Consider the following 54872-nt stretch of genomic DNA (forward strand, 5'->3'; position numbering starts at 1 on the left):
TCCACCCATCCCGAAGAAGCCGAACAACACCCCGACCATAAAGCCGAAGCTCACGAACAACGCGAGCAGCGGCAGACTGAGTCCGAGTATCTCCATCGATTAGTTCACCTTATCGGAGCGGATCGTCTTGACGATCGACTCGAGCCAGCCGTAGGCGACGTAGAGGACGACCGCCTGTACGAGGATGAAACCGACCACGGCAAACGCGCCGGTAACTCCACCTTCGATTCCGAGCATAGTCGTGTAGATAGGCGTGTCCTCGAGTTAGTCGTCAGCGACGGCGCTGTCTTCGGTCGCTGCACAGCGGTTGGGACCGAGTTCGAGTTCGTTGCGTTCGTCTTCGTCTTCCGGTTCGTAGACGCCGAGGTTCGTCTCGATGACCTTCTCGTAGTTCGGCGGCTTGGACGGGAGGTTGTCGAACATGTGCTCGACGAACTCGTCTTCATCGAGCTGGATGATCTCGTTTTTCGCCCAGATTTCGCCGACGGTCGAGAACATCGGCATGCCGGGTTCGACATCGATGTACTCGCCGCAGTTGGTCAGCGAGAAGTGTCCGGGGAGGATCTTGACGTGGTCGGGCATCGTCCCGATCTTGTAATGGAGCGTCTCGTACTGGACGCGGGCACCGGATTTTGCGTCCTCGCCGGCGAACTGGAGTTCGGTGCGGCCGATCGACTCGACGAACAGCGTGTCGCCGGTCAGCAGGGCCTCGTCCTCGACGAGATAGGAGGTCATGCCGGTCGTGTGACCCGGCGTATGAACCGCCTTGATGGATACGTCGCCAACCTCGACCGTCTCGTTGGGTTCGATCGGATCGAACTCGAACTGCGGGTCACGCGTGTTGGCTGGTTCGCCGAGGTGGTAGGGAACGTTGTACTTCTCGGCGAGATCCCGGCCCGCGGAGATGTGGTCGGCGTGGATGTGGGTGTCGAAGACCCGTTCGATCTCGTAGCCACGTTCGGCGGCGGCTCCCTCGAAGGCGTCGGTCGCACGGGTGACGTCGACGAGCGCGGCTTTGCCGGTGCGCTTCGAGCCGATCAGGTAGCCCAGACAACCCTTCGCGCGACGCTGCAGTTGGAGGATCTCGAGGTCGTCACGCTCGGTCGCGATCGGGACGACGTCGTAGACCAGGCTCCAGTCTTCCATGCCACCCTCGACGTGAGCGACGTTCTCGAAGCCCTCGACTTCTTCTAAGTACTCGGCGAACATCCCGGCAGAGCGGCCGGTCGCACAGGTGACGACGACGTCGTCGTCGGTGTCGTACGCCTCAGGATCGAAATCGCCGACGAGCCTGTCGTCAGAACCCGAGTACTCGACGTTCTCTGCTTCGGCGATACGCCAGTCCTCGAAGTCCTCCGGTGCTCGCGTGTCGAAGAGGACGTCGAAGTCTTCTGCCTCGATACGATCGCGTAGTTCGGCTGCGGAAATAGCCTCGGCCATGCAGTAGCAGCTTTGTACCGCCTAATCTTAAGGGTTCGAGCAGCCAGAATAATTGTCCCATTCGAGACCGGGGTGGCGTTTTCCGGAAAGAATCTACGGAAGTTACAGCCACCGGTCGTCTCGCTCGAGTCGGGGCGAGCGGTCGACTCGTACGATCTGTCTGAGACCGCAAGACGGGTCCGGGTTACGGTCGTCCCGGTGCTGTCGGACAGCGGTTCGTCTCAGTCTGCAGTGTCCGTCTCGGAGCCTTCGTCGACCCCGCCGGCGTGGCCCTCGTGGTCGAGGGCGGTCGACTCGAGCGAGGACGACAGCGCGGGGACGTCCGCGTCGGTGACGGGGCCTTGCTCGTCGATCGCCTCGAGCGAGCGGGGGAACGCCCGCAGGTCCATGTGGATCGCGATACCAGCGTTTGCGCCTTCGCCCATCGCGATGGGAACCTGGTTGTGACCCGGCGTGAGGTCGCCGACGGCGTAGACGCCGTCGACCGATGTTCGGCCGTCGTCGTCGACGGCGACCGTGCCGTCCTCGTTGCGCTCGAGGTCCAGTGACTCGACGATGTCGTCGTGGTAGTTCGATCCGTACATCGGGAACCCACCGGTGTAGGGTCGGACCGTCCCGTCCGCGAACTCGAAGGACTCGAGCCACCCGTTTTCGGCCTTGTTCATCCCGGTGATCTCAGCGGTGACGACGTCGACGGGGTGGGCCTCGAGCATGGTGGCCGTCTCGTCGCTCCAGTCGGGGTCGTCCCCACGAGTGAGTAGATCGACGTCGTCGGTGTAGTTCAGCATGATCATCGCGACGTACGCGGCGGCGTCGTTCGTTCCCATCACGTAGACGGGTTCGTCGACGAACATGTACGCATCACAGTGCAGACAGTAGTGGAGTCCTCGACCGGTCGGCGGGAGCGGCGGGTCGGGTCGTTCGTCGGAAAAGCCCGTCGCGAGAACGACCCGACAGACGCGGTACTCCTCGTCTCCCATCGAGACGATAAATCCGTTCTCGACGGGTTCCGGAGTGTCTTCGATCGGCGTGACGTCCTCGACGAAGCCACGCCGGTAGTCGGCACCGTAGCCTTCGACCTGTTCGCGTGCGGCCTGGAGCAGTTCCGCACCCGACGTCTCCTCCCCGATCCCGATCACGTTGTGGGTCTCTTTCATCATCGCGGCACGACCACCACCCCGATCGACGATCAACGTATCGAGCCCCAGTCGAGTCGTGTAGAGTGCGCTCGTCAATCCGGCGGGGCCGCCGCCGACGACCGCGACGTCGTAGTCGAATCCGTTGTCCGTGTACATTCGTACGGAGAGGTGTCGTCCGCCGGCTAAAAAAGTGTCTCCGTTGCCGACTACCGCGCCGGCTGATTGGAGCGTCTCCGTCGGAGATAAGTAGCTCGCATACCGACGCGTACGTATGACGACGTCTTCCGACAGTGGCGAATCCGTCGATCCGGTCGACCGACTGGACCGACTGGCGGCCAACGGCGACGGCCTTCCCGCCGACGAAAGCGAACGCGAATCGATCAAACAGCTCTCTCTTTCGCTCGCTCGCCGCCACCACGACCGCATCAACGAACTGTACTACGAAGACGGGCTCACGGACGTCGAAGCGGAGGCAGTCGCGTTAGACGAGGCCGGACTCGATCCGGACGCGATCGTGCTCGCGATGTCTGCAGCGGGACGTGAAGAGGTCTCCGAACGGACCGTCTCGGAGTCCCTCGAGCAGTACGGCGAGAACGATCGAAGCGACTGATATCGCACGCTATTCTCGACGGCGACGCTCGAGTCGTCTCCGCCGTTTCAGACGGTCTCCTGTCGTCACGTCCCGCCGATGGCCAGGGCCGGAGTCGGCGATCGGCAGGAACTCGACACAGCAGTTCATACCACTATTGTAGAAGGTCGTCGGCGTGGACGAGCGTCGCAAAACGAGGTAAACGAACGTGACACCGGAGGGGGTGTCCGTTCAGTGATGATAGGCTGAGTGACCTCGGTTGGGTTCGGTGGCGAAAGTCGAGAGCGTTCGGGAAGGGCCGATCAGACCTCTTTCAGCGTGAACCACCAGTCGTACGATTCGTACCCTTCGGCCTCGGCTTCGGCCGCGCGGGCTTCTGCTTCCTCGACCGTTCCCGGCGGGGAGAGCAGCGCTTTGTCACCGAAGTTCTCGTTTTCGGGCCAGTTGGCCGGCAGTGCGACGTCTTCCTCCTCGTGGGTCTGGAGTGCCTCGAGCGAGCGCAGCACTTCGTCGATGTTGCGGCCGATCTCCTTGGGGTAGTAGAGGACCTGGCGCGTGATCCCGTCGGGGTCGACGATGAAGACCGCACGGACCGTCGACGTGCCCTGACCGGGATGGACCATTCCGAGCGCGTCGGCGACGTCGCCGCTCTCGTCGGCGATGATCGGGAAACCGATGTCCTCGCCGATCTCCTCGTCGATCCACTCGGTCCACTTGATGTGAGAGTGGACACGGTCGATCGAGAGGCCGATCAGTTCGGCGTTGAGCTCTTCGAACTCCTCGCGGCGCTGTTCGAATCCGACGAACTCGGTCGTACAGACAGGCGTGAAGTCACCAGGGTGGCTGAAGAGGACGAACCACTTGCCCTCGTAGTCGTCGGGAATCGTCTTGGAACCGTGTGTCGTCTCTACCTCGAGTTCAGGGAACTGGTCGCCGATGAGCGGGAATCCACTCCCGTCACTTTCGTCAGTCATTGCATTTCAGCTTACGGACTGCCCAACTATAATCCCTATTCAAAAAGAAATCTTTTCGGAGACTATAGTCCATGGCGGGAGATACGGGTGATTATTTCGCTACTCGAGAACAGTGACGTGGGTGGTGGTAACAGACACAGAGGAGAGAAACAGTAACGAAAACGAAACGGTCGGCGCCGGGGTTAGTTCGATCGTGACGCGCCCATCCGGCGAAGGAACTCGACGAGAACGCCAAGTCCTTGCCGGACGTCGTCGTCGCGAAGCGCACCGAGCATTCCCAGCAGACCGATCTTTTTCGGCGGCTCCTCCTCGGTGAACGCACCGAGGCCCGACTCGACGGAGTCGATGAGTTCCTCGTCACCGAGCTGACACCCCAACACGAGCATGTTCCCGAGATTCTGTCCGAGCTGGTGGGGTTCGAGGTCGGCGTCGGCATAGGCCTGACTGAACCCAGCGACCATCATCCGAAGCTCCGTGATCGGCTGGCGGTTCTCCTGGACGACCGCTACAGCCTCGGGAACCAGGTCCTCCGCGAGCTCGTAGGTCACGTCGAGCAACTCGAGCAGTTCGATCAGCGTCTCCTCGTTCTCGCCGAGCCGTTCGAGCAGGGTCAGCGTCTCCTCGCGCTCGAGTGCGACCCGGATCCGCGCGATCGTCTCGCGGTTCTCACGGACGACCGTCTTGAGCTCTGGAATCAGATCGCCGACCAGATCGTCGACGACCTCGAGCGTCTCGAGCAGTTCGACGAGCGTATCGGCGTTCTCGCCGACCTGCTGGATGAGCACGAGCGTCTCCTCTTTCTCTAAGGCCGTCCGTAACTCGGCGATAGGCTCGCGGGAGTCGTGGGCAGCCTCGCGGAGTTCGGGCGCGAGGTCAGCCGAGAGATCCTGGACGACGACTAAGGTCTCGAGCAGTTCGGCGAGTTCCTCGTCGTTTTCCTCGAGCGTGCGAGCGAGTTCGTTTACTTCGGCTGCCTCGAAGGGCGTATCGCCGAAGTCACCGTCTACCGATTGGTCTTTCTGAGCCATGTTACGGGAGTGGATCGTAGCCTTTCATCCAGGCGTCCCAGTAGACCGACGGGAGGACGTTGACGTCCATGATCCAGTTCATCTTGCTCTCGACAGGTGCGGAGATCGGTCCCTCGTAGTCGAACTCGGCGATCAACGCCTTCCCCTTCTTCGTGAGCAACGGACAGGCGGCGTAGCCGTCGTACTCTTCGAGCATCGGCTGGTCGTTTACCAGCGACGTCAGGTTCTTCCCGACGACGTGGGCCTGCTTGCGGGCGGCCGCGGCCGTCTTGGAGTGAGGTGCGTTCTCGCAGTCTCCCAGCGCGAAGACGTTGTCGTAGTCGTCGTGCTGGCAGGTGTGTTGGTCGATGGTGACGTACTCGCCGGACTCGGAGCCGTCCGCAAGCGGCGATCCTTCGGTGATCGCCTTCTGCCCGAACTGTGGCGTAACCGGCGCGTAGAGGTCGTACTCGATTTCCTCGCCGTCGGCACCGTAGACGACGCCCGCATCGGGGTCGACCCGGTCGACGGAGAAGTTCTCCTTGAACTCGATGTCACGATCGTTCCAGATCTCGTAGAGTTTGTCGCGGTAGGGCTGGACGCCGAAGTGGTGTTCGGCGTTGCGGGTCATGATGACCTCGACGTCGTCGCGGATGCCCTGTCGACGGAAGTAGTCCTCCGCGAGCATCGTCAGCTTCAGCGGCGCGCCCGGACACTTGATCGGCGTGTCGGGCTGGGTGACGAGGAACGTCCCACCGTCGAAGTTCTCGAGGGCCTCGCGCATCTCGAGGGCGGCCTCGTAGTGGTAGAACGGGTAGACGTCGTCGTGTTCTTCCCAGGCTTCGACGAGACCCGGCATCGCGCTCGGATCGAGTCGGTGCCCGGTCGCGACGACGAGGTAATCGTACTCGAGGTCGTCTCCGTCCGCGAGTGAGACGGTTTCCTCATCGGGATCGATCCCGGTGACGGCATCGTGGACGAACTCGACGCCCGGCTTGAGGAGTTCGTCGACGTCCCGCGACTGATCGGGCTCGAGATAGCCGAACGGAATGAGGTAAAACGACGGTTGGTAGTAGTGATCGGTGCTCTTATCGACGACCGTGATGTCGGCCGTGCTAGCGTCCAGTTTGCGACGGAGGATATTCGCCGTCATCGCTCCACCGGACCCGGACCCAACTACGACTATACGGACCATACACCGCCAAATACGGGGCCAATACCACCTAAACTTGTGTTTATGAGTAACAATGTCGGGGGACGGTCAGTCATCGAAACGTGGATGCAAATATTGCGTCAACCGTCGTTCGTCACGACGCTTTCCAGCAGTCAATGTGACACAGCTACGTCTCAGGACAGTCAGAAACTGTTATAGCGGTCGTATCGACCGACGACGAAGCCACTCAGTGATCGGTTGCCGAAACGATTTCTGTGAGTCGTGTGGGTATACTGTCCGACAGTGTTACTCCTCGCCGGTCTCGACTGGGGCGTCGATGAGGTTCCCCCACTCGATCCAGGAGCCGTCGTAGTTCGAGACGACGTCGTACTCGAGGAGTTCAGAGAGGACGAACCAGACGATCGACGATCGTTCGCCGACGTGACAGTAGACGATCGTCTCCGTATCGGGCTGGACCTCTCGGTCACGGAAGAGTTGTGCGAGGGCTGTCTCGTCTTTGAACTGGCCGTGTTCGTCGATCACTTCCGACCACGTGATGTGGGCGGTGCCCGGAATGTGGCCTGCAGTCCGTGCTTCGGGAAGGTTCTTGTTCGGCGGCTGGGTCTGCTCGCCGCGGTACTCGGCCGGTGAGCGGACGTCGACGATCGTGACGTCGCGTGCAAGCGCGGACTTGATGTCGCTTCGGTAGGCACGAATCCGTTCGTCGGCGGAGTGGGCGGTGTACTCCTGGGTGGTAACGGTCGGACGGTCGGTCGTCGTCGGTCCACCGAGTTCCGTCCACCGTCGTTTACCCCCATCGAGCAATCGTACGTCAGTATGACGGTAGTACTTAAACAGCCAGTAGAGATACGCCGCGTACTGGTTTTCGTCGGTGCTGTAGATCACGACCGTACTCTCCTCGGTGATGCCACGGGAGCCGACGTAGTTCTCGAAGCAGTGTTTGTCAGCGATTCCACACCCGTCGACGTCGACGAGATCGGCGAGGACGTCGACCTGGACGGCGCCTGGGATATGTCCGTCTTCGTATTCGGCATCCGCTTCGACGAGCCGAAGTTCCGGATCGTCTTGCTCGAACTCCGAGAGTCGTTCTTCGACCCACTCCGGGGACACCAGAACCGACGACTCACTCTCGTCTTCGCCACACGCTTCGCCAGCGAGTCGGTAACACGTCTGACGGCCGTCGTGTAAGGCTGGCGAAGAGTCGATGAGACCGACGTCGTCGAGTTGGTCGAGCCCGTATCGGACGGTCCTGGAGGAAAGCAGCGTCTCCTCGGTCAGCGCCTTGAGCGTCATCGGACCCTCGTCGTCGAGAGTCTTGTAGATGAATTTCGAACTCGGCGGTAGGTCCTCGAGTGCGGCGTCGGTCTGGTTTTCCGCCATGGCTGATCTAGCTCCAAGTAGGGCCGTTGCCTATACAGTTCTTTCGCCACCGGTCAACTAATGTTGTTCGCACCCGCACGCGTCGCCTCCGGTCGTTCTGGCAAACAAGGCGAAAATATTGCGCATTAGTTTACATATGTACGGGTGTAATCACCGGAATGATGAAGAAATCATTTCGGCATCTTCACTCGTCGGAACCGAAGGAGATATAATTGACGAATGTGTTCGGGAGTCCGCGATAACCCGTGGATTGAGCAATAAAACACTGTCGCCGGTTCTTTCTTTCGAAGGACGTACCACGGGTCATACTTGTATCCGGAAGCAAGGTACTGTTGCCGTTCAAGTGTTCACCTCGCGAGAACGGCTATTGAATACCGATTATTGGGGCTCTCGGCCCCTTCCCTCATTCCGAGGACGAACCGACAACGATACGGATAAACTAGAGCTCTGTTCATCTAGAACGAGTATACAGTAGCCAGACTCGAGTCACGAGTCGAGCATCTGGTACGTTCGCTCTCTCGGAAAGAAGGCGTCCACATCGTGTGGAGAGTCGTAATCGGATCATCACCGACAGAACTGAACCGAGGGAATCCGGATTCGATCAAATATAAACAAGTGAAAGTTTATACTCACATAGCAGATAGCGTCTATTCGGTGGTACTGCCATCTGTGTCACTCGAAATATATAGCTAGATATAGGAAACATATACTCGATTTACTGTATATATTGTCTTCTTCGTATGCGAGGAGGCATATAGCTACGAGCGCTGATCCCGGGATCCGGGTCAGTAAGAACGTTTGTCTTCGATGCGTATACTATCTCTTTCAATACCTATAGGGAGTTCTATACGAGTGAAGAGGAAACTATTTGGGAGTTTATCCACTCGTGATCGAACGACAGTCGAGATAGAGACGCCACCCTCCGGAAGCAAAGAACGTGTCGAGAGAAGCCGACGGATATCTACTGTCGCCAATGACCGCCGATCGCCAGAACAGGGTCGACGATCGGCGGGACAGCGGTCCGTATCAGTGGGTCGTCGTTCGAACGTCGTCGACGCGATACAGGTCCTCTTGAAGCCCGTCACCGTCACAGTCGTCGTTCGGACACTCGTAGTGCCAGCCGTCCTGAGTCGCGTCGGCCTCTCGGAATCGGTCCCCACATACCTGACAGAAGAGCTGTCCCTTTTTGCACGTGTCCCGGTGGAGCTCGAGGGCGAGCTCGGTCTGGAAGGACTGGTTGCAGTTACGACAAGTGTGCATATTACGTCAGACGAGAGCCTCCGACAAAACTGCTTGGGTTCTTTTATTACGTCGTAATCGGCCGTGATTCGGCCCCACTACGTCGATTTAGCGTCGACCTAACGGGAAAAAAGACCGACCGGATCACTGATTTACTCACGCTCGAGTTCTCCAGCTTTCGTCACGTTCGGGAATCGAAGTCGTCTGCCACACGACAGTGCGCCACTGTGTAAGAAAGTAGATAGAAGTGCGACGACTGCCGGTAAGCGTCACCGGTTGCCGTCAGTGTGACCCACCTGCGATCCGGCTGTGGATGTTCCGGAAATCGTTACGGCAATCCGTCTCAGTCGTCCTGGCCGAGGATACCCCGTTCGGCCATCTTCGCGGGATCGAGGACCTCGTCTGCCTCCTCCTCGTCTAGGTATCCCTTCTCGAGGACGACCTCGCGAACCGTCTTGTCTTCTTTGAGTGCGGTCTTGGCGACCTCGCTGGCCTTGTCGTAGCCGATGTGGACGTTCAGCGAGGTGGCCATCGCCATCGACTCCTCGACACGTTCTGCGCAGTACTCCTCGTTTGCTTCGAGCGGGTCGATAAAGCGCTCGGCGAAGACCTGACTCGAGTTCGCGATCAGTTCGGCGGACTCGAGGAAGTTGTGTGCGAGTACGGGTTTGTAGAGGTTGAGGTCGATCTGTCCCTCGGCGGCGCCGGCGGAGACGGCGGCGTCGTTGCCGACGACCTGTTTGTGAACCTGGTTGACGGCCTCGGCGACGACGGGGTTGATTTTGCCGGGCATGATCGACGAGCCGGGCTGGTTCTCGGGCTGTTCGATCTCACCGAGACCGTTTCGCGGCCCGGAGGCGAGCAGACGCAGGTCGTTGGCGATCTTGTTCAGCGAGCCGGCGACGACGCGAAGTGCGCCGTGGGCCTCACTCATCGCGTCGTGGGCGGCCTGGGCCTCGAAGTGGTTGTCGGCCTCGCGGAACTGAACGCCGGTCTCCTTGGTGATGTACTCGGCGGCGCGGCCAGGGAACTCCTCGTGGGTGTTCAGGCCCGTGCCGGTGGCGGTGCCGCCGAGTGCGAGTTCGGCGAGGTGTTCGCGGACTTTGTCGACGCGGGCGAGACCCTTCTCGACTTGCGTGCGGTAGCCGGAGAACTCCTGGCCGAGCGTGACCGGCGTCGCGTCCTGGAGGTGGGTGCGACCGGTCTTGACGACGTCGTCGAACGCTTCCTCTTTCTCCTCGAGAGACTCCCGAAGCGTATCGAGTGCGGGAGTGACGTCCTTCTCGACGGCCTCGAGGGAAGCGACGTGCATCGCGGTCGGGATGACGTCGTTGCTCGACTGGCCGTAGTTGACGTGGTCGTTGGGGTGGACGACGCGGTCGCCGATTTCGGCGCCCATGATCTCGGCGGCGCGGTTGGCGATGACCTCGTTGGCGTTCATGTTCGACGAGGTGCCGGAACCGGTCTGGAAGACGTCGACCGGGAACTGGTCGTCGTGTTTGCCGGCGATGACCTCGTCTGCGGCCTCGATGATCGCCTCGGCGACGTCCTCCTCGATCAACCCGAGGTCACGGTTGGCCTGTGCGGCGGCCTTCTTGACGACGCCCAGCGCACGGACGAAGCGGCGGCCGAACGTGATCCCGGAGATGGGGAAGTTCTGTACGGCCCGCTGGGTCTGTGCGCCCCAGTAGGCGTCTTTGGGCACCTGCATCTCGCCGAGACTGTCCTCCTCGATGCGGAACTCGTCATCCTCTGCCATAGGCGAGACGTCTCGGTGGGTGAGGTAAAAGCCACCGAAACGAAATTCACGGTTCGCCGTCGGAGCCGACCATATCAGGTCACGTGAAATCGACCGACAGCCCCATCTCGTCGTCGCGAGCGCGCTCGCGAAGCGCCGACTGGAGGCGTTTCCGACCCGTCGTGTGGACGTCGCGGGCGTCCTCGAGGTCGACGTCGTAGATCGTCGGCGTCGTCCAGAAGAACGTCCGCGAGCTCGCGGTGTCGACGACCAGCGACGCCAGACCGAGGCGGCGCTGGAAGATCGAACGGCGCGTGTTGACCGTCTGGATCCGGTAGTAGGGGATCACGGTCGTTCGTCGGCTCCAGAAGCCCCGGCGGATGACCAGGTGATCCTCCCCGACGTAGTAGCCGAGATTGACGTACTTCAGGTGAGCTGCAGGCGGCACCGCCAGGAAGACGATCGCCGAAACGTACCACGCCTCGAAGGGCGTGATCCACGAGAGGCCGAAGAAGATGGCGACGATGACAGTCGCGATGATCGAGTAGCGAGCGAGATACCGCCGCCGAGCCATCGGCGGTGGGCTGGCAAACGACGGCGTCTCGACGCCGGTGAGGTTCTCGGTGAACCGGTGGACCCGGCCTTGCTTGGCAAGCGGGACCGCCGACTGGCTGCCGCCGTTGCTGTCGGGTCCGTAGCCGGCAGTTTCGACCCACAGGCCGGCGTAGCCAATCAGCCGCTGGAGAGGGTTTGCGGTCACCGTCACCGACTGGACCTTCTCGACTGGGATCGAGCCGCTGTAGCGCTGAAGCAGGCCGCGCTCGTAGACGAAGTCCTCGCCGGTTCGGCCGAGCTGGAAGTCGTAGTAAGTCCCGAACGTGTAGGCGACGCTCAACACGTACGTGATGATGATACCGTTGATCGCCGAGACGATCGTCAGGATCCCGTAGCTGGCCGTCGTCCCCTCACCGATCCCCTCGGGGCCGCCGAACGGCTGTGCGATGGTAACCAGCAACTCGAGGATCAGATCAGTCGCGAAGAAGAAAACGACCAGGACGGTCGCGACGGCTGCCGGCCGGAACGAGGTAAACGAGTACAGCAGAAGCTCACGCGCCTCGAGGTCGAACAGCCGCTGTCGACGCGGCCGGGTCGGTTCCGGCGGTCGTTCCCGACGGTCCTCGGGGGCGACAGGCTCCGATTCGTTGGCCGGCGTCGGTTCAGGGACGCTCGGTTCCACGGTGTCGGTCTCGTCGCCGGGGACCGGCTCCGCGGCGTCGCGCTCGTCGTCGGGGGTCGGTTCCGATGGTTCCGACGGCTCCACCTCGCTGGCCGCCTCGCGTTCGCGGCGGCGACGGCGCTCTTTCATCTCGGCGGTTCGCTGGCGGATCCGATCCTGGAGACGGCGCGCTTCGGACTCGCTGACGAAGTTCAGCGTCGCTTCGGTCGTCCCGCCGCCGGCGGTCTCGAGCGAGACGATGGCGAGTCCGAGCAGCCGCTGGAGCACCCCCTGTCGAACGTCGACGTTTTGAATCCGTTCGTACGGGATCTCCCGCGATCGGCGAGCGACCACGCCCGAGGAGACGTCGAACGTATCCGGCGTGATGCCGTACTCGAACCGGTAGTAGTAGGCGATACCGTACGCGACGCCGGCGACGAATCCAAGCGGTGCGGCAACGAGGAACCATGTCGAACCGATTGGATCGAAGACCCCGCCGAGGACGACGGTAAGCACCATCGCGAGCGAGAGCCAGAGAAAGCCATACTGGAGGGCGTACGTGACCGCACTGAGTGGATGGAGTCGGTTCATACGATTAGACGGCGTCGTCGGCTTCGCTCTCGACTGCTAGTTCACGCAGCGTATCCTGGAGTTCGCGGGCGCGGTCGGGTGTCAGCCCGGGAATCCGGACGTCGGCGTTTCGCGAGCCCGCGGTGTAGACGACCACACTCGAGAGCCCAAGCGCCCGTTCGATGGGGCCAAACTGCGTGTCGACGTGCTGGACCCGGACGAACGGGACTGCGGTTTCGACGAAGGTGACCACGCCACGCTCGAGGTAGAGGGCGTCAGGCTGGATCTCGAACCGCCAGACCTGGTAGAGCCGGATGGCGTAGGCGGAGCCGAGGACGATCCCGACGGCGACGACGCCGGCGATGATCGCCGTCGGGACGTCCACCACCCACTGGTCGACCGCCGCGAGGACGACGCCGAGTACGATCGCCGTGATCGCGGCCTGGGCGATCCAGAGCAGCCTGATTCGGGGATGAAGCGCTTCCATACGCATATCGTATCAGGAACACAGGATAAAGCTGCGGTTCCGGTTTCAGCCTGGCGGAAGACGGCGTTACCCTTCGTGTTCCTCGTACTCCTCGGGCGTGTACGTCGACAGTTCGAGGGCGTGGATGTCAGTCGTCATGTGGTCGCCGAGTGCGTCGTAGACCTGCTGGTGTTGCTGGACCAGGGCCATCCCTTCGAACACCGGGGAGACGACCGTCGCCGCGAGGTGATCGTCGTCGTGTTTGTCGCGGGCGTGTGTGACCGTCGCCTCCGCGTCCTCGAGGTTCGATTCGATGACGTCCTCGACGTCTGCTGGCTTCATGATAAGAACGTGGGCCGCTCGAGGCAAAAACACGGCGGTCGACGTCGACCGACTACCAGTGGCCTCGTGGCGGCCGCGACCGTCGCGTTTATCCCGTCACACGCCGCTGTCGCTCCTATGTCACTCGCAGCCGAGACGCGATGCGCCGTCGAGAACCACCCGTTTCTCGTGACCGCGCTGCGGGCCGGCGTCGTCAACTACACCGCCGCCGCCCGCTTTCTCGAGGTCGACGGCGAAACCGACGCGATCGCGACGGCACTGCGTCGCTACGCCGAAGAACTGCCGGGTTACGAGACCGAATCTCGAGACGTCCGAGTGCGGATGCAAAGCGGTGTCGGCCCCGTCGACCCCGACGCGGACGACGCGCTCGTCACCGTCGGTGAAACGGCGTTCGGACCGATCGACGGCGATCGAACGGCGATCGTCGCGACCGGAGCCGTCGATACGGCTGCCCTGTCGGCGACGCTTCGGCAACTGTCGCTCGAGGAAATCACGCCGACCGCGGCCGCCGTCGGCGGGGAGTCGTTGCTCGTCGTCGTCGACCGACGCGAGGGAGCAACCGCCTTGCGGACCGTCGAAGACGCGCTCGAGGCGGTTCCGAACGACGAGGAGTGACGAGGTCGGCGCTCACCGGCTGCCGAACGAACCGGACACGCGGGCGCTCGAGCGTCCATCACACCGTTTAACTTGCGTCCGGGGGAAGTGAGCCTAATGACCCTGCACGTGACGAACACGTTGACGGGCGAGAAAGAGCCGTTCGAGCCACAGGATCCCGACGACGTCTTGCTCTACTACTGTGGCCTGACGGTCTCGGATCCGCCCCACCTGGGACACGCCCGCTCGTGGGTCCACGTCGACGTCATGCACCGCTGGCTCGAGTACCTCGGCTACGACGTACGTCACGTCGAGAACTTCACCGACGTCAACGAGAAGATCGTCGCTCGAATCGGCGAGGACGATCTCGGTGAGGACGAGGGTGACGTCGCAGAGACGTACATCGAACGCACGCTCGCGGACATGCGCTCGCTGAACCTCCGTCGTGCGGAGGTCTACCCCCGCGTCTCCGAACACGTCCCCGAGATCATCGATCTCGTCGAGACGCTGATCGAGAACGGCTACGCCTACGAGGCAAACGGCTCGGTCTACTTCGACGTGACCAGTTTCGAGGAGTACGGCAAGCTCTCGAACCAGGAACTCGAGGAGATCGAATCGCAAGGCGACCCCGACGAGCGCTCCGAGAAGCGTAACCCGGCCGACTTCGCGCTCTGGAAGGCCGGCGGTGTCGACCCCGACGCCGTCCACGAACACAGCCACGAGTGCGTCGACCACGGTACGGAGCCGCCCGAAGGGCTGACCTGGGAGTCGCCGTGGGGCGAGGGACGACCCGGCTGGCACATCGAGTGCTCGGCGATGAGCATGACTCACCTGGGCGAGACGCTCGACCTCCACGTCGGCGGTCGTGACCTCGTCTTCCCCCATCACGAAAACGAGATCGCCCAGTCCGAAGCCGCCACCGGACAGGAGTTCGCCAGCTACTGGCTCCACTGCGAGCTGTTCCAGATGGACGACGAGAAGATGTCCTCGAGTCTGGGCAACTTCGTCACCGTCGCCGACGCCGTCGACCAGTGGGGGACCAACGTCTTGCGGACGTTCCTGACCGCCGGCTCCTACAACAGCAAACAGCTGTACTCCGACGAGACGATCGCCGAGGCCGAGGAGCGCTGGGACCGCCTCGAGCGCGCCTACGAGACGGCCGTCGAGGCTCTCGATTCGCCCGACGCTCGGACGAAAGTCACCGACGAGTCGCTGCATGCCGACGTCGACGACGCTCGCGACTCGTTCGTTACGGCGATGAACGACGACTTCAACACACGGGAGGCTCAGTCGGCGCTGCTGCAGGTCGCGACGGCGATCAACGCCCACCTCGAGGATCGCGAGGAGTACGACTACCGGGGCCTCCGGCGGGCCGTCGACACACTCGAGGAGCTGGGCGACGTACTCGGGCTCTCCTTTACCGGCGAGACGACCGGCACCGCAGACCTCGCGGAGGACGTGATCGACCTCGTCCTCGAGGTCCGCGAGCAGGAACGCGAGGCGGGCAACTACGAGCGCGCCGACGAGCTGCGCGACGAGCTCCAGGCGCTTGGCATCGAAGTGCAAGACACCGACGACGGCGCGACCTACCGGCTTCCCTCTGGGGAGTGAGTAGCCACTGACCGTCAGTGCGCACCCGATCGCACGCGAGGAGCGCAGGTCGAGGCGACCACCGGCGAGCCCCGCGACCTGGCGAGCGGGGACCGGCGTGAGCCGTGCGCCGGGCGATCGGTGTGGGAACAGGTTCAGTTGTGACTACAGTCGTCAGGTTCCGTTTTCGGCGCTCGTGACGTCCGTACCGAGAACGGAAGACGACGACTGACGGTCATCGCGGCGTTTATATCTTTGAACGAGGTCGACCAGAACAGGATGAATAGACGGTTGTTCGTCGCCGCAGCGACGACCGGTATCGTCGGCGCGTCGGCGGGCTGTCTCGACGGCGTTCTCGAGGACGTTACGACGTTCGAGGCGGCACCGATCCGCGTCAGCGAGGACGTAGCCGACGAGACGGGATACGCGTACCAGGGAACCGTCGAACGGATCGAGGAACGGGAATTCGCCGGCGAAGACGTCGAGGCCACGAACTACATCACCGAATACACGCGGACGATCGATCTCCCCCTCGGGGGCCTCGGTATGGAGCCGGAAGCGGGCGTCTTCGCCCTCGTCACGACGCCCCAGGTGGGCGTCGCCGGCCAGGAGTTCAATCCGGTCGGTGACATGAGCGAGGCGGAACTCGCCGAGTACGTCCAGGAGCAGTACGACGAACTCGAGATCGAGGACAACGTCGATAGCCGAACGATCGACGCCGACGAGATCGGTGGGCTCGAGACGTCGGTGTCCTTCGAGACCTACGAGGGGACGGCGACTCTCCACGACGAGGTCGGCGTCGATATCCTCGTCGACGTCGCCCAGCCCGATCACGGCGACGACCATCTCGTGGTTATCGCCGTCACACCCGATATGGAAGACGTGCCACTCGACTCCGAGCGGGACGCGATCGATACCATGGTCACCGGTATCGAACACGGCGACGACGTCGACGTCGAGCTTCGCGAGGCCGAGGGCGACGGTTGATAGCGACGATCAGAAGCCAAGCGCCGCCGTCAGCGACAGCCCGCTCGCGAGTGCACCGATGAGATAGCCGCCGATCGCACCGCCGTTGAGCAAGGGGAGTCCAGCGTGTGGACGTCCCTTCAGGACCATGTACATGAGCACCAGCAGACCGGCGATCGTCCCGACGATGGAGCCGAGTGCGGCCAGGTTCAACGCGATGCCCGGCACGTCGATGGTGCCGGCCTCGAGGAAAAACGCCGCGCTCACGACCAGAATCGATGGGATGACGGCGTCGCCGAGACCGATGAAAAGCGCGTCACGTTGGGGGTCGATCTCGTCCGATTCGGCGGCCGGCGCCGAGTCGTCCTCGTGTGCGGCGTCGGGCGCCGTCCGTCGATCCGCAACATCCGTGTGTCGATCTTCGGGTTCCTCACTCGAGCTCTCGCCGTTTTCCTCGAGGCTGTCTGCAGCGCCGTCGTCCTCGAGATACGAGAACGAGAGCGTCGTCGGAACGACGAGGACGACGGGGATCTTGAGGTCCATCACACCCTCCGCGAGGTCGAGCATGTGCTCGGTTCCGTAGACGCTGATCGCGTCGTAGACGGCGAGGACGGCGAGCAACAGGATCGCCGGCAGGAGTCCGAAGCTAATCCCGAAAAGCGCGGCCGCGCCGGCTCCCATCACGACGCCGGTCGCGTCGATGACGTACCACTCCGGATACCAGTACAGCGCCGCGCCGAAGGCGAGTGCGCCGGCGACGGCGATGGCGTTGACCGATCCGACGGTGACGACCGGCGGAACGAGTTCGGCGAAGACGAACCACGAGAGCATCACGCTGACGCCGACGATCAAGGCCTTGATGAGCCAGTCGACGTCGTATCGAAAGACCAGCAACATGAAGCCGGTCGCGACGAGGATAATACCGAAGTAGACGAGGCTGTTCGTCGGATCGTCGGGGTCCTCGACGGCCTGGTGGCCGGCCTCCTGGAAGGGTTCGACCAGCGCCAGGGCGCCGAGCTGGACGCCGAGAAACAGCGCGACCGTCAGCCCGACGGCGAGGATGACTCGCGTCCGATGGTTCATGGCCCGCGGTTCGCACCCCGTTCGTATGGGTGTTTTCGTCTCTGTCCGCGATCACACACAGACAGTCAGCCGCTCGAGAGCGGAGAGCGGAGAGCAAAGAGCGAAGTGCGAAGTGCGAAGTGCGAAGTGCGAAGTGCGAAGTGCGAAGTGCGAAGTGCGACGAGACGGCGTCTCGAGCGGTATTGCTCGCGTACAGGGTATTATCTCGCGTACAGCGTCGATCCAACGAGCGACGGCAGGTGGACGTCGTCGTCGGGCGTCACGGCGATATAGGGCCGTTCGACCGGTCCGAAGACGTCGACGACGCGGCCGACCGACTCGAGGGAGTCGTCTACAACCATCGTCCCGATCTCGTCGCGAAACGCGTCCGTGCCGTGTTCGTCTGCTCCGCTGGCGTCGTCCGCCCGCAATACGGCCAGCCCCTGTGCGGTGCGGACGACCGAGCCGACCCGGCGCATCTCACTCGCGCATCGCGACGACGTACGCCGCGACGGCTTGCACGAGGTCGTTTTTCGTCGAGTCGTCGGCCCCGCGGACGACGACCCGGCCACGGTCGGCCCAGTGCTCTCGGGAGTAGGACTTGTCCCGTTCGATCGTGGCGTCGTAGCCGATCTGCTGGACGGCCTTGGCGATCTCGTCGACCGTCGGCTCTTCGACTGCCAGATCCTCCGAGACGCGTCGTCCTTCCGAGCGCGTACGGTTCGCATCGATATACGCGGGCCAGATGACGTTTTCGACCATACACTCATCTCGACAGTCCGACGGGTAAACCCTTTTCAAAAACGGTCGTCCGAGAACGGCGGTTATCGTCGGCGAGCGAGGAAGCCGGCGGCGACGAGCGCCGCGGTGATCACGGCGGGCACGCCGAAGCCGGGGATCGTGTCGTCAGCGTCGCCGTCGTCAGTGTCGTCAGTGTCGTCAGTGTCGACGTCGTCACGGTCTTCCAGCCCTTCGGCTGCCTCCTCGTAGGCGTCGGGGTGGACTTCCTCGACGATGTCGACGATCGCGTAGACGACCTGGGGTGCAGGCTGGTTGAACGCGCTCGCGTCGATCTCGAGGACGTTACCCTCCTGATAGGCGGTCGTCGACTCGGCCACGTCGGGCATCACATCTTCCGGATCGGCGTCGTCGCCGTGGATGATCCACTCGGGGTTCTCGTCGACGATGTCCTCCTCGGAGAGTTCGGCGTACCACTGGATGCCTGCGCGCTCGCCGAGGTTCTCGAGGCCTGCGGTCTCGACTCCGTCGTGGAGGAACGTCTCCGTTCCAGGGGTCGTCCCGTCCGCGCCCATCGCGTAGTACGCGAGTGGTCGGTCCTCACCTTCGACGGCATCTGCGATGATGTCGAGACGGTCGTCCATCCAGTCGACAGTCTCGTCGGCGCCTTCGCACTCACCGGTGAGTTGACCGGTCTCCTCGACGATGTCGTAGACGTCGTCGATCGAGTTCGCTTCGTCGAAGTGGTAGACGTCGAGTCCCGCATCGCGGAGCGTCTCGATGTCGTCGTCGAACGTCGCGTTCGCAGCGAGGACGACGTCAGGGTCGAGTTCGACGATCTGCTCGTGGAGAATCTCGTAGTCGTCCGTGACCGCCGTTCGGTCGCCCAACTCGTACTGATCGACGGCCGGGTTGTCGGGCATTCCGACGAGCGTGTCTTCGGCCCCGATCTCGAAAACCGTCTGCGTGTCGCTCGGACCGACGGTCACCACGGATTCCGGCGGTTCCTCGAGCGTGATCGTCTCGCCGTGCGCGTCAGTCAGTTCGATCGGATACTCACAGTCGGTGTCGGTCGTTTGCGAGGCTGTTCCTGTGTCGGCAGCCGCCGCCGGCGCGATCAGCGAGAACGCCATCAGCGCTGCAACGAGTACCACAAGTTTCTGTCTCATCGTCCGATCAATAGCCGATCTTCAACAAATATTTGTCTAAGCCAATCGAGATTGCAATACATGCAGCGACCGGTCCGAACGGCCGCGTGGTCGGCGGGGCTGCTCGCGCTCCTCGTCGGCGTCGTCGTCGGCAGCGCGACCCTCGGGTCGGTCCGGATCGAGGCGATGACGGTCGCGAAAGCCGCCCTCAACGTCGTCGTCGTTCCCTCGAGTGTCACTGTCGAGACAGCGACGGTGCCGATCGTCGGCGTCGGCGTCCCCATCCCTGGCCTCGAGTACGCGTCGGTCTTCTCGTTTCAGGTCCAGGAGACCCACCAGATCATCGTCCAGGACATCCGCCTGCCACGAATCGCACTCGCGGCGACGGTTGGCTTCTCGCTTGCAGCCGCGGGAACGGTGATGCAGGGGTTCTTCCGGAATCCGCTGGCTGATCCGTCGATCATCGGCGTCTCCTCGGGCGCCGCCGCCGGCGCCGTCGCGGCGATCGCGTTTCCCGCGCTGGTGCCGTTTGCCAGCCTCCACCTCTCGGCGTTTGTCGGTGCGCTTCTCACGGCGTTTCTCGTCTACGCGATCGCGACCGAAGGCGGGCGGACGCCGGTCGCCACGCTGTTGCTCGCAGGTGTCGCCGTTCAGGCGTTTCTCGGCGCGATGATCTCGTTCATGCTCGTCCACAGCGGCGACGACCTCCGCGAGGCCGTCATCTGGACGATGGGACATCTCGCCAACAGCAACTGGGGTGACATCCGCTTTGCCCTGCCGGTGATCGTCGTCGGTGTCGGCATCCTGTTTGCCTACGCCCGCGACCTGAACGTGTTGTTGCTGGGCGAGGAGGACGCCCACCATCTCGGCGTCGACGTCGAGCGGACGAAACTCCTCCTGCTCGCAGTGGCCAGTCTCGTCACGGCGGCGGGGGTCGCCGTCGCCGGCGTCATCGGCTTCGTCGGCCTCGTCGTGCCCCACATGATGCGACTCGTCGTCGGCCCCGATCACCGAATTCTGCTCCCGACGAGCGCGCTCGCTGGCGCCTCGTTTCTCGTGGTGACGGACACGATCGCTCGAGCGGGGCGACTGCCGCTCCCGTTTGGTCCCGAACTCGACACGCCGGTCGTCCCCGTCGGCATCATCACGGCTGCAGTCGGCGCACCGTTTTTCCTCTATCTGTTGTCCAGGCGGGAGGTGCACTCGATATGATCGGTTCGAACGACGGTCGTGAGGAGCGAACCCAGGTATCGTCCCCCGAGCCGGCCGCGATCACCGTCGAGGACTGCTCGCTTTCCTTCGGCGAGCTCTCGGTGCTCGAGGACGTCTCCCTCTCGGTCGAGCCCGGCGAGTTCGTCGGCTTCGTCGGCCCCAACGGCGCCGGGAAGACGACGCTCCTGCGGCTACTCAGCGGCGCCCTCGAGCCAGACGCCGGCACCGTCACGGTCGACGGCGTCGACGTCCACGCGGTCGACTCGAAGACCTCGAGTCAGCTGGTGTCGGTCGTTCCCCAGGATACGACGCTGTCGTTTTCCTTCCCCGTCCGCGACGTCGTCGAGATGGGCCGGCATCCACACCGGTCCCGGTTCTCCGGCCCAACGCCGGCGGATCGGGAGATCGTCGCTGACGCCCTCGAGCGAACGCGGACCGCGGAGTTGGCTGAGCGGCCGATCGACGAGGTAAGCGGCGGCCAGCGCCAGCGCGTCGTGCTCGCGCGGGCGATCGCCCAGGCGACCCCCGCGATGTTACTCGACGAACCGACGGCGAGTCTCGACATCAACCACCAACTCGAGACCCTCGAACTGGTTCGCGAGCTCGTCGACGAGGGCCGAACGGTCTGTGCGGCGATCCACGACCTCGACCTCGCGGCACGGTACTGCGATCGGCTGGTGATGCTCGCCGACGGCTCGGTGTTCCGGAACGGTCCACCGGCCGACGTCCTGACCGGTGGGGCCCTCGAGGACGTCTTCGACGCGTCCGCGACCGTCACCCGGAACCCGGTGACGGGGACGGAGACGGTGACGGCGCTACCAGGCAGAACGAGAGACGAACTCGACGCCGTCGGCGACGGCACCGCGGGTGTTCACGTCCTCGGGACCGGATCGACCGCCGCGAGCGTCGTCGCCAGACTCGAGGCGACAGCGGCGTCGCTTGAACTCTCCGTCGGGCCCGTCACCACGGGCGATACGGCTGCCGAAACCGCCCGTGATCTCGATGTCGACTGTCTCGAGGTTCCGCCGCTGGAGTCGCTGTCGCCGGCCGAGTTGCAGACCTTCGAGCGCCGGGTTCGGGACGCCGACGTGACGGTTGTCACCGAGGACGTCGTCGAGTCGACCGGGGCGGGAATCGGACGGCTGCTCGAGACGGTCGACACGCAAGCGAGCGCGGTCGTGGTCGTGACGCGGCCCGACGACGGGTCGTCTCGAGGGCAGGGAGACGAGGAGCCGTCGACGACGCGAGATCACGGCCAGGGCGGCGGGCTCGAGGCGAGCCCGGAGACGGTTCTCGAGGCTGTCGACGCGGCACTCGAGTCGGGAGAAGGGGTGGAGACGACAACGTCATACGCTCGTTTCAGAGCGGTAGGGGACGATTCGGCCTCGTCGGAAGACGAGTCACGGACGGGTCTCCAGGCCGAGTCCTCGAGCGACTGAGCCCAGTACCGTTCCACCCGTCGACTGCTGGGTGAAATCGATGGGTGCCGGCTGATTTCATCCAGCAGTGCAGGCGTGGACCGCCACTAGTAGCCAAGGAGACGCAGGACGATCCCGATCACGATCCCCGAGAGACCGACGAGGATCCCGATTCCGGGGACGATGGGGATAGGGATGAGCCCGATACCGAGGACGATCGCGAGCACGATCACGATCGTCGAGAGACGAACCATACTTGAGTTGTTTTGGTTACTGTGGGTAGCCGTTGTGCTTGCTTTTGCATTCGTTGATACGGGGGAAAACGCGTCTCGACAGCTAGTGGGCTCCTATCTCTCTCGAGTTCCTTCTACGAAAAGAGAGACAATCCAGAAGGCAGCAAAACCGGCGATCACGAGGCCGAGGGCACCGAACAACGGACTTCCTCCGGCGATCGCTTCGATCACCCAACCGAGTCCGATCAGACCAGCTATAGCGAGTAATGCACCGAGTATCGAACGGTGGAGTGAGGAAGCGAGCTTCCCGGTGTCGGAGCTGTTCGCACCCATGTTTCGATTATTCAGACAAGCGACGATAAGTCTATTCGATACTCGACAATCGGGCTATACGAATGGAGGAGTAACACGTGTTGTGTACTGGGATACGACGCTACTCGAGTGGAGGTGAGTGATCGTCCTCGAGCGAAGAGTGAGTGATCGTTCACGAAGGTATCGGTCTCAGTATCGATTGTGGTCCGAACGGTACGAGAAGCAAACGACTGAGAAACGACCGACTCACGCTGGCACCAAGGATTTCCACGTCCTCCCCAGCCGATTCGCTCGCTCACTGCGTTCGCTCACTCATCCCTCGCACGGTGTCGTCACCGCGTCTTCGCGATGCTCAGACGCGGCGCCAGCGCGCGCCACGCCGCGGAATCGACGGAGTGCCACTCAGCAGAATCGACGGAACACCAGCCGGCCAGCGACGGAACAGTCAGTGACGGAATAGCTGGCGACGGACTGGCTGGCGACGGACCGGCTGACGACGGACCGGCTTGCGATGGACCGGCCAGTGCGTGACACCCCTCGAGTGATTCCGAAGCCGTCGGGCGCGACTGGACGCCGGCCGCAACTGGACGGTTTTTTACCGCTCCGCCTCCGAGTGGCCGCCAATGAGCGAGTACGATTACGACGAGCTCGGACTCGTCGCCGGGCTGGAGATCCACCAGCAACTCGATACGGCGACGAAGCTGTTCTGTCAGTGTCCGACCGAGCTTCGCGAGCCCGAGGAGTCGACGCGCCGGTTTACGCGCTATCTCCACCCGACGCGGAGCGAACTGGGCGAGATCGACCAGGCCGCCTTAGAGGAGAGCAAGGTCGACCGCGAGTTCGAGTACCTCGCGTACGACACGACCTGTCTGGTCGAAGAAGACGACGAGCCACCCCACGAACTCGACGCGGAGGCCCTCGAGACGGCCTTAGAGATCGCCCAGCTGATGGACATGAAGCCGGTCGATCAGGCCCACGTCATGCGCAAGATCGTCGTCGACGGCTCGAACACGACGGGCTTTCAGCGCTCGACGCTGATCGCGACCGAGGGCGAAATCGAGACGGGCGACGGTGCGGTCGGGATCGAGGATCTGCTGCTCGAGGAGGAAAGCGCCCAGCGCGTCGCAGAGACCGACGACGGCGTCCGATACAGCCTCGATCGGCTCGGCATTCCGCTCGTCGAGATCGGGACGAAGCCGGACATCTCGACACCCGAGCAGGCCCTCGAGGCCGCCGAGCGGATCGGGATGCTGTTGCGCTCGACGGGGAAGGTCAAACGCGGCCTCGGGACGATCCGCCAGGACGTCAACGTCTCCATCGAAGAGGGTGCCCGTGTCGAGATCAAGGGTGTCCAGAGCCTAGACGACATCGACGACATCGTCCGCAACGAGGTCGCCCGCCAGGCCGAACTCGTCGCGATCGCCGACGAACTGACCGAACGCGAGGCTTCCGTCGGCGACATCCAGGACGTCACCGAGGTCTTCGAGGGGACCGACAGCGGCGTCATCGCAGGCGCGCTGAACTCCGGCGGGAGCGTGATGGCTGTCCCGCTCTATGGTTTTGACGGGATCGTCGGCCGCGAAATCGCGCCCGACCGCCGGCTGGGGACGGAGCTCTCCGATCACGCCAAGCGCCACGGTGCCGGCGGGATCTTCCACACCGACGAACTGCCGGCCTACGGCGTCACCGAGGGCGAAGTCGAAGATCTCCGAGCGGCCGTCGGCGCCGGTCCCGACGACGCGGTGGCGATCGTCGCTGCCGACACCGACGTCGCCGAGGCGGCGATCGAGGCCGCCGCCGAACGCGCGGCAACGGCTCTCGAGGGCGTCCCCGAGGAGACCCGCGGTGCAAACGACGACGGGACGACGCGTTACCTGCGCCCGCTCCCGGGTGCAGCGCGGATGTACCCCGAGACGGACGTCCCGCCGGTCGAGCCGGACCCAAGCGAGGTGCCCGAACCCGAACTGCTCACCGAGAAGGTCGAACGCTACCAGGACGAGTTCGGACTCGGCGAAGGGCTCGCAGAACAGGTCGCGTACGGCAAGCACATGCCACTGTTCGAGGACGTCGTCGCGGACGGGATCGATCCGACGCTCGCGGCGTCGACCCTCGAGTCGACGCTGACCGAACTCCGTCGGGACGACGTCCCCGTCGAGAATCTCACCCGTGAACACCTCGAGGACGTGTTCGAGATGGTCGACGACGGCGATCTCCCCAACGAGGGCGTGCCGGATCTGCTGACCGCACTGGCCGAGGAGCCGGACCGAACCGCCGAGGAGGCAGCCGACGCGGCCGGGCTCGGTGGCGCCGACGAAGCGGAAGTCCGCGAGGCCGTCGTCGAAGTCGTCGAACGCAACGAGCAGCAGGTCGAAGAAGAGGGAATGCAGGCGTTCTCCGGACTGATGGGCGAGTGTATGGGCGCACTGCGTGGCAAGGCCGACGGCGATCTCGTGAGTCAACTGCTCCGCGAGGAGATCCAGAAGCGAGCCTAGATCGCTCGAGGCGAGGTCGTTCGGCTCCGTTACGATACAGTTACGAACCCGCTTCGATCTCTGTCGCTACGATCGCTGCTTCATAGCCGAACGGACGGACAGTCGAACGCACCGAGATCAGCCAGCCCTGAGACTACTCCTCGACCAGTTCCTCGAGCAGCGTCTCTAACTCGTAGCTCTGGAGTGCGTCCCGTTCTTCGATCGCCGAGATGACGAACGTCGAGTCGGTTCGGTCGACCCCCTCGAGCTGTTCGAACTCGGCGATCAGCCGTTCGACCATCCCGCTGTCGCTCAACCGTGCGATAACGATGAAGTCAGTCTCGCCCATCGTGAAGTAGACGTTCGTGACGCCCTCGACGGTCAGCAATCGGTCCGCAAAGGTTTCGTAAGAACCCTGGTAGTCGGCGTGGATCTCGACTAAAACGGTAACACCGAGGCCGAGTTCCTCGAGGTCGATATCGTAGCGGTCGTTCTCGATGATGCCTTCCTCCCGGAGGTTACTGAGCCGGTAGTGGATCGTCGAGACCGGGATCCCGGTCGCCTCGTGAAGTTGCTCCGGACTGCCCGTCTCGAGTTCGGCGATCGCCTTCAGGAGACGCACGTCGCGCTCGTCCATACGAGACGCGTTCGGCCGCCGTCGGGATGTGTCTTCCGGACGATGTAATTGGAGATATCTCCAACAGTGGCGTTCAGTATGGGTGGTGATTCGGATCAAATCCATATGTGTGGTTCTCAATTCGTCGAAAGCGGTGTCGTTGTAGAAACTTCTAAATACGGAGGTCAGTTTCGAAGCGAGTATGACTATACTGGGAACGATCCCAAACGAGTACCGCGAAGCGGTGCTCTTTTCGATGCTTGCACTCTGCTGGGGGAGTTCGTTCGTGGCGATCGAGATCGGACTCGAGTACGTGCCACCACTGCTGTTTGCTGGCTTCCGCTATGCGATCGCCGGCGTGATCGTCTTCGGATACGCGGCTATGGTCGCCGACCGGATCTGGCCAACGAGTCGCGGCGAGTGGCTGGCGGTGACTGTCGCCGGCGTTTTCGTCATCGCACTCTATCACGGGCTGTTGTACCTCGGTGAGCTGTACGTTCCGGGCGCGGTCGCCGCCACCGTCGCCAGTACGGCGCCGATCCTCACGGCGGCGTTCGCCGGCGTCCTCCTGCCGGACGAGCGACTCGCACCCGTCGGCGTCGTCGGCTTCGTGCTCGGCCTCCTCGGCGTGATCGCGATCGTCCAGCCCTCCCCGTCGGCGCTCGGCGGCGACGTGACCGTCGGTGCGGCACTGGTGTTCGCCTCGGCTATCGCCTTCGCCCTCGGCAGCGTCCTCACTCGCCCGATCGACTCGCAGCTGCCCCTCGAGTCGCTCCAGGCGTGGGCGATGCTCGTCGGCGCCGGCGTGTTGTTCGGTTGGGCTGGTCTGCGTGGAGAGTCGGTTGCGGCGATCGAGGTGACGCCGATGGCGCTGCTTACCTTCGCCTACCTGACGCTGATCTCCGGCGTGTTCGCCTTCTTCCTCTACTTCGAACTGCTCGAGCGAAGCGGGGCGACACAGGTCGTCCTCGTCGGCTACGCCGAGCCCGTGGTCGCGATGGGCGTCAGCTGGGTCGCGCTTGGGTACGTCGTCGATTCCGTGACGGTCCTCGGACTGCTCGTCATCCTCGTGGGCTTCGTGCTCATCAAACGCAACGCGCTCCGGGCGTTGCTTCGTTCCGTCCTCGGAACGCGGTCGGCGACGACGCCGTGAGACGGGCTGTCGTACTGTCGATCGATCAGAACAGTCTCGTCGACTGAGTAGACCCAGATATCTGCACTGTCGAAAACCTTTATCAGGACACACGTTGCGGGGTCGAACAACGACCCATGACGCCAGACCCACAGACAACCGAGATCACGGCCGTCTGCCACGTTCGCGCGCCGCTGTTGCTCGAGCCGGTCGATCGGCAGATCGAGACCCTGCAGGCCTGCGAGTCCGAAGGGAGGATCGACGACCTGTTGCTTCGCAGTTGGCCCAAAGAGATCGCACTGACCGAGAACAGCCCCTATCAGGAGGCCCTCGAGAGCTTCGAGCGGTTCGAACAGTGGGCCGACCAGCGCGGCGTGAGCGTTCGGCCGCCGTTCAAACAGCGCACGACGACCTCGCAGGTGACCGGCAAGACGAAAGAGTTGCTCGTGACGCCGCTGCTCTGTCTCGAACTCTACGCGGACGACGAACTGGTCGGCGTCTTCCCACACAGCGACGAAACCACCGACGAGACGTTCACGACCGACGAGGCGATCGCTGCACTGCGAACCGGCGAGTTGCCGACGCCGCTCGAAGGGACCGCCGAGACGACCACGCAGTCGGCGACGGACGCCGACGGCGGTAACGACTGCCCCGAGTGTGGCGAGTCGTTGATCGACGGTCAAGGGGTGTTCGCCTGTACTAACTGCGGCTGGGTCGGCACCGTCACCGAAACGGGCGCCTACGTCGCCAAGGACGACCTCGCGCGCTCGAAAGAGCGAACCGCTCCGGTCGCCGAGTCCAACTGAGAACGTCAGCGATTAGTTTCCGTTTTCCGCCGGCCGCTCAGTTGCCCGCCTGAGAACGCCAAGCAGCGTGTTCGCCTCGCGTTCGGTCAGATCCGCGCGGCCGAACACCCGTCGGAGCATACGCATCGTCTTGTCGTGTTTCTCTTCGGGATGGTTGATCTCCGCGAGGAGATCTCCCCACTGGTCGTAGAGTCGATCGACGGTGGGTTCGGACGCTCGAACGCGCTCGAGGTCGGGGAGTTGGGTGTCCTCATCGGAGAGCGTGAGCCCGCGGAGTTCGTAGAGCGTGATCGTCGCCGCCTGACCGAGGTTGAGAACGGGGTAGTCGGCGTTGGCGGGGATCGAACAGATCTCGTCGATCCGAGCGAGTTCCTCGTTTGTCAGCCCGACCCGTTCGCGCCCGAAGACGAGCGCAGTCGGTGCCTCGACGGTCGGGAGCCGCTCGGCGAGATCGGCCGGCGTCGAGAACGGAAAGCGGACGTGACTGCGGTCGTCCTCGTTTGTCACCGCAGTACAGCCGATCGTGTGGTAGTCGTCGACGAGTCGGTCGAACTCGAGTTCGGTCGCGTTCGGGAGGATGTCCGCTCGCGCCTGGCCCGCGAAGCCGTAGGCCTCGCCGTCGGGATCGAGTTCTGGCGGATCGACGAGCAACAGCTCCTCGAATCCGAAGTTCTTCATCGCTCGCGCGATAGTGCCGACGTTACCCGGCGACTGGGCGTCGACGACGGCGACCGCTGGCGGCGTTCGTTCGGTCGGTCGGTCGTCGGAGGGGTCCGGAGTCATCGTTCAGTACACGATATCCGCTCGAGGAGCGGAGTAGCCGTTTCGATTTCGACCGTCCGAATCGAGTCGAACGGAGGAATCGAGGAGAGATGGGGTTCGGAAGACGCTCGAGTGGTATATATCTTCGAAATCGGTTCGAACGACGTGGCAGGTAGTTGGAGGCCAAACGGCTATACGGACGTGATCGATCGACGACGACAACCGATACTGCAAGGGAGGCTCGCAGTCACCACGCACGATGGTAGAAGGCCTAACTATAGATGGGTGAAGACCAAGTCCGACCCCTGCGTAATACGATACCGAATGACTCATATTTCGATCACCGACGTGGTTGACGAGCTAGAACCGGAGCAACTCCAGCACCAAGAAACACTCACGGCCGGGCCGCTCACCGTGGAGGTAGGCAAATATCCTGCTGGCAGTGCCGCCCCGAAGAACCCCCACAACGAAGCGGAACTGTACTACATTCTTTCGGGGTCGGGGAAACTCCGTGTTGGCGACGACACCCACGATATCGAGGCGGGTGATCTCGTATACGTCGAACCCAACCTCGAGCACGATTTTTTCGCCATCACTCAGGAGATCACGGCCCTGATTATTCTCGGGCCATCGACCGCCCCCACGTCGTACGGTATTCGTGAAGATGACGGCTGAGCGAATACTCTCTCGAGTTGGAAACAGACCGAATACCCGTCTGATGGGCCTCCAGGGTGGGTCGCAACCCGGTGGAATCTGGTAGTAAATCCGACGAACTTCGACGGTCCGTCGGCTGTATCTGCCAGTGGTGTCGGATCCCCGGTCAGCGAGCCAAGCGAGAGAGCCAGACGATCACGTGTCCGTCTCACCCGGTAACCAGAACCACCATGATGCTGTCGGTGTCCGAAGAAAAGCGCTGTACACCTCGAGCCGTTACGCGGCCTCGAGTCGTTACACGGACTGTTCGTTCCACTCGCCCACGTCGACAGCCAGCCCTGCCTGACGAAGCCGGTCGGCGAGTGGCGTTCCGATACCTGATGCCGGTGTGAGAAGTCCACCCGTGAGTGGAGAGTCTGTCTCATCGCGCACCAGACACATCGCAGCCTCGCTGATCAGCTTCGCAGTCGCACCGTATCCCGGATCCCGATCGGCGCTGATCTCACTCTCTACCACGAACGGACCGTCGGTGGCGGTCCCACGACCGAGTACCCGCAGTGTGAAGTATCCGTTTTCGATCTCTTCTCTCGTCGGCCCCTCGCCTGGGTCGGGAAACACCAGCCGACGCAACCCCTCTCGAGTCGGTCCGAACGACATCACAGCGGTCGCGATACCGAGCCCCGCCGAGACAGCACTCGCACCTGCGAGGCCGCTGAGGCCGTCACCCGTGGGTATGACCTCTGTACACTCGAATTCACGACCCCACGGATATCCGAGCAGGGCATTGCTGCGTCGAACGACTCGTTCGTTCACGACCGCCATCGGCGACGGGGCCGTCCACTCCGACCGTAACGGGTCCGTTTTCGGGACGGACTGTGTCCCCGGGTCGATACCGTCGCGCTCGCCTTTGGGTGCCAGCGAGTACGGATTCCGAAGCGTCTGCCGGGCTACTGGGTCAGTGTTTGCGGCCTGAAACAACGTCACAAGACTGTCCATCGTTCCGCCACTCACCCCTCCGCGACCGTCCTCGAGGTATATCCGCACCAGATCACACGACGTCCCGAACTCGTCACGGGCAAACGACTGGACGAGCAACGTAGCGAGATCGGCGGGGATCGAGTCGAATCCGCAGCTGTGTACGATGCGCGTATCGGCCTCGACCGCCGCGTCGTGGTACCGGTCGATCATCTCCCGTACCCAGTTTATTTCCCCAGTCAGGTCACAGTAGTCCGTTCCAGCCGCGATACACGCCTCGACGAGTGGCGTACCGTAGGTCGTGTACGGTCCGACTGTCGTACAGACGACCCGGGTGCTTTCGGCGACTGCGTGAAGGCTTTCCGGATCGGTCGCGTCACCGATAACGATCGGGATATCGTTCCACGCAGAGCGTCGCTCGACGAGCGCCGCTTCCAGTTCTTCGAGCCGTGTCTCGTTGCGACCGCCGAGTGCAAGCGAGAGGTGGTCGGGCGTGTACTGTTCAGTGAGATGCTCTGCGACGAGACGGCCAGCGACGCCGGTTGAACCCCAGACGACGAGGTCGTACTTTCGGTCGGTGTTCGACACGTGTATCGACTGTACTTGGCCGGCTACGCTCTCAACTGTTTGGTCCTTTCACATGGTTGATACTGTCGGACAGTACGGATCGTTACCATACCGCTTTGCAGGTACACAGTGACTTTTCGAGAGAACAACACTAGTTAGGGAGTGATTCTAGCTAGATACTTAGAGAGTCTAGAGTGTATAGATAATCTAGGTTATATAAAATATACTAGGATATAGTGGAGGAACGAAGGTTGATATATTGGAACGAGTCGTACTCGAGAACGAGAGATTGTTTCTGAGGCGGTCTACGCCGGGTTATCGTAAGTGCTGAGGCTTTAGCGGCGATCGACCGAACGGCTCGAGGGGACACACACCCCCATCGCGTTTGTAACGGCATACACGTGTGGGGGACTATTCGTGGAACACACCTTTGTCGCGGATGTAAAATAAGACTTTCAGCGGCTATTTCGCGACGAATACCCGGATCCGATCGAACCCACCCCCACCCGTTCACCGTTACAAACGCGACGGGGGTGTGTCCCCCGAACCGGAACCAGAGAACGGACTTCTGGTTGTGCTGTCGTCCGATATCGGAGCGAACGCCACCATAGTTTCACACACCTAATATAATTCGGACACGAGCCGATCTTGACTCCTGGCCGAACCGCGACGGAGACCGACGCCAGCGTTACATCCGCGAGGGGGGTGTCGGTGATTGGCACGCTCGAGGTGGGAAACGCCACTCGGACCGTCGTCGACTTAGAAACGCGAGGGTGCTTTCTGAACGGAATCTCCGATACTGTACGAGTTTCCGGCGGAGATACCGCTCGCAGAGCGTATTTACATTCGCGATCGATCTCCATACCTTTATTTCGATTCGGTTGGAAGCCACGGGGTACCGAAATGTCCGCCAACGACGATCGTGATCCACTCTTCCGGTACGACGATCCGGTCTTCGCCGACGAGCGGTTGCTCGAGATCACGCATCTCCCCGGTCCGGACCGGATCGTCGGGCGCGACGAGCAGATGCAACGGGTGGCGGACGCCCTGAATCCCGCCATTTTCGGGAGCGAGCCCAACCACCTGTTTATCTTCGGGAAGACGGGAACCGGTAAGTCACTGATCTCCCGATCGGTCACCCAGCGCGTAATTTCGGAGGCCCAACGCGACGACGTCAGGGTCAAGTACGCCTTCATCGACTGCGGGGAGCAAAACACCGAGGCGTCGATCGTCAAGACGATCGCACAGATCGTCAACGAACCCGATCGGAGCGGGATCACCGTTCCCGACCGCGGCCTCGGCACCGGCGACTACTACAAACGGCTCTGGCAGGCCGTCGATCACTGCACCGACGTCACTATCGTCATCTTGGACGAGATCGACATGCTCGAGGACGACGAGGTCCTTCGCAAACTCTCACGGGCCGGCGAGAACCGCCGCATCTCGGACTCGAGTATCGGTATCATCGGGATCTCGAACAAGATCGACTTCCCCGACCATCTCTCGGAACGCGTCAAATCGAGCCTGTCACGCGACGAACTCGTTTTCTCGCCGTACGACGCGAACCAGCTCGTCGAGATCTTAGAGAAACGTCGCGACGCGTTCCACGACGACGTCCTCTCCGACGACGTGATCCCGCTGACCGCCGCTCTCGCGGCCCAGGAACACGGCGACGCGCGGAAGGCGATCGACATCCTTCGCAACGCCGGTCGCATCGCGAAAAAGCGAAACGACTCCCAGGTCACCGCGGATCACGTCCGCGACGCCAAGGAGAAGACCGAGGCCGATCGATTCAACGAACTGATCGAGGGCTCTCCCCAACAGGCCAAGGCGATCCTGTATGCGCTGACGCTGCTGACCGAGAACAGTTCGGAAAAGGAGTTCCCGACGAAGATCATCTACAACCAGTATAAGTCGATCGCCCGCCAACTCGACTTCGACGTTCTCTCTGAGCGCCGCGTACAGGAGATCCTCCAGGAACAGAACTTCCTCAACGTGATCCAATCGGAACGCGAAGGCCGTGGACGTGGACGGGGCGCCCACGCCAAACATCGACTGCTCGAGAACCCCTCGATCGTCAAGAAAGTGCTCCTGCGGGATTCACGACTGGCCGTCCTCAAGGACGACGAAGACGAGTGACGGCACCTCGTCGCCAACCGCGATACCTTTGAGGCTCCTGGCCACAGTCTGCGTATGGACAACGTCGACGCGGCAGGGCTGGGGATCGGTGACGACTATCCGCCCCGAATTATGGGCGTGTTAAACGTCAGCGAGGAGTCCCCCTACGATCCGAGCGTCTACGACGATCCCGGCGAGGCGGCTCGATACGTCGACGCGGAACTCATCGACGAAGGCGCCGATATCGTCGACATCGGCCTCGAGTCGGCGAACAAACGCTTCGACGTGCTCTCGGCTGAAGAGGAACTCGACAGACTCCACGTGGCACTCGAGACGATCGAGAGCGTCTCCGGCGACGCGGTGTTTTCGATCGAGACGCGGTACGCCGCGGTGGCCGACGAGGCCCTCTCACAGGGGTTCGACATGGTAAACGACATCGCCGGCTTCGCCGACCCGGAGATGCCGACCGTCTGTGAGGAACACGACGCCGCCGTCGCGAAGATGGCGAGTCCGCCGGATATCGAGCGTCCCGGTGCGGTCGAGGAGACCGACTGGGCCGAACGGAAATCGGCCGACTGGGCCGCCGAGGCCGACTACGTCGATCAGGTCTACGAAGCGCTGAAACAAAACGGACTGACCGACAAGACGATCGTCGATCCGGCCTTCGGCGGTTGGAGCGAGGCCCAGACCCTCGAGGACGACCGCGAGACGTTCCGTCGCCTGCGGGAGTTTCGCGCACTCGATCGACCCATGCTGGTCTCGATCAACCGGAAGAACTTCTTAGGCGAGATCGCGGGCCGGGAGACCGACGAGCGGCTGCCGGTCAGCCTCGCGGCGACGTCGCTGGCCGTCGAACGCGGCGCACACGTGATCCGCACCCACGACGTCGCCGAGACGCGCGACGCGGCCCTGATCGGGGACGCGTTTACCGACCGATCCCGAGCCGCCGTCGGCGGGCTCTCGGTCTCGCGGCTCGACGTCGACTCGAACCGCGAGCTCCGGACTCACCTCGCGGAACGCGGGATCGACCCCACAGTCGCCGACGACTGGTCGACGCTGGCAGTCGAGATCGACGGCCTCGACGGCGACAAACGGGTCCGGTTTACGTCGATCGTCGCCGACGTCAACACCGGCGCTCCTGCGTTCAGTGTTACCACAGACCGGCTACTGTTGGTGGGCACAAATTCGGGAATTTCCGACGTTTCCGACCGTCTCCGCAACGAAGACGGTGCGTTGAGTACGGTCGGTGATTCACTCTCAGAAATGCTTGAGTAAGAGAAAGCTTATGACGGAGGCTTCAAAACGAAGGAGTGGACGCCGGGCGGCCTCCCGGGTAGGGGTACTTTGGAGGCGACTCCCGGCCCACAACACGGAATTATTGTGGTGTTACGCCGATCAGTGACGACTCGAGTCTGAGCGACACGCTCCTACAACGATCTGCCTCGAGTCTGAGCGACGTATCCCTGTGACGTCTCCCTCGAGTCGAACGGCGCCTCGAGGGGCTCGTGGTGGTTTCTGGCCGCGACAGCAGGTCGACGGTGTCGACCCGAACGCAGATACGACGTCGGTACCCAGTGGCCGTATGGAGTTCGACGAGTGGGAACCGGTCTACGAGGCGATCCTCGAGGATTTCGGCTACGATCGAAGCGGCGACGAGCGAGCGCGTGACGTCCTGGCGTCGCTGACCGACGGGTTCGACCTCGGGCGACTCTCGGGACTTCGTGACGCGACAGTCGCGGTCGCCGGCGCCGGCCCGTCCCTCGAGACCGACGCCGATCTCGAGCGAGCGCGGTCGGCAGACGCCGTCGTCGCGGCTTCGACGGCCGTCGATACGCTCGCCAAGCACGAGATCACGGCCGATTGCATGGTGACGGATCTCGACAAGAACCCCGAAACGGTCCGTCGACTGACCGACGACGGCGTTCCGGTCGCGGTCCACGCCCACGGCGACAACGTCCCCGCCGTTCGCGACGTCGTTCCGGACTGTACGAACGAGTCCGTCCTGCCGACGACACAGGCTGCGCCGCGTGGACCAGTCCGGAATCTCGGCGGCTTTACCGACGGCGACCGGGCGGCGTTTCTCGCCGACCATCTCGGCGCCGCCGAACTCGTCTTCGTCGGCTGGGATTTCGACGATCCGACCGTCGGTCCGGCGAAAGCACAGAAACTCGAGTGGGCCGAACGACTGTTGTACTGGCTCGAGTCGCGTCGAAACGGCCGCTTCGACGTTCTCGAGGGCCGACGCAGCGCGATCGATACGAGCGCGCTTCCGCTCGAGTGAGGGCGCTCGATCCTGTCATGCGGATCGCATCAGCGCTCAATCGATGTGGTACCGCGCGATCCCGGTACTCCCACAGGTCGGACAGACGGTCGCTCCCGACTCCCGTGTCGTTCCACACCGCCGGCACTCCTCGATGACGGTCGAGCTCTCGGTTCGAAACAGCACGGTCTGTAACGCGTTTCGCAGCCGCGACTGCGCCGCTTCGCTGTCGGATCCTCCCGTGACTCCCATGGCCGATTGCTCTATCAGTTCGTGTTTGGTTATTGTCTTCTTACCATGAATGACACGAACAGCTAGACGTATTCGCTCGCCCGCTGTCGACAGTAACGTCCGGTAGGAACCGATTACCGCGGCGATATCGACGTTTGAACAGTCGGCAGAGCGCCTCGAGAACGCGTCACTACTCGAGTGAACCGTATCGGTACGGATCGGTGTCGACGCGGTCGACGACGCCATCACGCTCGAGCCGTCGGCAGTGGGCGGCCGTTTCGCCGGCGCCGAACTTGACGTGAATCCCCTCGAGGTCGTCGAACAGGTCACAGGCGAGTTGCCAGGGTGTCGCGCCCACACGATCCCCGTCGTCTTCGTGGGCCTCGAGTGTCCTGAGGACGCGTTCGGTCCGTTCGTGGTGGTGGTCCCGGATCGTCGCGATTCGTTCGTCTGCGATCGCGGTGCCGTGGCCAGGCAAGAGCCGTTCCGATCGGTCCTCGAGCCGGTCGAGCGTCTCGAGGAACGCGGTGAGGGGATCGGTCTCGAGCGACGGATCGCTGACGGTTTCTGCGTTCGTTTCGGGTGCGAGCGTTCGGGTGTCGCTCCCGCCGACGTTGGGTGTGTAGGTCGGCAAGACGGCGTCGCCGATCAGGAGGTCGCCCTCGTAGGCGAAGGCGGTGTGGCCCAGCGTGTGGCCGGGCGTCGCGATGGCCTCGAGGCCCGCGATCCGGTCGCCGTCCGCGAGCCGTTCGACCGACGTGGTGTCGGGCATCGTAGAGGCAGTGTCGCCCGCGACGACGGCCTCGGCGAGGTCGGCTGGCACGCCCCAGCGACACATCGTCTCGCGGTCGCGCTCGAGGCGTCGCTTGCGTTCGGTCGCGTAGTCGGCGACCAGCGGCGCGTCGCCCGTGCCCATCGCGAGTGTCGCCGTCGCGGCGTCGGCCAGCCGGGGAGCAAGTCCCGCGTGGTCGGCGTGCCAGTGGCTGACGAGTACGGCCTCGAGGTCGGTCGGGGAAACGTCGGCACGCTCGAGGCCGGTCAGGAGGTCGTCCCAGGCATCGTCGGTCGGCGGACCCGGATCGACGACGACTCGCTCGTCGACGAGATAGGCGCTGTTCTGTCCTTCCGGTGTCCCACCGCCCACGCCGATCCGCTCGATGCTGTCGTCTGTCATACGTGACCGTTCGGCTCGAGTCCCGTTATCCCGATGGTTTCGAACGATGACTGGTCGCGCTAGCGACGGTCGAAAACAGGCGCCAATACGACGGGTCGTCCAAATCGCAGCTCGTCCGCGAACGGTACGTCCTAGAATAGCGCGTCGAGTTCGCCGCTCGTGTCGACGAGTGCGGCGGTCTCCTCCTGTGAGCGAGTTCTGACGTCTTCGGTCGTCTCCTTGGCCTCGACGGCGACCTGCTGGAGCTGGTCGATCCGCGGTACGTCCGAGACGCCCGAGAGGAGGACGATCGCACCGACTTCGTCGTCGGTCGTCGGGTAATCGCCGCCGCGGATCTCCATGCTACCCGTCTCGTCCTCGAGCCACTGCCGGCCGCGCTCGAGTCCCTTTCGGCTCAGATGGTCGGACGAGCCAGTAGCCACCACGAGGCCGCGATCCGCGCTGGCGGCGTCACACGGAAGCGTGAGACGTCCCAGCGTCGCCTTGCGAACGAGACTCGTCAGACGAGTGGTCGCTTCCCCGTCGTCGATCCCGCCGTCGCCGCCGGTGAGCGACGAGAGGAGGCCGTCGCTGCTCGTATCGACGGTCTCGCTCGCGTAGCCGATCGTCGAGACGCCGCCACCCGAGAGCGTGTTGATGATCTCCGAGGAGTCGACGACGGTCTCGCCGACCGCGTCGCCGTGGCCGACCTCGCCGGCGGCAAACAGCAGTCCGAATCGCTCGACGATCTCGCGGTTGATCCGATCGTAGCCGCCTTCGACGGACTCGCCGGCGCTGCGCCAGGCGTCGTTGTCGAAGACGAGGAGATTGTCGACCTCGCGGACGAACGTCCGGAACGACCGGGCCGCGTTGAGCGTGTAGATTCCGCCCTCGTCGGTCGCCGGCAAGACCCCGAGCCCGTAGACCGGCTGGGTGTAGATCCGCTTGAGATGTTTCGCGAGGACGGGCGCACCGCCGGAACCGGTGCCACCACCCATCCCGGCGACGACGAGGAACGCGTCGATTTCGTGAGTCGGGATCTCGTCGATCGCACGCTGTATCTCACCGATATCGGACTCTGTGACATCGGCGCCGAGTTCGTTGTCGGCACCGACGCCATGGCCGTTGACACGCGCCTGTCCGACGAGAACGCGATTCCCGCTCGGGATACGTTCGAGTCCCTGCAGATCGGTCGTCGCGGTGTTGACAGCGATCGCAGACGTGACGAACCCGCCGTCGATCGCGTCGTCGTACGCGAGGAACTGGTCGACGATCTTCCCGCCCGCCTGTCCAAAGCCGATGAGTGCGAGTTTCATGATGTTCTCCAGTGGCCACTTCCCGGCTGCCGGGATGAGCGCGATCGAACGCTCGCCGATCCGCCGGGAACCGGCGTCACTAACGGACCGTCGATGACTTGTCGTATCGTTATGACGTTCGTACACTGATGATAATCAGCTTCTACTGACATTCATAGATTACAATATTTCCCAGGCTCCGTCCGTCTCGAGCCCGCTCCCGGACGTATCGTTTCGGGAGTAAGTCCTATACGCTGTGGTGGCATAGCGACGGTCGTATGGACGACGTCGGTCCCCCGACGACTCGGCGGCAGCTGCTCGCAGGGGCGAGCGCCGGCGCCGCCAGTGCCCTCGCTGGCTGCTGGGAGCGACTCTGGTCGGAGGCCGAGACGACTGGTCCAGAACAGATCTCGATGACGATCAAGACCGTCCCGGCCGACGACGACGAACTCGCCGCGACGATCGCGAGTCAGCTCCGTGAGAACTACGAGGCTGCCGGTATCGACGCGACCCACGAACCGATCGCAGAAGCGGAACTGTACCGGGACGTCCTCCTCGAGGGGGACTACGACGTCTTCGTCGCCCGCCATCCCGGCCTCGACGAGGCCGACGCCCTCTACGGCCTGTTGCACTCGCGGTACGTCAGCGAGCACGGGTGGCAAAACCCCTTTCAGCTCACTGACGTAGTGGTCGACGACGCCCTCGAGACACAGCGATCAGCCACCGTAGATCGCGACGACGACCTCGAGGAGTTGCTCGAACATCTGCTGACGACGACGCCGTACACCGTCGTCGCGTACACAGACGCACTCTGTGGGGCGGCCGAGGAACTCGACGTACCGGTGCCACCAAAGCGGCCACAGGACTACGTCCGCCTGCTCGCTCGTTCGAGCAACGACTCTCGGGACCGACCCCTCGAGGTCGGCACGTACGGTGAGGGGCTGACCGAGCGGCTGAACCCGATCGCCGTCGACCGAAGCAGACTCGAGGGGCTGGTGGACCTGTTGTACGATCCACTGGCGCGGCAAATCGACGGTGACTACGTCCCCTGGTTGGCCGACGACGTCACCTGGGAGGAGGGGAGACGGCTTCGCGCCGAGGTCACACTCCGTGAGGGACTGACGTGGCACGACGACAAGTCGCTCGACGCCGACGACGTCGCGTTCACCTACGAGTTCCTCGGCGACACGTCGATGGGTACGGTCGACGGCGGCGTCCCCGCACCACGATTCCGGGACCGCCAGTCGCTGGTCGAGTCGGTCGACGTCGGGGACTCCCGGACGGTCACGGTCTCGTTTCCGGAGACGAGTCGAGAGGTTGCTCGCCGGGCGTTTACCGTTCCGATCCTCCCCGAGCACGTCTGGGCGGACCGCTCCGACGTCGTCGCGAACCGACGGACGGAGGCGCTCGCGACCGACAACGACGATCCCGTCGGCTCCGGGCTGTTCCGGGTCGCCGACGTCACGACGGACGTCGAGATCGAACTCGAGCCGTTCGACGACCACGTCCTCCGGACCACGACCGATCGGCCGGACGTCCTCGAGGGATTCTCGCAGTTCGAGGGGATCAGGTTTCAGATCGCACCAAACCCTGGCGCGATAGTTGACGCGCTCGTCGACGGTGAGATCGATCTGACGACGGGCGAGCTCCCGCCGACGTACGCCGAATCGATTCGGGAAGCCGATGGGGTCACGCGCGTCTCAGAACCGACGGACGCGTTCTATATGATCGGCTACAACAGCCAGCACGCCGAACTCGGTCATCCACACGTTCGTCGGGTTTGCTCGCAACTGCTCGACCGTGAACACGCTGCTACCGAGTTCTTCGATGGGTTCGCCGAACCGGCAACGACGCCGGCACAACTCGTCGGATTCCGTGACGATGCGTGGGACCGTGACGACGATGTCGACGACACGGAGCCGGAACTACTGGAGTTCCCCGGTTCCGACGGGGCGGCCGATCCCGGTCAATCCCGGGCGCTGTTCCGGGCGATCCACTACAACTACGAGGACGACGTCTTACTCGAGTCTTCGGGGTGAGCCGACGACGACCGCGCTGAAAGAGTTAATGGCGCGCAGGCGCTACCTTCGAAAGAAACTCGAATGGCACTCGCCGACGTCTTACTCGAACTCGCTTTCGTCGTGGCGGCGATGCTCGTGACCGCGACGCTCGTGATCGTCGGCCCGCGCCGCATCGTCGCCGCGGCCCGCGGGTTCCGGTGGCGTCTCGAGACGTGTCTGTTGCCGTTTGCCGCGCTCGTGGTCGTGCTCCTGTTGCGGTGGTCGACCCAGGACATCGTACGCCGCCTCGAGCGACGCGTCCTCCAGAACAACATTACGCCACAGCTATTTGCGTTCGACCAGGCGTTGTTCGAGCCCGTGACTATCTTGCAGTCGTTTCAGACCGAGGCGCTGACGTCGTTTTTCGTCTTCGTCTATATCTACGGCTACGCGTTCTTGCTGATCTTTCCCTTTATCGCGTACTTCGCACTCGAGGAGATGGACGAACTGTCGACGCTCGTCCTCGCGTTTACCGCCAACTACGCGATCGGCCTGATATTTTATACGCTGTTTATCGCCTTCGGGCCGCGAAACGTCGATCCGATGGCTTTCGAAGGGCTGCTGTACGATGCCTTTCCACAGTCGGGCGCGCTCACCCACGAGGTCAACCAGAACACCAACGTCTTCCCGTCGCTGCATACCTCGCTCTCGATGACCGTCTTCTTCCTCGCGTGGGTCACCCGTACGAAGTATCCGGTCTGGGTTCCCGTCTCGGGGGTTCTCGCGGTTAGCGTCGCCCTCTCGACGATGTATCTGGGTATCCACTGGTTCTCCGACGTTATCGCTGGCACCCTCCTCGCGATCGTCAGCGTCTACATCGGCGTCAACTACACCGTCGAGGGGATCGTCGCCGGCGTTCGGGAGGTCGTCGCGTCGCGACTCGGCCCACCGAGTGCCGACGGCGAATAGCCGTCGGTCTCGTCGCGAGCGTGCGCTCGAACCGTCGATCCGATGGCCCTCGAGGATACCTCCGGCGGCGGTCGCCGCAATCCAGACGTTTTCGACCCACGAGCCGTCAGTTCGGGCATGCCGATCTACTGGCACCGCCGCGATCTTCGTGGCCCCGACAACCGAGGGCTCGCCCGTGCGAGGTCGTTCGACGGGCCGATCGTCCCCATCTTCGTCCTCGATCCGACGATCCTCGAGCACGCCGCGCCCGTCAGGGTCGCGTGTCTGCTCGAGGCGCTCGCGGACCTCCGTCAGTGGTATCGCAAGCGGGATAGCGATCTGCTCGTCGTCCGTGGCGAAGCAAGCGCAGTGCTTCCGGAGCTCGCGGCCGAACACGGCGTCGAGACCGTCGTCTGGGTCGACGACTACAGCGGCCTCGCCCGCGGGCGCGACCGGGCGGTGACGGCGGCCCTCGAGGACGAGGGCGTCGACTGTGAGACCGTCCACGACGCGCTCCACCACGAGCCAGGCTCGATCACGCCCTCGACTGGGGGGAACCACTACTCGGTGTTCTCGTACTTCTGGAAGAAGTGGCGCGACCGTGAGAAGCGGGCACCCGTCGATCCACCCACCGACGGCGAGCTCGCAGCGGTTCACGGCGAGGCGCTTCCGTCCCTCGCGGAGCTGGGGTTCGACGAACCCGAACCGACGCCGCCGACGGTCACACGAGCGCGTGCACGCGACCGACTCGAGTCGTTCTGTGCCGACGACATCTATCGGTACGCCGAAAAGCGCGACTATCCAGCAGCCGAGGCCACGTCCCGCCTTTCGGTCCATCTCAAATGGGGTACCGTCGGCGTCCGGGAGGTGTATACCGCGACCGAGCGGGCACGGGAATGCGCCGACACGGACACGGCCCGCGAGAGCGTCACTGCGTTTCAGCGCCAACTCGCCTTTCGGGAGTTTTACGTCCACGTCCTCGCGTTCAACCCAGAGACGGTCACCGAGAACTTCGACGAGTACGAAAACGAGATCCCATGGCGTAACGATCGGGACGAACTCGCGGCCTGGAAGGCCGGCGAGACGGGGTATCCGATCGTCGACGCGGGAATGCGCCAGCTCCGTCGGGAAGGGTGGATTCACAACCGGGTCCGAATGCTCGTCGCCGCGTTCCTGACGAAGGATCTGTTGATCGACTGGAGAGAGGGGTACGCCCACTTCCGACGACTGCTCGCCGACCACGATACGGCAAACGACGTCGGCGGCTGGCAGTGGGCGAGTTCGACGGGGACCGACGCACAGCCGTATTTCCGGGTGTTCAATCCCGTCAAACAGGGCCGAGAGTACGATCCAGACGCCGAGTATATCCGCGAGTACGTCCCGGAACTCGCCGATGCGACGGCCGCGGAAATCCACGGTTGGCACGACCTCGAGCCCGAGGACCGGACGGCGATCGCCCCGTCGTATCCGGCGCCGATCGTCGATCACGGGCGACGTCGGGAACGGGCTATCGAAGCGTTCGAACGGGCACGCGGGGAGTCGGAGTGACCGCCGAGCTGCCTATACTGTCCAACAGTATCACTCGAGACGGCTACGAACGCCACAGAGAACGGCTGTAGTGGCGTTTTGTCAGTATGTCCTGTTGGCCACTACGTTTATCCGACGGTCCGGTGTAGCGATGCGTATGTCCGCTTCGCAAGACACCTCGTCGTCCGATCTTGCCGCCCCAACCGAGGCGATCGTCGAGGCGATCGCCGCCCACGAGGGCGTCGACGTCACCGACATCGAGCCTCCGGCGTACGATCCGCTGTACACCGTCGTCAATCCCGAGGCACTGGACCGGCTGTTTCAGACGCCGGTCGATTCGGAGGGGGCTGTCCGTGTCGTCCTCGAGTACGAGGGATACGAGATCACTGTCGACAGCGACGGGGACGTCGAGGTCGTCGATCGGCCGCTGGCCGGTGACTCGATCGACCGACCGCTCGAGGACTGAGACGGTCGCTGTCCGTCAGCGCCGACGCAACCGCAGAACAGGTCGCAGCCGCGCCGGAACTGCCCTCCTGTAGTCCGTCCCCGCCGTTACTCGGCCCAGTAGGCCTCGCCGGGCTGCTCTCGGAAGAGGGCCCGCTCGAGGAGTTCGACGGCTTTTTCGAGCCCTTCCCGGGAGCTGGTGAGGGAGTCTTCGTGTTCGATGCTCAGAGCGCCGTCGTAGCCGACCATTCGGAGCGTCGAGACGACGTCCTTCCAGTGGTCTTCGCCGTGGCCGTAGCCGACCGACCGGAAGAGCCACGAGCGGTTGGGCTCGTCGTCGTAGGCGGTCGTATCGAGGACGCCTTTCTCGCGGGCCTGTTCCTCGTAGATCTTCGTATCTTTGGCGTGGACGTGATGAATCGCGTCGCGTTCGCCGAGATAACGGATCGCGTCGGTGATCGAGATCCCCTGCCAGTAGAGGTGAGAAGGGTCGAAGTTCGCACCGACTCGCTCGTTGGTCTCCTCGCGGAGGCGGGCCATGCCGTGGGGTTCGTAGACCAGCATGTTCGGGTGCATCTCGATGGCGACGTCGACGCCGTGGTCGTCGGCGTACTCGGCGAGGTCTTCCCAGTAGTCGACGGCGACGTCCCACTGGTACTCGAGGGCGTCGTCGTGTTCGGGCGGCCAGGGGGCAGTGATCCAGTTCGGGACGTCGTCGTCGGGACCGCCGGCAGGCAGCCCCGAGAAACAGGTGACCGTCCCTACCTCGAGTTGGGCGGCGAGCTGGATCGCTTCACGAAGTTCGGTATCGGCCGTCTCTGCGCGTTCTTCGTCGGGATGGAGCGGGTTGTTGTGCGTCGCCAGCGCGCTGATTCGCATCTCGTACTCCTCGAGAAGGTTGTGAACCTCCTGTTGGGCGGCGTCGTCGTCGATATGCTCCGCCCGGGGGAGGTGGTCCTGGCCGGGATGGCCGCCGACGCCCGGTTCGATCGCGTCGACACCGATGTCCGAGAGGTACGCGAGTGCCCCCTCGAGCGATTCGTCCGCCAGCGGTGGGGTGTGTACGCCGATCTCCATACGGGCCGGAACCACGGCACCGAAAATAAAACGGCGGCCAGCAACGCCCCAGTCGTCCCGCGACACGACGTTGGTATCGTGATATGCACTATACAGACGGCAGGTCGCTCCGCCGCGCCGGTCGCGACGACGTCGACCGCGGGAGTGCACGGATGAGGGCTACGTCCGGTTCGTAGGTGACGCGCTCGGTCGGCGACTTCGCCGCGACGATCCGCCAGAAGCCCGGCGAGTGGAACGTGATCTCACACCGTCCACGCTCGTCGGTTCGCCGTCGCTTCGAGCCGGCTTCGACGATCGCTCCTTCGATCGGTCGATTTCCGCTGTCGCGGACGCGGACGACGATCGGTCGACCGACCAGGACCTCTTTGCGGCTGACCTCGAGGACGAGCGGCCGTTCGACTTGCATGCGGGTATGTACCACGGCGGCACCCAAAACGACTGGCCTGCACACGAGCGCGCGGTTTCGGTAGCGCATTCGAGCGCATCGATCACTCGTCGGGAACGATCGTACACCCCTCATCACTCGAGCGATAGATCGAGTCGATGACTCGCTGAACGGTCAGGGCCTGGGTGACGCTGCAATCGTCGGGGTCGCCTGCCTCGATACGGTCGAAAAACGCCTCCTGTTCCGCCGAGTGGGTGTCGTTCTGGTGGGTCTCGACGGTCGTGTCCTCGAGATGGTCGGGACCGGCGGAACTCGCCGAGTGGAAGCTGAGATCTCCCTCGAGCAGGTCGAAGCGTGCTGCCGACTCGGTCCCGCGGATGACGAATTCGTGGGTGGCCGGTCGGTTGGTCGCCCACGCGACTTCCAGTGAGACCGTCCGATCGTCCGCACAGCGGATGAACGCGCTGGCCGAATCGTCGACGTCGAACCCTGCGGGCCCGGCGTCTTCCCCCCACATCTCGAGGTAGGCGTACTCCTCGTCGGAGCCGAACTCGCCGCGAGCGACGCCGTTTACCTCTTCGACCGTGGGATAGTCGAGTAAATAGAGCGCGAGATCGATGGCGTGGACGCCGAGATCGATGAGGGCGCCGCCGCCGGCGATCTGGCGTCGGGTAAACCACGAGCCACGGCCAGGGATTCCCCGCCGCCGGACGTAGTTCGCTTCGACGTGTGTGACTTCGCCGAGGCGTCCGCTTTCGATCCGGTTGCGGACGATCCGAACCGTGTTCGAAAACCGGTTGTTGAAGCCGACCATGGCGTGGCCGTCGGAGTCAGCCGCCGCGTCGGCGATCCGCGTCGCGCTCTCGAGGGAATGAGCCAGCGGTTTCTCCAAGAGGACGTCGAGGTCGCGTTCGAACGCGTCGACCGCGTACTCCTCGTGGTACTTGTTCGGTGTGGTGATGATGACTGCATCGACGTCGTCGTAGAGCGCGTGGTGGTCCTCGTAGACGTCGACGTCGTACCGTCGGGCGAAACGCGATCGTGCCTCCGCCGCGACGTCCATCCCCCCGACTAGTGGCACGCCGTGTTCGACGAGCCGCTCTGCGTGGTACTGGCCGATGTTCCCCAAGCCGACTATCCCCGTCTCGATGTCGTATCGATCTGTTGTCATCCGTCTATCGAAGCGATGGTCGCGTCCGTTTTCGTACTGATACACCCGATTCCGCTATACCGAATTTTGGGACTCGATCATCTTCTCTCCGTCGCCAAACGGGGTCGTTACCGCGTGGCGACGTAGCGAGGGGTGGTCCTGAAACGATCGACGGCCGTCTCAGCTGTCCGCTTCCGTCGCAGTCGTCCCGGGCTCTTGCTCGGAGCGGTCGGTGAGACCGTGGACGAGCGCCTCGCCGCTTGCGGTCTCGAAGAGATGGATATTCGACCGATCGAGGACGACGTCGACGGACCGGTTCTCGGCGATATCGGTGTCTGGCGTGACGCTCATCAGCAGCTGATCCGCCGAGGAGGCCGGGTCCTCCTCCATCGACCGTTCGGCCCCCTCCGAAAGCAGCAGGTAGACGAAGATCTCGTCGCCCATCGGCTCGAGGACGTCGCTCCGGGCGTCGATCGGCGCCGTCGTCTCGGCCAGTGCGTCCGCGTCGGTCGAGAGGTGGACGTCCTCCGGCCGGATGCCGAGGGTGAGTTCGTCGCCGACCGACGCGCCGGGTACCAGCCCGGGATCGAACTCGACGTGGAAGTTCGCCGTCGCCAGGCCGGTCTCGTCGAGGGTTCCCTCAGCGAAGTTCATCGACGGCGACCCGATGAAGCCGGCGACGAACAGGTTCGCGGGCTGGTTGTAACACTCGAGTGGCGGCGCGATCTGCTGGAGTTTCCCCGCGTTCAGAACGGCGATTCGGTCGGACATCGTCATCGCTTCGGCCTGATCGTGGGTGACGTAGATGATCGTCGTCCCCAGTTCGCGATGGAGTCGCTGGAGCTCCGTTCGCATATGAACCCGAAGCTTTGCGTCTAAGTTCGCGAGTGGCTCGTCCATCAGGAAGACGTCCGGGTTCCGGACGATCGCGCGGGCGATCGCGACCCGTTGGCGCTGGCCGCCGGACATCTCGTCGGGCATCCGATCCAACATCCCCTCGAGTTGGACGATGTCGGCTGCTTGCTCGACGCGGCGCTGGATCTCCTCGTCGTCGTACGTCCGGAGTCTGAGCCCGAAGGAGATGTTCTCGAAGACGTCCATGTGGGGGAACAGCGCGATGTTCTGGAAGACCATCGCGACGCCCCGATCCTTCGGGGCGAGGTTCGTGACGTCGTCGTCACCGATGTACACCCGCCCTTCGGTCGGCCTGGTTAGCCCGGCGACGGTCTCCATCGTCGTCGACTTCCCACAGCCCGAGGGGCCGACGAAGGTGACGAACTCGCCGTCTTCGATCTCCATGTTCACGTCGTCGACTGCGGTGACGTCTTCGTAGCGTTTCGTAACGTTTTCGAGTTGTACTCGTGCCATTGTCTTACTCTTTGAGTGCTCCTGCTGTCAGTCCGCTGACGATCTTTTCCTGGGCGACGATCACGAGGATCGCCACCGGAATGACCCCGATGATACTCGAGGCCGCCATCAGGTGATACATCACTTCGTACTGGCCCTGGTAGCCCAGAATGCCCTCGAGGATCGGGGCCCAGTTCTCGGGTTGGCCGTCGGTCATCAGAAACGAGAAGAAGAACTCGTTGTAGACGGCAATGAAGGTCAACACGCCTGCGGTCGCGACGCCGGGTGCCGACAGCGGGATGATGACCCGAAACAGCGCGCCCAGCCGCGTGGTTCCCTCGACACGGGCGGCGTCCTCGAGGCCCTCGGGGATCTGCGAGTAAAACGTCGTCAGAATGAAGATCGCGAGCGGCATGAAGATCGCCGACAGTGGCAACACCATCGCACCCGGGGTGTTGTAGAGGGTGCCGTCGCCCGTAATCGGTTCGAGGGCGAAGAAACTGGTGTTGAAGAGGTCGTTCAGCGGGATGAAGAAGGCCGCCGGCGGGAAAAACGAGATGACGAGCACGAGCATCATCATCGGAACTTTCCCGGGGAACTCGAGGCGGCCGAAGGCGTAGCCGGCCAGACTGGCGATGATGAGGACGACGATCGTCGACGCCGTCGCGATGACGAAGCTGTTGAACACGTACCAGTGAAACGGCAACACCTGGAAGACTTCGATAAAGGCGCTGGGGTTGAACCCGTTGGGCGTGAGGATAATGTCCTGTTGTTGTCCTTCGGGAGTTAGTGCGACCATGAGCAGCCAGTAGAAGGGAAACAGCGTCGTCACGAGGAAAAAGACGGTCGCCGTGTAGAACATCGCCCGATACGCTCGTTCGGGGTTTTTGATCGCGTTCGCGACCCAGCGCTCGAAGGGGCCGCGATCGAGCTCAGCGTCGTCGCCGCTTTCACCCAACAGCGTATCGTGTCCTCGATCCTCGGTCCGGCCGCCGTCTGGCATTCGGCGAGCTCGAGTCCAGTGTGCCGGAACGTCGTCGGCGTCGACCGTCTCGGTTTCGCCGTCGCTCGGTGTCCGTTCGCCCGCGCCGTGTCGATCGTCCGGTGGCGTTTCGTTCGTCATCAGTAGGGACCTCCCTCGGTGTCGCGGAAGAAGAACACGTACACCGAGATGATCAGGCCGATCACCAGTGCGGTCATGAACGCGACGGCTGCCGCCGTCCCGTAGATGCGCGTCCCGCCGAACATCGCTTCGACGACGAGGCAGGTCAGCGAGGGGACGGTGGTACAGCCGGCCGTCGACTCGATCAGTCCGTAGACCCGCATCGCGTCCATCGTCCGGAACAGCATCGCAACCAGCAGCGCCGGCATCACCAGCGGGAGTGTGATCCGTTTGAACCGCTGCCACGGCGACGCGCCCGCGACGCGGGCGACGTCGTAGAGACTCCGGTCGACGCTTTGCAGTCCCGCGAGAATCAGCAGGGCCATAAACGCCGCTGACTTCCAGATGTCGGCGACGAGGATGATGACGAACGAGTCCTGGCTGTCCGCAAGCGGGTTCGGTCCGAAGAGTCCGAGCCACTGCATGACGTCGCTGCCGAAGCCGACCTCGGGCTGGAACAGCAGGAAGAAGAGCATCCCCTGGATGACGATCGGAACCGCCCACGGGAGGATGATCGCAACTCGGACCCAGCGCCGCCCCCGGAACTCTTGATCGAGGACGTACGCCTGCCCGAAGCCGATCACCGTCTCGAAGAAGACGCTGATGACGGCGAAGCCAAGCGTCACGAACAGCGCCTGCTGGAGGATCGGCACGCCGAACTCGAGGAAGGGGAACGACGTCGACAACGTGACGTCCATGAACTGCCTGGCCAGCCGTGCGTTTCCGGTCAGGATGTCGACGTAGTTGTCGATACCGGTAAACGCACCGAGTGGCTCCCCGCCTCGCGTCTGATCCTCTCGCAGTGACATAACGAACGTCATCACCAGCGGATAGAACGCGATCAACGCCAGGAGGAGAAACGCGGGAACCAACAGCAGGTACGCGTAGGCGGCCTCGCTCAAGTTCTCCATCCAGTTGACGACCGCGTTACCCGTCCGGTCGCGTTCGGTCTCGCCGTCACCACCGATCAGGGTGTCCCTGTCGCTGTCGGTATCAGTCGCCATGTTGTTGTGCAACCTCCGTCTCGCTTCTCTCGAGGCGATCGGCCAGATCGGTCATCGCCTCCTCCGGCGACTTCACGCCTCGATAGGCCGCGTTGACCTCCTGGAAGATGAGCGCCGACTGTTCCGGCCAGACGTCCGTCACCGGCCGAGGAACGGCGTTTTCGCCCGCCAACTGGAGCTGATCGACGTACCGTGCGATCGGTCCGATCTCGTCGGGATCGGCCTCGTCGAGGAGGTCGACGTTCGGCGGAATAAAGCCCTGTAGCTCGAAGATGGTGAGCATCACTTCGTCGTGTGTAAACGCCTCGAGAACCTCCAGGGCTTGCTCCGGCCGGTCGGTGTAGGGACTCAACGTGAGGTTCCAGCCGCCGAGCGCCGCGGACGTTCCGCCCAGCCCCTCGTGTTCGGCGTCGTCTTCGGTGACGGCGTAGGGCTGGGTCATCACGCCGAGATCCTCGCCGAAGACCTCCTCGTCGCCGGTCTCGGCGATCGAGAACGGCCAGTTGCGGTGCGCGACGGCGTCGCCGCCGGCGAAGGGTCCAAGCGACTCCTCCTCGGTCCACTGGACGATCGAGGTCGGGCTGATCTGTGGGTAGCCGTCCAGTGCGTGTTCGTCCTCGTCGCCGTGGACGAACGCTCGCATCATTCGAATCGCGTCGAGGACAGGTTCCTCGTCGACGGTGACCGGACGGTCGCCCGCCGTAAACAGGTTGTCGACGCCGCCGAAGTAGCCGCCGCCCCACGTCGAGATGACCTCGTTGAACGAACAGCAGGCCAACCCCTCGTAGGCCGCCGCCTGCGTGGTGTAGCCGAAGTCGAGTCCGTGCTCGTCTCGGGCTTCGGCGACGGCGTCTGCGAACTCCGCCCACGAGGGCGGCTCCGAATCCCAGTCGTCGGTATCGTAACCGACGTCTTCGATGAGATCCTGCCGGTACAGCATCGTCCCGAAGTCGACGAACAACGGGACCGCGTGCAGATCGTCCGTCTCGGGATCCCGAACGGCCTCGAGGGCTTCCTCGAGGTACTCGTCTTCGATCCGATCGACGGTGTCATCGGGGAGTTCCTCGGTCAGGTTCGCCGTCTGATCGCGGAGAATAAACGGGATCGTCCAGCCGGTGTCCATCATGTGGATGTCCGGTGGCGCGCGACCCGCCTGCAGCGTCGCCTGGGCTTCTTCCATCCGCTGGACTGAGTCGCTGACGACCGTCTGCAACTCGACCGTAATGTCCTCGTCGAGTCCAGCGTCCCACAGCGCTTGCTGGACCGACGGCTCACCCTCTTCTGTGTGGAGAATCTCCTCGAAATCCGTGGCACCGGTCATTACGACGGTGTCTGGTCCACGGCCGCGACCGAGACAGCCGGCGACCGCGGTCGTTCCGGCGACTGCCGATGCCGAGGCCGCACGCACGAACGTCCGACGGGACACCCCAGTGTGACGGTTACTCTCTTGTCCCATCCGACAACAGTAGACACCGTTCGCGACCTTAATTGATCGGCTTGCACGAATGTACCTAATGCGAACAGTCGGGATCGCGTGCTGGTACAATCAGTGATTACGACCGGTCAGTCGTGTCCAAACGTTGGACTATCGGGTCTCCCATCGACGAAGAATCGAACTCGATCGGTGTTCGGAGCAACTCTCGGTGATGCCCTACGAGCGGTCCGATGGATGTCCCGCCTCGAGACGGCACCTATCTCTACTCCTCGAGGATCGGCGGTTCGTCGCGTCCGATATGAATCTCGTGGGCCTCGACGTCCTCTAAGGCTGCGACGCGGCCGCCGATAGTCACTTCTTCACCCTCCTCGGTCTCCATCGTGAGGCTGGCGACTTCCTCGCTGACTTCGAACGAGACGTCCAGGATACGACCGCGGACGACACAGGGGCCGCCGACGTCGACGTCCCGACCCTCGATGGTCGCGTAGAACTCGCCGCCTTCCTCCATGATGTCTTTGACACAGCGTCGGATCGTCGCGTACTTTCGCGGGTACGTTCGCGCGTCACCGTCCTCGCCGAGAGTTCGTTCTGCGGTCGTCCAGAGGACGGTCCCGAAGAAGCCCGAGACGAGGAAGCCAAGCGCCGAGCGGTTGAAGATGACTCCATACCGGTCCTGGTCGTCACGCAGGGCGTCCTGGGTCGCGTAGATCGAGTAGTTGCCGTCGGCGACGGCGATGACCGGGGTCGTGATCCCGCGTCGGGCCCGTGCCGTCGTCGCGACCGCTGGATAATCGAACTCGTCGGGATCAGGTGCCTCGCTGGCCGGCGTTACGATCAGATCGACACTGACGCCGTCGTCGATAGCCGCCTTCAGATCCTCCTCGAAACGGATCAGCAGGTCCGGCGTCAGCGACAGGGACAGTTCGTAGTCGGCGGCGTCGATGACCTCCTCTAGATACCGCAGGATCGTCGACCGCGATTTCACGAGCGAGACGGCCTCGGTGTCCCGGGCCGGCGCGGTGTAGCGAGCCTCGAGTTCGTCGATCATCTCCTCGAGGGAGTTCTGGACGTTCTCGAAGGCTTCCTCGGGATCGATCGCGACGACCTTCATCGGGCGGGACTCGCGAAGTTCGACGAGCCCGCGGTCGCTGAGACTGCGGACAGTGTCGTAGACGCGGGGCTGTGGGATGTCGGTCCGGTCTGCGATCTCGCTTGCGGTGAGTTGACCTTGCTCGAGGACGGTTAGATAGGCGTCGATCTCGTACTCGCCGAGATTGAACCGCTCGCCAACTGCTTCGACGGTCGAGCGAAGTTCGTCTGGTGCCATACACCGCTGTACGTTCCCGACGGGTAAATGATTTATTATACTCTGAGTAGCACCTGTTTTCGAAATCGGGTTGTCCCACGTCGTGAGACGGGTTCTCAGCAAGCAACGGGAGTGTGACAGTCAGAACGCTTAACCACAGCGACCGGGATGTGTGTTTCCATGCGCGGGCCAGCCGGGACTATCGGGACTGTCGAAGACGTCGAGACCGTCGAAGACGTTCGGCAGTTCCTGCCGTTCGACGCAGTGGAGTTCGTCCTCGCAGTCGTGGTCGTCCTCGCCGGCTGGTATCTCTCGAAGGTCGTCGTCCGCCTCACCGGCCGGACCGTCGCCCGCCGAATCGAACGGCCAAGCGTTACGCGGACCGTCCTCCGAGGGGTTCGTATCTCCGTCTTGCTGGTGGCCGGCGTCGTCGCGTTGTTGATTCTCGGTCTCGGCGATACGGAGATTCTCCTGTCGGTGACCGTCATCTCGGCCGTCATCGCCGTCGTTCTCGCACCGCTGGTCGGCAGCCTGATCAACGGCTTCTTCGTGCTCGCCGACCGGCCATACGAGATCGGCGACATGATCGAGATCACCGACGAGGGCCATACGGGATTCGTCGAAGACATCACGATCCGCTACACCAAGATTTTCACGCTTCAGAATACGTTCATCGTGATCCCTAACTCCGAGATCCACGAACGAGACGTGATCAACTACTCCGCCGAGGACGAACGGACACGTATTTCGGTCGCGTTCGAGATCACCTACGACAGCGATCTCGAGGTCGCTCGCCGACAGGCCGAACGAGCTGCTCGAACGGTCGAGACGGTAATCTCCGGAGGTCCCGATATCCGGATCGGCAGTGCCCGGTACGCTGCCGCGCCGCTCTGTAACATCGACGAATATGCCGACGACGGTATCGTTCTCGAACTGTACTTCTGGGTCAAACATCCGTACAAGCGGGCCGTCGCCCGATCGGAAGTCCAGGCCGCGATCAACGAGCGCTTCGCGGAACTGGACGTCGAGTTCGCGTACCCCCATCGTCACCACGTCTTCGACGAAACCAGCGGCATCGCCCGGATGGCTGTCGACGAATCCGAGTTCGACCAGCCGTTCGTCGAACCGCCGGCAGAACCGGGTGACCGGTCCGATCAATGACACTATCGGAGAACAGTCATACGGACTGTTGTAACGAGTTCCCGTCGATCGCCACGACGGGGCCGGCGATCGGCGGGCAGTGACGACAGGAGGCCGTATCAGTCCTTCTACTACCGGTCGGAAATAGTGGTGGTCTTTTATCAAACTCCCCCGCGAATCCACCGATAGTCCATGTACGACGATATCCTCGTGCCCACCGACGGAAGCGAGACGATCCCCGAGACGCTAACCCACGGCCTTTCGATCGCTGCCGACAACGACGCCACAGTCCATGCACTGTACGTCGTCGACAGTCGAATCATCGCCGCGGCGACCGACGAGACCGGCCCCGAACTCGAGCGATCGCTCGAGGAAGAAGGGCGGGAGGCGGTCGCCGACGTCGCCGATGCGGCCTCGGAGCGAGGCCTCGAGACCGAACGCGAGATTAGGACGGGGACGCCGTCGAAGACGATCCTCGAGTACGCCGACGAGGAGGGGATCGATCTGATCGTCATCGGTACTCGCGGAAAGAGTCCCCGCGAGAAAGTCGCCTCGCTCGGTAGCGTCTCGGAGCGGGTCGTCGACAATGCCTCGGTTCCGGTGTTCGTGGTGCGGAACGCGGGCGACTGATACGGTCCCCTGTGCCGATCTTTCGGCGCGACCGCCGGACGGGTCGCGGTCACGCCGGAACTGATACTGCCGAAGTCCGTCTGATCAGGCATGTGCGCTTTCGACCGTAATCACTTCGCAGTCGAGGTGATTTCGCAGGTACTCGTCGATGTCGGGATTGTCGGTGAACCGCCGAAAGATCCGGCGGAGTCGGCTCGCCTGTTTGTTTCCGATGACGACGACGTCGGCGTCTTCCGCTGCGACCTCGTCGAGGATGCTCTCCTCGACTAAAAACCCCGTCCGGACGACGTACCGAGTGTTCTCGAGCTGGCCGAAACTCTGCTCGACGGCCGTCTTCAGGTCGATCCGCGTCACTTTTCGCCCGTTCTGGTAGAGGTCGACGTGTAGTACCGTAAGCGCCGCGTCACGCTCGCGAGCGATCTCGATCGCCCGCTCGAGTGTACGCTTCGAGTGTCTCGACAACGGATACCGAACGGGGACCACGACCAGCGACATTACGCAATCGAACGACCCCCTTCCGGGTAAACCTTTCAGTCAGGACAGTCAGGGCCGGTAACGTTTACCACGGCACGCTATTGCTATCACGAGCAGGGTCGCTGCCGTACAGACAGTCATTTACCGCGAGCACCGTTAGACGATGGTATGCAACCACGGTCCACCGAAGACGGGACTGTTTACGTGTCGGAGACCGACGGCGATCGCGGTTCGAAGGGACCGTTTCTCGTCGCCTATGAGTCTCGCGACGCCGAAGTGCGATACGGCTGGTTCTGTGCGAACTGCGAGAGCTTCAACAACGCGATGGACGCGATGGGGCGAATCAAGTGCAACGAGTGTGGGAACTTCCGGAAACCGACCGAGTGGGACGCAGCCCACGAGTAGTGGCTCCCGGTCGGTGACGACCGACGTCCGCTTCATCCTCACTCGGGCAACCAGGTTAGACGTAACGGACGATTACCGAACACTAATTCGGATGGATAGTTCCGATATGTAACTCGTACGTCCGGGTCGTTCTAACTATTTGGGAAGTCTCGGGGAGTTCTTGTGACGGACCAACATTTATGGTTGTCGGCGTCATATGGGTATCTGAATGGGTCCTGTTAACATGCGACTCGTCGAGCAGGCCAGGTCGATCTTCGCAGAGCTCGGTTACACCGTCGAAGGAAACGGCCCGACGTTCCGTGCTGAACGCGAGTGGAAGGTCGTTCACGTCAACGCCGTCCTCGAGACACGAGAACTCCCGAACGAATCGGGACAGTTCCACTGTTTCGTCGCCGAACCTGAGGACGCAGACGACCTCGAGACGAAACTCCAACGCGCGGATCCGGACTACGAGTGGGCCATCATCGTCGTCGACGGGGACGACTATCAGGTCGAACGAGCCCCACCAGGACCACGAGTATCAGCGTAACACTGTCCCGACCCGCGAACGAAACCCCGTTTTACCGCTGTTTTCCCACCTACAGCGCGTCCCGTGTCGCCGAGACGCCGGCACCGGGATCGACGTCTGCCCCCATCGACTCCAGGACGTCACCGAGTGCCGTCACGACGTAGATCACGTTCTCCGGCCGTGCGGAGTGACCCATACAGCCGATCCGGAAGATTTCCCCGTCTAGGTCGCCCAACCCGCTGGCGACCTCGAGGTCGTATCGCTCGAGTAACTCGGTACAGACCGCGCCGTCGTCGATCCCGTCGGGGACACGGACGGCGTTTAGGCTGGGAAGCCAGTACTC

The 54872-nt window shown here is 63.1% G+C and carries 55 protein-coding genes (1 of these 55 running past the window's edge); 21 read left to right on the forward strand and 34 right to left on the reverse strand.

The window, feature by feature from the left end; genetic code table 11:
• Nucleotides 1–99: 99 nt before the first annotated feature.
• From RBH26_RS17475 to RBH26_RS17485, 3 genes are all read right to left on the reverse strand, one after another.
• Nucleotides 100–237 (reverse strand): hypothetical protein, encoded by a 138-nt coding sequence (locus RBH26_RS17475; RefSeq protein WP_306759667.1) that lies wholly within the window; start codon nt 235–237, stop codon nt 100–102.
• A gap of 27 nt (nt 238–264) precedes the next feature.
• Nucleotides 265–1440 carry a rhodanese-like domain-containing protein gene (locus RBH26_RS17480; protein ID WP_306759668.1) on the reverse strand — a complete coding sequence of 392 codons (1176 nt, stop codon included), beginning with the start codon at nt 1438–1440 and terminating at the stop codon, nt 265–267.
• Between the two features lie 221 nt (nt 1441–1661).
• The gene (locus RBH26_RS17485; protein WP_306759669.1) at nt 1662–2735 is read right to left on the reverse strand and encodes an NAD(P)/FAD-dependent oxidoreductase; all 1074 of its coding nucleotides are present in this window, start codon (nt 2733–2735) and stop codon (nt 1662–1664) included.
• Nucleotides 2736–2850: 115 nt separating this feature from the next.
• Between RBH26_RS17485 and RBH26_RS17490 the strand changes: the two genes are divergently transcribed.
• Nucleotides 2851–3189: a hypothetical protein gene (locus RBH26_RS17490; RefSeq protein ID WP_306759670.1), complete on the forward strand. Its 339-nt coding sequence runs from the start codon at nt 2851–2853 to the stop codon at nt 3187–3189.
• 281 nt (nt 3190–3470) lie between these two features.
• Here RBH26_RS17490 and RBH26_RS17495 read toward each other — a convergent pair whose 3' ends face one another.
• The 9 genes from RBH26_RS17495 to RBH26_RS17535 form a co-directional block, all read right to left on the reverse strand.
• Nucleotides 3471–4142, reverse strand: a complete 672-nt coding sequence (locus RBH26_RS17495) for a peroxiredoxin (RefSeq protein ID WP_306759671.1) — start codon at nt 4140–4142, stop codon at nt 3471–3473.
• 182 nt (nt 4143–4324) lie between these two features.
• Entirely contained in the window at nt 4325–5170 is an 846-nt protein-coding gene (locus RBH26_RS17500; protein WP_306759672.1) for a DUF1641 domain-containing protein, read from the reverse strand.
• A 1-nt stretch (nt 5171) separates the two neighbouring features.
• Nucleotides 5172–6344, reverse strand: coding sequence for an FAD/NAD(P)-binding oxidoreductase (locus tag RBH26_RS17505; protein ID WP_306759673.1), 1173 nt, complete (start codon nt 6342–6344; stop codon nt 5172–5174).
• 264 nt (nt 6345–6608) lie between these two features.
• A complete protein-coding gene (locus RBH26_RS17510; protein ID WP_306759674.1) occupies nt 6609–7703 on the reverse strand; it encodes a rhodanese-like domain-containing protein in 1095 nt (364 codons plus the stop codon).
• A 1026-nt stretch (nt 7704–8729) separates the two neighbouring features.
• On the reverse strand, nt 8730–8963 hold the full coding sequence (locus RBH26_RS17515) for an HVO_2901 family zinc finger protein (RefSeq protein WP_306759675.1): 234 nt from the start codon (nt 8961–8963) through the stop codon (nt 8730–8732).
• A gap of 322 nt (nt 8964–9285) precedes the next feature.
• Nucleotides 9286–10701 (reverse strand): class II fumarate hydratase, encoded by a 1416-nt coding sequence (locus tag RBH26_RS17520; protein WP_306759676.1) that lies wholly within the window; start codon nt 10699–10701, stop codon nt 9286–9288.
• Nucleotides 10702–10780: 79 nt separating this feature from the next.
• Entirely contained in the window at nt 10781–12487 is a 1707-nt protein-coding gene (locus tag RBH26_RS17525) for a PH domain-containing protein (protein WP_306759677.1), read from the reverse strand.
• A gap of 4 nt (nt 12488–12491) precedes the next feature.
• Entirely contained in the window at nt 12492–12953 is a 462-nt protein-coding gene (locus tag RBH26_RS17530; protein ID WP_306759678.1) for a PH domain-containing protein, read from the reverse strand.
• A 66-nt stretch (nt 12954–13019) separates the two neighbouring features.
• Nucleotides 13020–13274, reverse strand: coding sequence for a BolA family protein (locus RBH26_RS17535; protein ID WP_306759679.1), 255 nt, complete (start codon nt 13272–13274; stop codon nt 13020–13022).
• Nucleotides 13275–13391: 117 nt separating this feature from the next.
• Between RBH26_RS17535 and RBH26_RS17540 the strand changes: the two genes are divergently transcribed.
• From RBH26_RS17540 to RBH26_RS17550, 3 genes are all read left to right on the forward strand, one after another.
• The gene (locus RBH26_RS17540) at nt 13392–13889 is read left to right on the forward strand and encodes a hypothetical protein (RefSeq protein WP_306759680.1); all 498 of its coding nucleotides are present in this window, start codon (nt 13392–13394) and stop codon (nt 13887–13889) included.
• A gap of 96 nt (nt 13890–13985) precedes the next feature.
• A complete protein-coding gene (gene cysS, locus RBH26_RS17545) occupies nt 13986–15479 on the forward strand; it encodes a cysteine--tRNA ligase (protein ID WP_306759681.1) in 1494 nt (497 codons plus the stop codon).
• A 258-nt stretch (nt 15480–15737) separates the two neighbouring features.
• The gene (locus RBH26_RS17550) at nt 15738–16445 is read left to right on the forward strand and encodes a DUF6517 family protein (protein ID WP_306759682.1); all 708 of its coding nucleotides are present in this window, start codon (nt 15738–15740) and stop codon (nt 16443–16445) included.
• Nucleotides 16446–16454: 9 nt separating this feature from the next.
• Here RBH26_RS17550 and RBH26_RS17555 read toward each other — a convergent pair whose 3' ends face one another.
• From RBH26_RS17555 to RBH26_RS17570, 4 genes are all read right to left on the reverse strand, one after another.
• Nucleotides 16455–17507 carry a presenilin family intramembrane aspartyl protease PSH gene (locus RBH26_RS17555; protein ID WP_306759683.1) on the reverse strand — a complete coding sequence of 351 codons (1053 nt, stop codon included), beginning with the start codon at nt 17505–17507 and terminating at the stop codon, nt 16455–16457.
• A gap of 200 nt (nt 17508–17707) precedes the next feature.
• On the reverse strand, nt 17708–17965 hold the full coding sequence (locus tag RBH26_RS17560; RefSeq protein ID WP_306759684.1) for a Gar1/Naf1 family protein: 258 nt from the start codon (nt 17963–17965) through the stop codon (nt 17708–17710).
• Nucleotide 17966: 1 nt separating this feature from the next.
• Nucleotides 17967–18248: a signal recognition particle subunit SRP19 gene (srp19, locus tag RBH26_RS17565; RefSeq protein WP_306759685.1), complete on the reverse strand. Its 282-nt coding sequence runs from the start codon at nt 18246–18248 to the stop codon at nt 17967–17969.
• 62 nt (nt 18249–18310) lie between these two features.
• Entirely contained in the window at nt 18311–19393 is a 1083-nt protein-coding gene (locus RBH26_RS17570; RefSeq protein WP_306759686.1) for a PGF-CTERM-anchored ABC transporter substrate-binding protein, read from the reverse strand.
• A gap of 60 nt (nt 19394–19453) precedes the next feature.
• Between RBH26_RS17570 and btuC the strand changes: the two genes are divergently transcribed.
• Entirely contained in the window at nt 19454–20584 is a 1131-nt protein-coding gene (gene btuC, locus RBH26_RS17575) for a vitamin B12 ABC transporter permease BtuC (RefSeq protein WP_306759687.1), read from the forward strand.
• A complete protein-coding gene (locus RBH26_RS17580) occupies nt 20581–22023 on the forward strand; it encodes a heme ABC transporter ATP-binding protein (RefSeq protein ID WP_306759688.1) in 1443 nt (480 codons plus the stop codon). Before btuC ends, RBH26_RS17580 begins: the two co-directional genes overlap by 4 nt.
• 86 nt (nt 22024–22109) lie before the next feature.
• Here RBH26_RS17580 and RBH26_RS17585 read toward each other — a convergent pair whose 3' ends face one another.
• Together RBH26_RS17585 and RBH26_RS17590 are read right to left on the reverse strand one after the other, a co-directional pair.
• On the reverse strand, nt 22110–22256 hold the full coding sequence (locus tag RBH26_RS17585; protein ID WP_306759689.1) for a hypothetical protein: 147 nt from the start codon (nt 22254–22256) through the stop codon (nt 22110–22112).
• A gap of 93 nt (nt 22257–22349) precedes the next feature.
• Nucleotides 22350–22568, reverse strand: a complete 219-nt coding sequence (locus RBH26_RS17590) for a hypothetical protein (protein ID WP_306759690.1) — start codon at nt 22566–22568, stop codon at nt 22350–22352.
• 602 nt (nt 22569–23170) lie between these two features.
• Here RBH26_RS17590 and gatE point away from each other — a divergent pair.
• The gene (gatE, locus tag RBH26_RS17595; RefSeq protein WP_306759691.1) at nt 23171–25039 is read left to right on the forward strand and encodes a Glu-tRNA(Gln) amidotransferase subunit GatE; all 1869 of its coding nucleotides are present in this window, start codon (nt 23171–23173) and stop codon (nt 25037–25039) included.
• Between the two features lie 133 nt (nt 25040–25172).
• Here the strand turns inward: gatE and RBH26_RS17600 are convergent, their stop codons facing one another.
• Complete coding sequence (locus RBH26_RS17600; protein ID WP_306759692.1) at nt 25173–25655, reverse strand: Lrp/AsnC family transcriptional regulator; 483 nt, start codon at nt 25653–25655, stop codon at nt 25173–25175.
• Between the two features lie 181 nt (nt 25656–25836).
• On the opposite strand from RBH26_RS17600, the gene RBH26_RS17605 reads away from it, so the two are divergent.
• Entirely contained in the window at nt 25837–26787 is a 951-nt protein-coding gene (locus tag RBH26_RS17605) for an EamA family transporter (protein WP_306759693.1), read from the forward strand.
• A 116-nt stretch (nt 26788–26903) separates the two neighbouring features.
• Nucleotides 26904–27572 carry an HTH domain-containing protein gene (locus RBH26_RS17610; protein ID WP_306759694.1) on the forward strand — a complete coding sequence of 223 codons (669 nt, stop codon included), beginning with the start codon at nt 26904–26906 and terminating at the stop codon, nt 27570–27572.
• 12 nt (nt 27573–27584) lie between these two features.
• Here the strand turns inward: RBH26_RS17610 and RBH26_RS17615 are convergent, their stop codons facing one another.
• Nucleotides 27585–28355, reverse strand: coding sequence for an RNA methyltransferase (locus RBH26_RS17615; RefSeq protein ID WP_306759695.1), 771 nt, complete (start codon nt 28353–28355; stop codon nt 27585–27587).
• A gap of 111 nt (nt 28356–28466) precedes the next feature.
• Here RBH26_RS17615 and RBH26_RS17620 point away from each other — a divergent pair, with 111 nt between their 5' ends.
• Nucleotides 28467–29009 carry a cupin domain-containing protein gene (locus RBH26_RS17620; protein ID WP_306759696.1) on the forward strand — a complete coding sequence of 181 codons (543 nt, stop codon included), beginning with the start codon at nt 28467–28469 and terminating at the stop codon, nt 29007–29009.
• A 273-nt stretch (nt 29010–29282) separates the two neighbouring features.
• Here RBH26_RS17620 and RBH26_RS17625 read toward each other — a convergent pair whose 3' ends face one another.
• The gene (locus RBH26_RS17625; protein WP_306759697.1) at nt 29283–30551 is read right to left on the reverse strand and encodes a saccharopine dehydrogenase NADP-binding domain-containing protein; all 1269 of its coding nucleotides are present in this window, start codon (nt 30549–30551) and stop codon (nt 29283–29285) included.
• Between the two features lie 882 nt (nt 30552–31433).
• On the opposite strand from RBH26_RS17625, the gene RBH26_RS17630 reads away from it, so the two are divergent.
• From RBH26_RS17630 to RBH26_RS17640, 3 genes are all read left to right on the forward strand, one after another.
• A complete protein-coding gene (locus RBH26_RS17630) occupies nt 31434–32669 on the forward strand; it encodes an orc1/cdc6 family replication initiation protein (RefSeq protein ID WP_306759698.1) in 1236 nt (411 codons plus the stop codon).
• Between the two features lie 54 nt (nt 32670–32723).
• Nucleotides 32724–33923 (forward strand): dihydropteroate synthase, encoded by a 1200-nt coding sequence (gene folP, locus RBH26_RS17635; protein WP_306759699.1) that lies wholly within the window; start codon nt 32724–32726, stop codon nt 33921–33923.
• 307 nt (nt 33924–34230) lie between these two features.
• A complete protein-coding gene (locus RBH26_RS17640; protein ID WP_306759700.1) occupies nt 34231–34929 on the forward strand; it encodes a 6-hydroxymethylpterin diphosphokinase MptE-like protein in 699 nt (232 codons plus the stop codon).
• Nucleotides 34930–34965: 36 nt separating this feature from the next.
• Here the strand turns inward: RBH26_RS17640 and RBH26_RS17645 are convergent, their stop codons facing one another.
• The 3 genes from RBH26_RS17645 to RBH26_RS17655 all read right to left on the reverse strand — a co-directional run bounded on the left by RBH26_RS17645 (nt 34966) and on the right by RBH26_RS17655 (nt 37608).
• Complete coding sequence (locus RBH26_RS17645; protein ID WP_306759701.1) at nt 34966–35160, reverse strand: hypothetical protein; 195 nt, start codon at nt 35158–35160, stop codon at nt 34966–34968.
• A 169-nt stretch (nt 35161–35329) separates the two neighbouring features.
• Entirely contained in the window at nt 35330–36313 is a 984-nt protein-coding gene (locus RBH26_RS17650) for an MBL fold metallo-hydrolase (RefSeq protein WP_306759702.1), read from the reverse strand.
• 131 nt (nt 36314–36444) lie between these two features.
• The gene (locus RBH26_RS17655) at nt 36445–37608 is read right to left on the reverse strand and encodes a tubulin/FtsZ family protein (protein ID WP_306759703.1); all 1164 of its coding nucleotides are present in this window, start codon (nt 37606–37608) and stop codon (nt 36445–36447) included.
• A 257-nt stretch (nt 37609–37865) separates the two neighbouring features.
• On the opposite strand from RBH26_RS17655, the gene RBH26_RS17660 reads away from it, so the two are divergent.
• The 4 genes from RBH26_RS17660 to RBH26_RS17675 all read left to right on the forward strand — a co-directional run bounded on the left by RBH26_RS17660 (nt 37866) and on the right by RBH26_RS17675 (nt 42528).
• Nucleotides 37866–39626 (forward strand): ABC transporter substrate-binding protein, encoded by a 1761-nt coding sequence (locus tag RBH26_RS17660; protein ID WP_306759704.1) that lies wholly within the window; start codon nt 37866–37868, stop codon nt 39624–39626.
• Between the two features lie 63 nt (nt 39627–39689).
• Entirely contained in the window at nt 39690–40556 is an 867-nt protein-coding gene (locus RBH26_RS17665) for a phosphatase PAP2 family protein (protein WP_306759705.1), read from the forward strand.
• 117 nt (nt 40557–40673) lie between these two features.
• Nucleotides 40674–42083: a deoxyribodipyrimidine photo-lyase gene (locus tag RBH26_RS17670; protein WP_306759724.1), complete on the forward strand. Its 1410-nt coding sequence runs from the start codon at nt 40674–40676 to the stop codon at nt 42081–42083.
• A gap of 136 nt (nt 42084–42219) precedes the next feature.
• On the forward strand, nt 42220–42528 hold the full coding sequence (locus tag RBH26_RS17675) for a HalOD1 output domain-containing protein (protein ID WP_306759706.1): 309 nt from the start codon (nt 42220–42222) through the stop codon (nt 42526–42528).
• An 86-nt stretch (nt 42529–42614) separates the two neighbouring features.
• On the opposite strand, the gene RBH26_RS17680 is transcribed toward RBH26_RS17675, so the two are convergent.
• From RBH26_RS17680 to RBH26_RS17715, 8 genes are all read right to left on the reverse strand, one after another.
• Complete coding sequence (locus RBH26_RS17680) at nt 42615–43583, reverse strand: sugar phosphate isomerase/epimerase (protein ID WP_306759707.1); 969 nt, start codon at nt 43581–43583, stop codon at nt 42615–42617.
• A gap of 88 nt (nt 43584–43671) precedes the next feature.
• Complete coding sequence (locus RBH26_RS17685; protein WP_306759708.1) at nt 43672–43989, reverse strand: carboxypeptidase regulatory-like domain-containing protein; 318 nt, start codon at nt 43987–43989, stop codon at nt 43672–43674.
• Between the two features lie 82 nt (nt 43990–44071).
• Entirely contained in the window at nt 44072–45139 is a 1068-nt protein-coding gene (locus RBH26_RS17690) for a Gfo/Idh/MocA family oxidoreductase (RefSeq protein ID WP_306759709.1), read from the reverse strand.
• 159 nt (nt 45140–45298) lie between these two features.
• Nucleotides 45299–46486 (reverse strand): ABC transporter ATP-binding protein, encoded by a 1188-nt coding sequence (locus RBH26_RS17695; protein WP_306759710.1) that lies wholly within the window; start codon nt 46484–46486, stop codon nt 45299–45301.
• Nucleotides 46487–46490: 4 nt separating this feature from the next.
• The gene (locus RBH26_RS17700; protein WP_306759725.1) at nt 46491–47468 is read right to left on the reverse strand and encodes a carbohydrate ABC transporter permease; all 978 of its coding nucleotides are present in this window, start codon (nt 47466–47468) and stop codon (nt 46491–46493) included.
• Nucleotides 47469–47587: 119 nt separating this feature from the next.
• On the reverse strand, nt 47588–48631 hold the full coding sequence (locus tag RBH26_RS17705) for a sugar ABC transporter permease (protein WP_306759711.1): 1044 nt from the start codon (nt 48629–48631) through the stop codon (nt 47588–47590).
• Nucleotides 48621–50087, reverse strand: a complete 1467-nt coding sequence (locus tag RBH26_RS17710) for an extracellular solute-binding protein (RefSeq protein ID WP_306759712.1) — start codon at nt 50085–50087, stop codon at nt 48621–48623. Before RBH26_RS17710 ends, RBH26_RS17705 begins: the two co-directional genes overlap by 11 nt.
• A 241-nt stretch (nt 50088–50328) precedes the next feature.
• Nucleotides 50329–51393, reverse strand: a complete 1065-nt coding sequence (locus RBH26_RS17715) for a TrmB family transcriptional regulator (RefSeq protein ID WP_306759713.1) — start codon at nt 51391–51393, stop codon at nt 50329–50331.
• Nucleotides 51394–51552: 159 nt separating this feature from the next.
• Here RBH26_RS17715 and RBH26_RS17720 point away from each other — a divergent pair, with 159 nt between their 5' ends.
• Complete coding sequence (locus tag RBH26_RS17720; RefSeq protein WP_306759714.1) at nt 51553–52533, forward strand: mechanosensitive ion channel family protein; 981 nt, start codon at nt 51553–51555, stop codon at nt 52531–52533.
• A 171-nt stretch (nt 52534–52704) separates the two neighbouring features.
• Entirely contained in the window at nt 52705–53142 is a 438-nt protein-coding gene (locus tag RBH26_RS17725) for a universal stress protein (protein WP_306759715.1), read from the forward strand.
• An 84-nt stretch (nt 53143–53226) separates the two neighbouring features.
• Here the strand turns inward: RBH26_RS17725 and RBH26_RS17730 are convergent, their stop codons facing one another.
• On the reverse strand, nt 53227–53637 hold the full coding sequence (locus tag RBH26_RS17730; RefSeq protein ID WP_306759716.1) for a universal stress protein: 411 nt from the start codon (nt 53635–53637) through the stop codon (nt 53227–53229).
• Between the two features lie 147 nt (nt 53638–53784).
• Here RBH26_RS17730 and RBH26_RS17735 point away from each other — a divergent pair, with 147 nt between their 5' ends.
• Both RBH26_RS17735 and RBH26_RS17740 read left to right on the forward strand, forming a co-directional pair.
• A complete protein-coding gene (locus RBH26_RS17735) occupies nt 53785–54021 on the forward strand; it encodes a DUF5816 domain-containing protein (protein ID WP_306759717.1) in 237 nt (78 codons plus the stop codon).
• 223 nt (nt 54022–54244) lie between these two features.
• Nucleotides 54245–54550, forward strand: coding sequence for a hypothetical protein (locus RBH26_RS17740; RefSeq protein WP_306759726.1), 306 nt, complete (start codon nt 54245–54247; stop codon nt 54548–54550).
• A gap of 49 nt (nt 54551–54599) precedes the next feature.
• Here the strand turns inward: RBH26_RS17740 and RBH26_RS17745 are convergent, their stop codons facing one another.
• Nucleotides 54600–54872: the final stretch of an alanine--glyoxylate aminotransferase family protein gene (locus RBH26_RS17745; RefSeq protein ID WP_306759718.1), read on the reverse strand. It continues 927 nt past the right edge of the window; the window shows 273 of its 1200 coding nt (coding positions 928–1200); its start codon lies off the right edge, out of view — the gene reads right to left on this strand; the stop codon is at nt 54600–54602.

The organism is Natronolimnohabitans sp. A-GB9 (assembly GCF_030848565.1).
Taxonomy (GTDB): Archaea; Halobacteriota; Halobacteria; order Halobacteriales; family Natrialbaceae; genus Natronolimnohabitans.

What these genes read in the sequence shown, in the direction of transcription:
- RBH26_RS17700 (WP_306759725.1), bottom strand. Translation starts at nt 47,468, where the DNA reads ATGCCAGACGGCGGCCGGACCGAGGATCGAGGACACGATACGCTGTTG.
- RBH26_RS17720 (WP_306759714.1), top strand. Translation starts at nt 51,553, where the DNA reads ATGCGCGGGCCAGCCGGGACTATCGGGACTGTCGAAGACGTCGAGACC.
- RBH26_RS17520 (WP_306759676.1), bottom strand. Translation starts at nt 10,701, where the DNA reads ATGGCAGAGGATGACGAGTTCCGCATCGAGGAGGACAGTCTCGGCGAG.
- RBH26_RS17480 (WP_306759668.1), bottom strand. Translation starts at nt 1,440, where the DNA reads ATGGCCGAGGCTATTTCCGCAGCCGAACTACGCGATCGTATCGAGGCA.
- RBH26_RS17530 (WP_306759678.1), bottom strand. Translation starts at nt 12,953, where the DNA reads ATGGAAGCGCTTCATCCCCGAATCAGGCTGCTCTGGATCGCCCAGGCC.
- RBH26_RS17585 (WP_306759689.1), bottom strand. Translation starts at nt 22,256, where the DNA reads ATGGTTCGTCTCTCGACGATCGTGATCGTGCTCGCGATCGTCCTCGGT.
- RBH26_RS17560 (WP_306759684.1), bottom strand. Translation starts at nt 17,965, where the DNA reads ATGCGCCGGGTCGGCTCGGTCGTCCGCACCGCACAGGGGCTGGCCGTA.
- RBH26_RS17675 (WP_306759706.1), top strand. Translation starts at nt 42,220, where the DNA reads ATGTCCGCTTCGCAAGACACCTCGTCGTCCGATCTTGCCGCCCCAACC.
- srp19 (WP_306759685.1), bottom strand. Translation starts at nt 18,248, where the DNA reads ATGGTCGAAAACGTCATCTGGCCCGCGTATATCGATGCGAACCGTACG.
- RBH26_RS17615 (WP_306759695.1), bottom strand. Translation starts at nt 28,355, where the DNA reads ATGACTCCGGACCCCTCCGACGACCGACCGACCGAACGAACGCCGCCA.
- RBH26_RS17555 (WP_306759683.1), bottom strand. Translation starts at nt 17,507, where the DNA reads ATGAACCATCGGACGCGAGTCATCCTCGCCGTCGGGCTGACGGTCGCG.
- RBH26_RS17570 (WP_306759686.1), bottom strand. Translation starts at nt 19,393, where the DNA reads ATGAGACAGAAACTTGTGGTACTCGTTGCAGCGCTGATGGCGTTCTCG.
- RBH26_RS17655 (WP_306759703.1), bottom strand. Translation starts at nt 37,608, where the DNA reads ATGAAACTCGCACTCATCGGCTTTGGACAGGCGGGCGGGAAGATCGTC.
- RBH26_RS17540 (WP_306759680.1), top strand. Translation starts at nt 13,392, where the DNA reads ATGTCACTCGCAGCCGAGACGCGATGCGCCGTCGAGAACCACCCGTTT.
- RBH26_RS17685 (WP_306759708.1), bottom strand. Translation starts at nt 43,989, where the DNA reads ATGCAAGTCGAACGGCCGCTCGTCCTCGAGGTCAGCCGCAAAGAGGTC.
- RBH26_RS17510 (WP_306759674.1), bottom strand. Translation starts at nt 7,703, where the DNA reads ATGGCGGAAAACCAGACCGACGCCGCACTCGAGGACCTACCGCCGAGT.
- RBH26_RS17645 (WP_306759701.1), bottom strand. Translation starts at nt 35,160, where the DNA reads ATGGGAGTCACGGGAGGATCCGACAGCGAAGCGGCGCAGTCGCGGCTG.
- RBH26_RS17475 (WP_306759667.1), bottom strand. Translation starts at nt 237, where the DNA reads ATGCTCGGAATCGAAGGTGGAGTTACCGGCGCGTTTGCCGTGGTCGGT.
- RBH26_RS17640 (WP_306759700.1), top strand. Translation starts at nt 34,231, where the DNA reads ATGGAGTTCGACGAGTGGGAACCGGTCTACGAGGCGATCCTCGAGGAT.
- RBH26_RS17695 (WP_306759710.1), bottom strand. Translation starts at nt 46,486, where the DNA reads ATGGCACGAGTACAACTCGAAAACGTTACGAAACGCTACGAAGACGTC.
- RBH26_RS17650 (WP_306759702.1), bottom strand. Translation starts at nt 36,313, where the DNA reads ATGACAGACGACAGCATCGAGCGGATCGGCGTGGGCGGTGGGACACCG.
- RBH26_RS17665 (WP_306759705.1), top strand. Translation starts at nt 39,690, where the DNA reads ATGGCACTCGCCGACGTCTTACTCGAACTCGCTTTCGTCGTGGCGGCG.
- RBH26_RS17580 (WP_306759688.1), top strand. Translation starts at nt 20,581, where the DNA reads ATGATCGGTTCGAACGACGGTCGTGAGGAGCGAACCCAGGTATCGTCC.
- RBH26_RS17740 (WP_306759726.1), top strand. Translation starts at nt 54,245, where the DNA reads ATGCGACTCGTCGAGCAGGCCAGGTCGATCTTCGCAGAGCTCGGTTAC.
- RBH26_RS17705 (WP_306759711.1), bottom strand. Translation starts at nt 48,631, where the DNA reads ATGGCGACTGATACCGACAGCGACAGGGACACCCTGATCGGTGGTGAC.
- RBH26_RS17710 (WP_306759712.1), bottom strand. Translation starts at nt 50,087, where the DNA reads ATGGGACAAGAGAGTAACCGTCACACTGGGGTGTCCCGTCGGACGTTC.
- RBH26_RS17670 (WP_306759724.1), top strand. Translation starts at nt 40,674, where the DNA reads ATGCCGATCTACTGGCACCGCCGCGATCTTCGTGGCCCCGACAACCGA.
- RBH26_RS17515 (WP_306759675.1), bottom strand. Translation starts at nt 8,963, where the DNA reads ATGCACACTTGTCGTAACTGCAACCAGTCCTTCCAGACCGAGCTCGCC.
- RBH26_RS17500 (WP_306759672.1), bottom strand. Translation starts at nt 5,170, where the DNA reads ATGGCTCAGAAAGACCAATCGGTAGACGGTGACTTCGGCGATACGCCC.
- RBH26_RS17730 (WP_306759716.1), bottom strand. Translation starts at nt 53,637, where the DNA reads ATGTCGCTGGTCGTGGTCCCCGTTCGGTATCCGTTGTCGAGACACTCG.
- RBH26_RS17610 (WP_306759694.1), top strand. Translation starts at nt 26,904, where the DNA reads ATGACGCCAGACCCACAGACAACCGAGATCACGGCCGTCTGCCACGTT.
- RBH26_RS17600 (WP_306759692.1), bottom strand. Translation starts at nt 25,655, where the DNA reads ATGGACGAGCGCGACGTGCGTCTCCTGAAGGCGATCGCCGAACTCGAG.
- RBH26_RS17495 (WP_306759671.1), bottom strand. Translation starts at nt 4,142, where the DNA reads ATGACTGACGAAAGTGACGGGAGTGGATTCCCGCTCATCGGCGACCAG.
- RBH26_RS17680 (WP_306759707.1), bottom strand. Translation starts at nt 43,583, where the DNA reads ATGGAGATCGGCGTACACACCCCACCGCTGGCGGACGAATCGCTCGAG.
- RBH26_RS17715 (WP_306759713.1), bottom strand. Translation starts at nt 51,393, where the DNA reads ATGGCACCAGACGAACTTCGCTCGACCGTCGAAGCAGTTGGCGAGCGG.
- btuC (WP_306759687.1), top strand. Translation starts at nt 19,454, where the DNA reads ATGCAGCGACCGGTCCGAACGGCCGCGTGGTCGGCGGGGCTGCTCGCG.
- RBH26_RS17690 (WP_306759709.1), bottom strand. Translation starts at nt 45,139, where the DNA reads ATGACAACAGATCGATACGACATCGAGACGGGGATAGTCGGCTTGGGG.
- RBH26_RS17485 (WP_306759669.1), bottom strand. Translation starts at nt 2,735, where the DNA reads ATGTACACGGACAACGGATTCGACTACGACGTCGCGGTCGTCGGCGGC.
- RBH26_RS17590 (WP_306759690.1), bottom strand. Translation starts at nt 22,568, where the DNA reads ATGGGTGCGAACAGCTCCGACACCGGGAAGCTCGCTTCCTCACTCCAC.
- RBH26_RS17735 (WP_306759717.1), top strand. Translation starts at nt 53,785, where the DNA reads ATGCAACCACGGTCCACCGAAGACGGGACTGTTTACGTGTCGGAGACC.
- folP (WP_306759699.1), top strand. Translation starts at nt 32,724, where the DNA reads ATGGACAACGTCGACGCGGCAGGGCTGGGGATCGGTGACGACTATCCG.
- RBH26_RS17535 (WP_306759679.1), bottom strand. Translation starts at nt 13,274, where the DNA reads ATGAAGCCAGCAGACGTCGAGGACGTCATCGAATCGAACCTCGAGGAC.
- RBH26_RS17630 (WP_306759698.1), top strand. Translation starts at nt 31,434, where the DNA reads ATGTCCGCCAACGACGATCGTGATCCACTCTTCCGGTACGACGATCCG.
- RBH26_RS17525 (WP_306759677.1), bottom strand. Translation starts at nt 12,487, where the DNA reads ATGAACCGACTCCATCCACTCAGTGCGGTCACGTACGCCCTCCAGTAT.
- RBH26_RS17550 (WP_306759682.1), top strand. Translation starts at nt 15,738, where the DNA reads ATGAATAGACGGTTGTTCGTCGCCGCAGCGACGACCGGTATCGTCGGC.
- cysS (WP_306759681.1), top strand. Translation starts at nt 13,986, where the DNA reads ATGACCCTGCACGTGACGAACACGTTGACGGGCGAGAAAGAGCCGTTC.
- gatE (WP_306759691.1), top strand. Translation starts at nt 23,171, where the DNA reads ATGAGCGAGTACGATTACGACGAGCTCGGACTCGTCGCCGGGCTGGAG.
- RBH26_RS17490 (WP_306759670.1), top strand. Translation starts at nt 2,851, where the DNA reads ATGACGACGTCTTCCGACAGTGGCGAATCCGTCGATCCGGTCGACCGA.
- RBH26_RS17605 (WP_306759693.1), top strand. Translation starts at nt 25,837, where the DNA reads ATGACTATACTGGGAACGATCCCAAACGAGTACCGCGAAGCGGTGCTC.
- RBH26_RS17505 (WP_306759673.1), bottom strand. Translation starts at nt 6,344, where the DNA reads ATGGTCCGTATAGTCGTAGTTGGGTCCGGGTCCGGTGGAGCGATGACG.
- RBH26_RS17725 (WP_306759715.1), top strand. Translation starts at nt 52,705, where the DNA reads ATGTACGACGATATCCTCGTGCCCACCGACGGAAGCGAGACGATCCCC.
- RBH26_RS17660 (WP_306759704.1), top strand. Translation starts at nt 37,866, where the DNA reads ATGGACGACGTCGGTCCCCCGACGACTCGGCGGCAGCTGCTCGCAGGG.